The 52,096-nt window shown below is 62.3% G+C and carries 45 protein-coding genes and 2 pseudogenes; 29 read left to right on the forward strand and 18 right to left on the reverse strand.

Going from position 1 to position 52,096, the window contains the following annotated elements:
* Positions 1–3 precede the first annotated feature (3 nt).
* From AWT75_RS20955 to AWT75_RS13625, 3 genes are read left to right on the forward strand one after another with little or no spacing between them, the layout of a single operon-like run.
* Complete coding sequence (locus AWT75_RS20955; RefSeq protein ID WP_275575745.1) at positions 4–141, forward strand: CBS domain-containing protein; 138 nt, start codon at positions 4–6, stop codon at positions 139–141.
* A complete protein-coding gene (locus AWT75_RS13620) occupies positions 138–887 on the forward strand; it encodes an ABC transporter permease (protein ID WP_062789612.1) in 750 nt (249 codons plus the stop codon). The genes AWT75_RS20955 and AWT75_RS13620 overlap by 4 nt, the downstream gene beginning before the upstream one ends.
* Positions 868–1,689 carry a phosphate/phosphite/phosphonate ABC transporter substrate-binding protein gene (locus tag AWT75_RS13625; protein ID WP_062789613.1) on the forward strand — a complete coding sequence of 274 codons (822 nt, stop codon included), beginning with the start codon at positions 868–870 and terminating at the stop codon, positions 1,687–1,689. Before AWT75_RS13620 ends, AWT75_RS13625 begins: the two co-directional genes overlap by 20 nt.
* On the opposite strand, the gene AWT75_RS13630 is transcribed toward AWT75_RS13625, so the two are convergent.
* Together AWT75_RS13630 and AWT75_RS13635 are read right to left on the reverse strand one after the other, a co-directional pair.
* The gene (locus tag AWT75_RS13630; RefSeq protein ID WP_062789615.1) at positions 1,680–4,784 is read right to left on the reverse strand and encodes a hybrid sensor histidine kinase/response regulator; all 3,105 of its coding nucleotides are present in this window, start codon (positions 4,782–4,784) and stop codon (positions 1,680–1,682) included. The two genes, AWT75_RS13625 and AWT75_RS13630, sit on opposite strands and share 10 nt — an antisense overlap.
* Positions 4,785–4,800: 16 nt before the next feature.
* Positions 4,801–6,047: pseudogene (locus tag AWT75_RS13635) on the reverse strand (FIST signal transduction protein).
* A gap of 305 nt (positions 6,048–6,352) precedes the next feature.
* Here AWT75_RS13635 and nikR point away from each other — a divergent pair.
* Positions 6,353–6,799, forward strand: a complete 447-nt coding sequence (nikR, locus tag AWT75_RS13640) for a nickel-responsive transcriptional regulator NikR (RefSeq protein ID WP_045847464.1) — start codon at positions 6,353–6,355, stop codon at positions 6,797–6,799.
* Positions 6,800–6,827: 28 nt separating this feature from the next.
* Here the strand turns inward: nikR and AWT75_RS13645 are convergent, their stop codons facing one another.
* From AWT75_RS13645 to AWT75_RS13665, 5 genes are all read right to left on the reverse strand, one after another.
* Positions 6,828–7,682 carry an energy-coupling factor ABC transporter ATP-binding protein gene (locus AWT75_RS13645; protein ID WP_062789617.1) on the reverse strand — a complete coding sequence of 285 codons (855 nt, stop codon included), beginning with the start codon at positions 7,680–7,682 and terminating at the stop codon, positions 6,828–6,830.
* Positions 7,679–8,530, reverse strand: coding sequence for a cobalt ECF transporter T component CbiQ (cbiQ, locus tag AWT75_RS13650; RefSeq protein ID WP_062789619.1), 852 nt, complete (start codon positions 8,528–8,530; stop codon positions 7,679–7,681). The genes AWT75_RS13645 and cbiQ overlap by 4 nt, the downstream gene beginning before the upstream one ends.
* Before the next feature lie 55 nt (positions 8,531–8,585).
* Complete coding sequence (gene cbiM / locus AWT75_RS13655) at positions 8,586–9,584, reverse strand: cobalt transporter CbiM (protein WP_204377059.1); 999 nt, start codon at positions 9,582–9,584, stop codon at positions 8,586–8,588.
* 266 nt (positions 9,585–9,850) lie between these two features.
* Entirely contained in the window at positions 9,851–10,852 is a 1,002-nt protein-coding gene (locus AWT75_RS13660) for a chorismate transformation FkbO/Hyg5 family protein (protein ID WP_239689593.1), read from the reverse strand.
* A 39-nt stretch (positions 10,853–10,891) separates the two neighbouring features.
* A complete protein-coding gene (locus AWT75_RS13665; protein WP_239689594.1) occupies positions 10,892–11,569 on the reverse strand; it encodes a phosphatase PAP2 family protein in 678 nt (225 codons plus the stop codon).
* 255 nt (positions 11,570–11,824) lie between these two features.
* On the opposite strand from AWT75_RS13665, the gene AWT75_RS13670 reads away from it, so the two are divergent.
* The 13 genes from AWT75_RS13670 to fabG are packed head-to-tail and all read left to right on the forward strand — an operon-like array spanning position 11,825 to position 22,981.
* Complete coding sequence (locus AWT75_RS13670) at positions 11,825–12,115, forward strand: phosphopantetheine-binding protein (RefSeq protein ID WP_045847462.1); 291 nt, start codon at positions 11,825–11,827, stop codon at positions 12,113–12,115.
* A 17-nt stretch (positions 12,116–12,132) separates the two neighbouring features.
* A complete protein-coding gene (locus tag AWT75_RS13675; protein WP_239689595.1) occupies positions 12,133–12,768 on the forward strand; it encodes a COG4648 family protein in 636 nt (211 codons plus the stop codon).
* Positions 12,769–12,800: 32 nt separating this feature from the next.
* The gene (locus AWT75_RS13680; protein WP_062789625.1) at positions 12,801–14,147 is read left to right on the forward strand and encodes an AMP-binding protein; all 1,347 of its coding nucleotides are present in this window, start codon (positions 12,801–12,803) and stop codon (positions 14,145–14,147) included.
* 2 nt (positions 14,148–14,149) lie between these two features.
* Complete coding sequence (locus AWT75_RS13685; RefSeq protein WP_045847459.1) at positions 14,150–14,449, forward strand: 3-hydroxyacyl-ACP dehydratase FabZ family protein; 300 nt, start codon at positions 14,150–14,152, stop codon at positions 14,447–14,449.
* On the forward strand, positions 14,446–15,363 hold the full coding sequence (locus tag AWT75_RS13690; RefSeq protein WP_062789628.1) for an LpxL/LpxP family acyltransferase: 918 nt from the start codon (positions 14,446–14,448) through the stop codon (positions 15,361–15,363). Before AWT75_RS13685 ends, AWT75_RS13690 begins: the two co-directional genes overlap by 4 nt.
* Positions 15,364–15,370: 7 nt before the next feature.
* Positions 15,371–15,958 (forward strand): LolA-related protein, encoded by a 588-nt coding sequence (locus tag AWT75_RS13695; RefSeq protein WP_062789630.1) that lies wholly within the window; start codon positions 15,371–15,373, stop codon positions 15,956–15,958.
* Positions 15,955–18,294 (forward strand): MMPL family transporter, encoded by a 2,340-nt coding sequence (locus AWT75_RS13700; protein WP_062789632.1) that lies wholly within the window; start codon positions 15,955–15,957, stop codon positions 18,292–18,294. The genes AWT75_RS13695 and AWT75_RS13700 overlap by 4 nt, the downstream gene beginning before the upstream one ends.
* The gene (locus AWT75_RS13705; RefSeq protein ID WP_062789634.1) at positions 18,278–18,955 is read left to right on the forward strand and encodes an alpha/beta fold hydrolase; all 678 of its coding nucleotides are present in this window, start codon (positions 18,278–18,280) and stop codon (positions 18,953–18,955) included. Before AWT75_RS13700 ends, AWT75_RS13705 begins: the two co-directional genes overlap by 17 nt.
* Positions 18,952–19,779, forward strand: coding sequence for a polysaccharide deacetylase family protein (locus tag AWT75_RS13710; protein ID WP_062789636.1), 828 nt, complete (start codon positions 18,952–18,954; stop codon positions 19,777–19,779). The genes AWT75_RS13705 and AWT75_RS13710 overlap by 4 nt, the downstream gene beginning before the upstream one ends.
* 37 nt (positions 19,780–19,816) lie before the next feature.
* Positions 19,817–21,010, forward strand: a complete 1,194-nt coding sequence (locus AWT75_RS13715; protein ID WP_062789638.1) for a beta-ketoacyl-[acyl-carrier-protein] synthase family protein — start codon at positions 19,817–19,819, stop codon at positions 21,008–21,010.
* Positions 21,007–21,801 (forward strand): beta-ketoacyl synthase chain length factor, encoded by a 795-nt coding sequence (locus AWT75_RS13720; RefSeq protein WP_062789640.1) that lies wholly within the window; start codon positions 21,007–21,009, stop codon positions 21,799–21,801. Before AWT75_RS13715 ends, AWT75_RS13720 begins: the two co-directional genes overlap by 4 nt.
* Positions 21,798–22,265, forward strand: a complete 468-nt coding sequence (locus AWT75_RS13725; RefSeq protein ID WP_062789642.1) for a hotdog family protein — start codon at positions 21,798–21,800, stop codon at positions 22,263–22,265. The genes AWT75_RS13720 and AWT75_RS13725 overlap by 4 nt, the downstream gene beginning before the upstream one ends.
* Positions 22,262–22,981, forward strand: a complete 720-nt coding sequence (fabG, locus tag AWT75_RS13730; RefSeq protein WP_062789644.1) for a 3-oxoacyl-ACP reductase FabG — start codon at positions 22,262–22,264, stop codon at positions 22,979–22,981. The genes AWT75_RS13725 and fabG overlap by 4 nt, the downstream gene beginning before the upstream one ends.
* 25 nt (positions 22,982–23,006) lie before the next feature.
* Here fabG and AWT75_RS13735 read toward each other — a convergent pair whose 3' ends face one another.
* Genes AWT75_RS13735 through AWT75_RS13745 form a run of 3 tightly spaced genes read right to left on the reverse strand, consistent with a single transcriptional unit; the run spans position 23,007 to position 25,042 of the window.
* Positions 23,007–23,510 (reverse strand): 3-hydroxyacyl-ACP dehydratase FabZ family protein, encoded by a 504-nt coding sequence (locus AWT75_RS13735; protein WP_045847450.1) that lies wholly within the window; start codon positions 23,508–23,510, stop codon positions 23,007–23,009.
* Entirely contained in the window at positions 23,507–24,763 is a 1,257-nt protein-coding gene (locus AWT75_RS13740; protein WP_062789646.1) for a beta-ketoacyl-[acyl-carrier-protein] synthase family protein, read from the reverse strand. Before AWT75_RS13740 ends, AWT75_RS13735 begins: the two co-directional genes overlap by 4 nt.
* Positions 24,764–25,042 (reverse strand): acyl carrier protein, encoded by a 279-nt coding sequence (locus tag AWT75_RS13745; protein WP_062789648.1) that lies wholly within the window; start codon positions 25,040–25,042, stop codon positions 24,764–24,766.
* Between the two features lie 261 nt (positions 25,043–25,303).
* Here AWT75_RS13745 and AWT75_RS13750 point away from each other — a divergent pair, with 261 nt between their 5' ends.
* From AWT75_RS13750 to AWT75_RS13760, 3 genes are all read left to right on the forward strand, one after another.
* Positions 25,304–26,059, forward strand: a complete 756-nt coding sequence (locus tag AWT75_RS13750; RefSeq protein WP_062789650.1) for a lysophospholipid acyltransferase family protein — start codon at positions 25,304–25,306, stop codon at positions 26,057–26,059.
* Positions 26,060–26,172: 113 nt separating this feature from the next.
* Positions 26,173–26,937, forward strand: coding sequence for a glycosyltransferase family 2 protein (locus tag AWT75_RS13755; RefSeq protein WP_062789652.1), 765 nt, complete (start codon positions 26,173–26,175; stop codon positions 26,935–26,937).
* Between the two features lie 33 nt (positions 26,938–26,970).
* On the forward strand, positions 26,971–27,861 hold the full coding sequence (locus AWT75_RS13760) for a class I SAM-dependent methyltransferase (RefSeq protein WP_062789654.1): 891 nt from the start codon (positions 26,971–26,973) through the stop codon (positions 27,859–27,861).
* Here AWT75_RS13760 and nfsB read toward each other — a convergent pair.
* Together nfsB and AWT75_RS23530 are read right to left on the reverse strand one after the other, a co-directional pair.
* Positions 27,848–28,501, reverse strand: a complete 654-nt coding sequence (gene nfsB / locus AWT75_RS13765) for an oxygen-insensitive NAD(P)H nitroreductase (protein ID WP_045847445.1) — start codon at positions 28,499–28,501, stop codon at positions 27,848–27,850. The two genes, AWT75_RS13760 and nfsB, sit on opposite strands and share 14 nt — an antisense overlap.
* A gap of 156 nt (positions 28,502–28,657) precedes the next feature.
* Positions 28,658–31,972 (reverse strand): EAL domain-containing protein, encoded by a 3,315-nt coding sequence (locus AWT75_RS23530; RefSeq protein WP_062789656.1) that lies wholly within the window; start codon positions 31,970–31,972, stop codon positions 28,658–28,660.
* Positions 31,973–32,248: 276 nt separating this feature from the next.
* Between AWT75_RS23530 and AWT75_RS13775 the strand changes: the two genes are divergently transcribed.
* Positions 32,249–33,271: an adenosine deaminase gene (locus AWT75_RS13775; protein WP_062789675.1), complete on the forward strand. Its 1,023-nt coding sequence runs from the start codon at positions 32,249–32,251 to the stop codon at positions 33,269–33,271.
* 82 nt (positions 33,272–33,353) lie between these two features.
* Here AWT75_RS13775 and AWT75_RS13780 read toward each other — a convergent pair whose 3' ends face one another.
* Positions 33,354–34,391 carry an NAD(P)H-dependent flavin oxidoreductase gene (locus AWT75_RS13780; RefSeq protein WP_062789658.1) on the reverse strand — a complete coding sequence of 346 codons (1,038 nt, stop codon included), beginning with the start codon at positions 34,389–34,391 and terminating at the stop codon, positions 33,354–33,356.
* A 222-nt stretch (positions 34,392–34,613) separates the two neighbouring features.
* Here AWT75_RS13780 and AWT75_RS13785 point away from each other — a divergent pair, with 222 nt between their 5' ends.
* Positions 34,614–37,856 carry a putative bifunctional diguanylate cyclase/phosphodiesterase gene (locus AWT75_RS13785; protein WP_082696102.1) on the forward strand — a complete coding sequence of 1,081 codons (3,243 nt, stop codon included), beginning with the start codon at positions 34,614–34,616 and terminating at the stop codon, positions 37,854–37,856.
* Here the strand turns inward: AWT75_RS13785 and AWT75_RS13790 are convergent.
* From AWT75_RS13790 to AWT75_RS13805, 4 genes are all read right to left on the reverse strand, one after another.
* On the reverse strand, positions 37,769–38,527 hold the full coding sequence (locus tag AWT75_RS13790; protein WP_338021304.1) for a putative bifunctional diguanylate cyclase/phosphodiesterase: 759 nt from the start codon (positions 38,525–38,527) through the stop codon (positions 37,769–37,771). The genes AWT75_RS13785 and AWT75_RS13790 overlap by 88 nt on opposite strands.
* The gene (locus AWT75_RS13795; protein ID WP_082696104.1) at positions 38,419–40,965 is read right to left on the reverse strand and encodes a sensor domain-containing diguanylate cyclase; all 2,547 of its coding nucleotides are present in this window, start codon (positions 40,963–40,965) and stop codon (positions 38,419–38,421) included. Before AWT75_RS13795 ends, AWT75_RS13790 begins: the two co-directional genes overlap by 109 nt.
* Positions 40,966–41,128: 163 nt before the next feature.
* A complete protein-coding gene (locus tag AWT75_RS13800; RefSeq protein ID WP_045847441.1) occupies positions 41,129–42,331 on the reverse strand; it encodes an ammonium transporter in 1,203 nt (400 codons plus the stop codon).
* A gap of 247 nt (positions 42,332–42,578) precedes the next feature.
* Positions 42,579–43,889 carry an NAD(P)/FAD-dependent oxidoreductase gene (locus AWT75_RS13805; RefSeq protein ID WP_153013339.1) on the reverse strand — a complete coding sequence of 437 codons (1,311 nt, stop codon included), beginning with the start codon at positions 43,887–43,889 and terminating at the stop codon, positions 42,579–42,581.
* Between the two features lie 194 nt (positions 43,890–44,083).
* Between AWT75_RS13805 and gcvA the strand changes: the two genes are divergently transcribed.
* From gcvA to AWT75_RS13830, 6 genes and pseudogenes are all read left to right on the forward strand, one after another.
* Complete coding sequence (gene gcvA / locus AWT75_RS13810; protein ID WP_062789665.1) at positions 44,084–44,998, forward strand: transcriptional regulator GcvA; 915 nt, start codon at positions 44,084–44,086, stop codon at positions 44,996–44,998.
* 73 nt (positions 44,999–45,071) lie between these two features.
* On the forward strand, positions 45,072–46,109 hold the full coding sequence (locus AWT75_RS13815) for an extracellular solute-binding protein (protein ID WP_062789667.1): 1,038 nt from the start codon (positions 45,072–45,074) through the stop codon (positions 46,107–46,109).
* Between the two features lie 3 nt (positions 46,110–46,112).
* Positions 46,113–46,661 (forward strand): hypothetical protein, encoded by a 549-nt coding sequence (locus AWT75_RS22990; protein WP_239689596.1) that lies wholly within the window; start codon positions 46,113–46,115, stop codon positions 46,659–46,661.
* Positions 46,662–47,146: 485 nt separating this feature from the next.
* A pseudogene (locus tag AWT75_RS22995) lies at positions 47,147–47,835 on the forward strand (HAMP domain-containing protein).
* 45 nt (positions 47,836–47,880) lie between these two features.
* Complete coding sequence (locus AWT75_RS13825) at positions 47,881–49,143, forward strand: Hpt domain-containing protein (RefSeq protein WP_161937754.1); 1,263 nt, start codon at positions 47,881–47,883, stop codon at positions 49,141–49,143.
* Between the two features lie 83 nt (positions 49,144–49,226).
* Positions 49,227–50,753 carry a fumarate hydratase gene (locus AWT75_RS13830; protein ID WP_062789671.1) on the forward strand — a complete coding sequence of 509 codons (1,527 nt, stop codon included), beginning with the start codon at positions 49,227–49,229 and terminating at the stop codon, positions 50,751–50,753.
* A 75-nt stretch (positions 50,754–50,828) separates the two neighbouring features.
* Here the strand turns inward: AWT75_RS13830 and AWT75_RS13835 are convergent, their stop codons facing one another.
* Positions 50,829–51,356 (reverse strand): cysteine hydrolase family protein, encoded by a 528-nt coding sequence (locus AWT75_RS13835; RefSeq protein ID WP_062789673.1) that lies wholly within the window; start codon positions 51,354–51,356, stop codon positions 50,829–50,831.
* A gap of 120 nt (positions 51,357–51,476) precedes the next feature.
* Here AWT75_RS13835 and AWT75_RS13840 point away from each other — a divergent pair.
* Positions 51,477–52,096 (forward strand): GlxA family transcriptional regulator (locus AWT75_RS13840; protein ID WP_193394084.1); only part of this gene is annotated, 620 nt, incomplete at its 3' end.

Here is a 52,096-nt window from a genome sequence, read left to right on the forward strand (position 1 = left end):
CCGATTGCCGCCTCCGCCACGCTGCGCGAGGCGCTGTCGGCCTTTGTCGCACGCCGGGTCAGCAGCCTGCCAGTGATCGATGCACAGGGTCAGCCCGCCGGCGTGCTGCATTTTGCCGACTTGCTGCCGGGGGCCGCATGAAGTCGCCCCGCCTGCCGGCAGCCGCCTTGTGGCTCAGCACTGGCCTGTTGCTGGCATTGCTCTACCTGTTGCCGCACAGCGCCAGCCTGTTCGCCCGCCTGTTTCCCGAGGTGGAGCGCCCGCTTTATACCCAGGACAGTTTTGCCAGCCTGGTGCTGGCGCATTTGCTGCTGGTGCTGGCTTCCAGCCTGATCGCCGTGCTGGGCGGGGGGGCGGCCGGCTTGCTGGTCAGCCGACCGGCCGGGCGCGAGTTCCGTCCCTTGCTGGACAGTGTGCTGGCCATCAGCCAGGCGCTGCCGCCTGTGGCGGTACTGGCCATTGCCGCGCCGCTGATCGGCTTTGGCGAATGGCCGGCGCTGATTGCACTGGTACTGTACGGCCTGTTGCCGGTCACACAGGCCACCCTGGCCGGACTGGCCTCGGTGCCGGACAGTGTGCTGGAAGTGGCGCGTGGCCTGGGCATGGGGCGCTGGCGCATCCTGTGGCAGGTGGAGCTGCCGCTGGCCGCGCCGGTGTTGCTGGCCGGTGTACGGACATCGGTGGTGATCAATATCGGCACGGCTGCCATTGCCTCTACCGTGGGGGCACGCACGCTGGGCCTGCCCATCATCGTCGGTCTGAGCGGTTTCAATACCGCCTATGTGCTGCAAGGCGCGCTGCTGGTGGCCTTGCTGGCCATTGTTGCCGACCAGTTGTTCGACTGGCTGACCAGTCGCCTGTCGCCCCATGTCGCTGCCCAGCGCTAAGGCCATGCGCTGGGCCAGCCTGCCGATGTACCCCTGGCCGCAGCCGCTGACCGAACAATACTGGCAGTGGCTGCGCCAGCGTCTGCAACAACTGGGCGAGCCAGCGCTGCCTGCCAGCCTTAGCTGGCCAGAGGATTATCTGGCGCACTGGCGTGAGCCGGGCATGCTGCTCAGCCAGAGTTGTGGCTATCCGGTTTCCACGCTCTTGCCGGAACAGGTGCAGGTGCTGGGTGCATTTCATTATCAAGTGCCGGGCTGTGCCGACTGGCGTTACAGCAGTGCGCTGCTGGTCCGCAAGAGCGATGCCGGGCTTGCACTGGCTGATTTTCGTGGCCGGCGTGCCGTGTGCAATGAGCGGCATTCACAGTCGGGCTATCACGCCTTGCGCGCCGAAGTGGCCGCGCTTGCCGGGGTGCAACCCTTTTTTTCTCAAGTCAGGTTTTCCGGTTCACACCGCGCTTCGGCCGGCATGCTGGCGGCTGGCGAGGCGGATATCGCCGCGCTGGACTGTGTCAGCCATGCCCTGCTGGCCCGGCAACAGCCGGCACTGTTCGCGCAACTGGCCTGCATCGGCCATACCCGTTTGCAGCCCGGATTACCCTTGATCACGGCGGCATCTACCAGCGCGGCTAGCGTTGCGCGCTTGCGCCAGGCCATCAGCGACAGCCTGCAGGCGCCCGAACTACAGGATTTTTTCCGACTGGCGGCGATTAACGGGTTCAGCCCGCTGGATCTGTCCGACTACGCCTGCATTGCAGATACTGCCGCACACTGGCGTGGCGCGGGCATGGCTCAGTGGTGACGCGCAGGCTGCGACCTGGCTTGCAGCACTGACTGGAGCAAGACAAATTGCTGCCGGAGTGTGTCCAGCAGCTGTTGTTGAGTGGACAGGTCGGCTTCGGCGGCCACTTTCTCCAGCTGCGCGGCAGCCGTGACCATGGGCGTAGCCCCGAACAAGGCGGCATTTCCCTTGATGGTGTGTGCCAGTCGTTTCAGCGTTGCCCGGTCGGTTTGCAGCAATGCCTGCTCCAGCCCTGCCATCTCTGTCGGGAAGGATGACAGAAAACTGTCCGCCACAATGTCGACGATTTCCGCATCCTGTCGGGCCAGTGCCGCCTGATAGTCAAACGAGGAGGGCGCTGCCTTGGCGTAGCGTTGCAGCAGCTGTTGCAGGTCGGTCGCGCGTACCGGTTTGCTCAGGTAGTCGTCCATCCCGGCGGCCAGGCATTGTTCACGGTCGCCCTGCAAGGCATTGGCGGTCATGGCAATGATGGGCAGGTGCTGGCCTGGGGCTTCTTGCTGACGGTAGCGCCGGGTGGCTTCCAGCCCGCCCATCACCGGCATCTGCATGTCCATCAACACCAGGTCGAACTGTTCTTGGGCCAGGACTTCCAGTGCTTGCCGGCCATCTTCGGCCAGGGTGGCCTGATGGCCCCAGCGTTGCAGCAGATTGATTGCCAGCTGCTGGTTGACCACATTGTCTTCCACCACCAGCACCCGCAAGGGCTGGCTGTCGTATTTCAGTTTGGCCGGGGGCGTGCTGGTGCTGGCGCAGCAGGGGGTGTCGCCCAGTGCCTGCAAGATGGTTTCCTGCAGTTCGGACTGCAACACCGGCTTGGCAATGTGGCAGCAGATGCCGGCTTGCTGATACAGCCTGCTGTCCTGTGTGCTGGCCGAGGACAGCATGATGAGCCGCGGTGCCGCTTGCAGGCCCAGTGCCTGGATGTGGCGGGCGGTGGTCAGCCCGTCCATGTCCGGCATCATGCCGTCCAGCAGGACAAAGCGGTAGGACTTGCCCGGCTGTTGCAACAGGGCCAGCGCACGGGCACCGCTGTCGGCTGTATCGACGCTCACTCCCCAGTGCGCCAGGGTTTCTTGCAGGATGTCGCGGTTGATGCGGTTGTCGTCCACCACCAGTGCATGACTGCCGCGCAGCGCGTCCGGGTTCAAGGGGACCGGCAGTTGCGCAGCGGCCACGCGGGTAAAACGGATGGTGAAGTGGAAGGTGCTGCCATGTCCGGGGCGGCTTTCCAGCCACATCTGGCCATGCATCATGTCCACCAGCCGTTTGCAGATGGACAGCCCCAGGCCGGTGCCGCCGTATTTGCGGGTGGTGGAACTGTCGGCCTGGACAAAGGCTTCAAAAATGCTTTCCTGCTGTTCGCGGGCAATGCCGATGCCGCTGTCGCTGACCGAAAACTTGACCACCACTTGTTCGCCTTCCTGTTCCAGCAAGGAGGCGCGCAGCAAAACTTCGCCGCTCTGGGTGAACTTGATGGCATTGGACAACAGGTTGAGCAGGATTTGCCGCAGCCGGCCCGCATCGCCCAGCAATACCGGCGGAATGTCCGGGGCCATGCGGCAGGCCAGTTCCAGGCCTTTTTGTTCGGCATGCATGGCCATGTTCCTGACCGTGCTGGCCAGCACGCTTTCCAGCCCGAAGGCGGTCTGGTCGATCACCATCTTGCCCGCTTCCAGCTTGGAAAAATCCAGGATGTCGTTGATGACGGTGAGCAACGCTTCGGTGGAGGATTTCACCACATCCAGGTATTCACGCTGCTCCCGGTTCAGCTCGGTATCCAGCGCCAGTTCGGTCATGCCCAGAATGCCATTCATCGGCGTGCGGATTTCATGGCTCATATTGGCCAGGAATTCGCTTTTGGCGCGGTTGGCGGCCTCGGCCACTTCGCGGGCCTGGCGCGATTCCCGTGCCAGCAGTTTGAGTTCGGTAATGTCGGCAATGGTGCCGATCAGCCCGGCAATGCTGCCATCGGGCCGGGTGAGGGTGGCCTTGTGGATGATGCCGTAACTTACCGTGCCATCCTGGTGCTGCAGGGTGGTTTCATAGCTTTGGCGCGACACTTCGTTCAGCAGCTCGCGGTCTCGGCGCTGGTGGTAGCTGGCCAGCTCCGCGTCCAGCAGGTGTTCCGAGGTTTTGCCCAGGAAGTCTTCGCGCCGGATGCCAAACAGTTCGGCAAAGGCGCGGTTCATCAGCTGATAGCGCAGGTCCGGCCCTTTGACATACACCGGCATCGGCATGGCTTCCACCAGTTCCTCGACAAAGTGCAGCTGCTCTTGCAGGCGCTCGCTGGCCTGATGCCGGGCGGTGATGTCGGTGCGGATGGCGACAAACTGCTCGGGCTCCCCATGCTCGTCGGCAAAGGGCACGATGGTGGCGGCCACCCAGTACAGGCTGCCATCCTTGGCGCGGTTGCGGATTTCTCCGGTCCACACCTTGCCGGCGCGAATGGTGCTCCACATCTCGGCAAAGAAGGCCGGTGAGTGCAGGCCGGAATTCACCAGATTATGGTTGCGCCCGATCAGCTCTTCCCGGCTGAAGCCGCTGATCTCACAGAATTTGTCATTGGCATAGCTGATGTTGCCGTTGCGGTCGGTAATGCTGACGATGGCGTGCTGGTCCAGCGCAAACTTCTGGTTCTCCAGTGCCTGCCGGGCCTGGCGGATGGCCTGCTGGCCATGCTGGCGGTAGGCCACCAGTGCGGAGACGACATTGATCAGCCCTTCCAGATCGTCCTCTGGCTGTACGCTGTCTGGCTGGCCGGTTTCCTTGCGCAGCAGGCGAATGGTGTCTTGCAGGCGGGCAATGGCGTGTTCGCGCTTGCCCAGTTCCGCCTGCAGGCGCTGGTTGGCCTCGCTCAGCTCGGCCGAGCTCAGTTCCAGGCTGCGGCTGCGCAGGCTGATGTCGCGGTCTTGCTGGCTGTAGCTGTCGCCCACTCTTTGCAGCAAGCCGGTAAAGCCGCGCAGGGCGGTGGCGATGGCCGGGTCGGTGTCTGCCAGCGCGGCCAGCCGCTCAAAGCCGTCCAGCACCTGTTGCAGGCCGGCTTCGTCGGCAATGCCCATGGTGCGCCTGAGCTGGCGTAGCAGTGTGTTTTGCATGCCTGTCCTGCTGATTTCAATCTGTTTGCGCGATTTCACGCAGGGTGGTGATGGTCATGGTCTGGTTGTGCAGCCGGCTGGGCTGCCCCACGGCAAAGGGGCTGATTTCGCCATTGGAATAAAAACCGGCCAGCACCATCTGGCTGCCCAGTACGTCGGCCACGGCTTCCACTTCTTCATCCACCCGGTCGCCCATCACCAGCTTGCGTCCCACGCAGGATACCAGCAGCGCCAGGCTGTCTTGATGGCCTGCTCCGCCCCGCGCACCAGGCTGTCGGTGCCGGCATGCATCAGTTTCAGCTGGCTGCCGCTGGCCAGTTCACCGGCCAGTGTCAGGCTGCCATCCTGTTCGTTCATGCCCAGAATGGTGCGAATCACGCCCTGGTCTTCGCCGCTGCGTCCCAGCATGGCAAACGGAAACAGCAAGCCGCTGCCGGGCAGGCCGCTGGCGTATTCACCCAGATAGCGCTTGTACACTTCCAGCGCGGGTGCGCCATCCAGTTCGTACAGAATGTTCTGCTGGCAGCGACTGACCTGCCGTGCCGGGCCAAACGTGGTCCAGCCACCGCAGGAGCCATGTCCCACTTGCAACTGTCGTCCGTACAGGCCGACGGCCACCAGCTGGTGATCGCTCCAGCCGGACTGATGCAGGGTGAAGGTCTGGCAGAAACGGCCATTATCGGCAGCCATGCCGCCCACCACCGGAACGGTATCGCCCAGTACCTGTTGCAGGCCATCCAGCAGGGCGGTGCCGTTGATATGGGTGCCGGGTGCCAGCAGCAAAAGCAGTTGCAAGTCATCCGCCTGCAAGGCCGTGGCCAGCCGTTGGCCTGCTGCCAGTGAATCCTGCATGCCATCCAGCAGGGTGATGGCACTGGCCACGCGGGTGTGGTCAAAGTGGATGGCCGTCAGTACGGCGCTGCCTTCTTCCACGCCCTGGCTGGCAATCTCGCCTGCGGTCGAACAGCCCAGCACCACACAGCCAGGCAAGGCCGCTGCCAGGCTGGAGAGCAACGTCCCCCCGTCAAAATAGTCGGGCGCGGCAAACACCAGCAGCAGCTGTGGTGCCAGCGTTTGTAGCGCGGCAAGCTGGTCGGGTGCTGGCTGGTCATGATGCAAGCTAAGCTGCTGTATCTGCATGATGTGCTCTTGGCTGGGAGTTGGCCTGTCTTTGATTCTGGGCCATGGACGGGCAATGGCAAGGTGGATGTGTCGTGATGGACTATCGCAGCATTTGCGCCAAGCCGACATGACAATTGTCATGTCGGCTTGGTAAAGCTCGGCGAGCCTTCGTAAAGAAGGCGAGGCTCCCTTTCAGGGAAAGGGCGGGGGGATTGGGATTCGATGGACAGGCTGCGGAATCAATCACTGGGTCGAAAGGCCCGGCTTGGCCGGGTCCGGTAGAATCGCACCAAATCACTTTGTCAGCAGCCTGAGATGACAATTGTCATGTCGGCTTGGTAAAGCTCGGCGAGCCTTCGTAAAGAAGGCGAGGCTCCCTTCGGGCCTGGTAAACCCCAAACCGCCTTGGTCTGCTATGCTGCGGCACGGATTTTGTGGAGACAGGCATGCAAAGACTCACCATTTCGCTGAGCGACGAGCTGGCACAGGCATTTGACGAATGGATGACCCGGCGCGGTTACAGCAGCCGGTCCGAGGCGGTGCGCGACATGCTGCGCCGCGAGCTGGGCGAGGACAATCTGGCCAGCGAGCAGGGTGGCCCCTGCGTGGCGGTGCTCAGCTATGTGTTTGATCATCACGAGCGGCAACTGTCCGCCCGGCTGACCGGCTTGCAGCACGACCACCACGACCTGGCGGTGGCCACCATGCATGCCCATATCAGTCATGAAGACTGTATCGAAACGGTAATCCTGCGCGGCGACAGTGGCGAGGTGGAAAGCTTTGCCCGTTCGGTGATTGCCGAAACCGGGGTGCGCCACGGCCAGGTGCAGCTGATTCCGGTCAAGCCTTCAGCCAGCACGGGCCTGGGCTATCGCAAGAAATCCGGCCGCTGATCCAGTTATTGCCTTAGTTATTGCCTTGCTAGGAGCGACCCATGCCGAAGCGGCGGTAGCGGCCAGCGTTGGTGCCATGGTCGTGTCGGTGGCCATGCTGGTGCGGATGGCTGTGCACCTGCCCGTCGGCATGGCGGTGCGGGTGAGCATGCAGCAAATGGGTGCGTGCCAGCAGGGCGTGGTCGGACAGGATGTCGGCCGGGCTGCCCTGTGCCGCCACCTGCCCGTCGGCCAGCACGATGACGTGGTCGGCAATGTCGGCCACGCTGTCCAGGTCGTGGGTGGCGGTGATGATGGTGCGCCCCTGTCCCTGGCTTTCCTGCAGAAAACGGATGACTTCGCTCTGGCTGGCCGGGTCCAGCGCGGCGGTGGGTTCGTCCAGCAACAGTACTTCGGGCTGCATGATCAGCACCGAGGCCAGCGCCACCCGTTTGCGCTCGCCACCGGATAGCCGGTGTGGTGCGCGCTGTTGCAGATGGCTGATGCCAAACTGCTGCAAGCTGGCGTCAATCGCGCTGCGGATTTGCGCTTCCGGCCAGCCCAGTTGCAGCGGGCCGAAGGCCAGTTCGTCAAACACCGTGGGGTTGAACAGTTGCACGTCCGGGTTCTGGAACACCAGACCCACCCGGCGGCGAAACGCATAATGGCGGGTTTCATCCGCCAGTGCCGCCTCGCTCAGCACCTCGCCAAAGGCACGCAGCTCGCCTGCCGTGGCGAAATACAGCCCGTCCAGCAGACGCAGCAAGGTGGATTTGCCCGAGCCATTCGCCCCCAGCAGTGCCACCCGGCTACCAGCGGCAACCTCCAGTGACACCGCGTGCAAGGCAGCATGCTGCTGATAGTGATAACTCACCCCGTCCAGGGCAAAAACCGGTGTGCTCATGCGTGATTCCAGACAATGACCAGGGGCAGCGCCAAGGCCAGCAGCAGCGCGCACCAGTCGCGCTTGCGGGTGTGAAAATTGTGCAGCAGGTAAACCTCGCCCCGATAGCCGCGTGACACCATGGCCATGTGCACCTCGTTACTGAGCTGCAAGGCCTTGCCCAGCAGCACGCCGCTGGTGCTGGCCACCAGCTGGCGGGCCATGCGGCCCGATGGCGGAGCCAGCAGGCGGCTGCGGCGCGCTTCGAACATCTGGCTGGCGGTTTGCAACAGCACAAACACATAGCGATGCGTCATGCCCAGCAATGCCACCAGCAGCACCGGCACGCCCAGGCTGCGCATGGCCTTGAGCACATGCATCCACGGCGTGGTCAGCATCAGCAGCAGGGCAAAGCTGGCCGAAACTTCGGCCCGGCCCAGCAAAAAGGCGGCGCTGGACAGCCCTTGCCGGGTGATGTGCCAGTGCAGCAGCGGCAGGGTGAGCAACCGTTCACCCGGCACCATGAAGATGGCAGGCAGGGCCAGCATGCCGCTGAACAGCAGCACGCTCAGCCATGCCTGGCGGTACAAGCGGGATAGCGAGATTTGCGATGCCAGCGCCAGCACTACCGCCAGCACAAACAGCAGTAGCAGCGTGGTGAGCTGGCTTGCCAGCAGGGTGGCGGCCAGCACCGCCAGCAAGGACAGCAGCTTGATGCGCGGGTCCAGTTGTTGCAGCAGGCCGGGTGTGGCGCTGATGGCTTCGGCATCCAGCGCATGCTCCATTACCTGCTGCAAGCCATGCACCATGCGCTCGGCAATATTGCCGTGATGGCGGTGCTTGCCGGCCAGAAACGATTGTTCACTCACTGCGGCAGGCCACGCTTGCCACCCAGCCGGGCCAGCAGCAACAGGCACAGCAGGATCAACCCGGCACCAAACACGGCGGACAGCACATAGCCAAAGGCCGGGCTGTGAATGAAGGCCGGGGCATAGTCGGGGAAGGGGGCGGACCACAAACCGGCCAGTCTGGACAGGCCCTCCGGAGCGCTATCCGGCAAGGCATGCAGGCCAGATGCCCGGATGATTTCCTGACGGCAGCCGGGTTGGCAAAGTCTTCCGCACCCCATTCCCCCCAGGCGGTTCCGGCTGCCAGCAGGCCCAGCGGCGACAAAATCATCAGCCCGGCCAGGCCATACCACAGCTGACGCACGCTGCTGCCCTGACGGCTGCCTGCCGTGGTGATGTTGGCAGAACCGGCTAGCAAGGCCGGATGAGCGCGTTGCAGATAAGCCACCAGACCGGCACTGAGCAGCATTTCCGCCAGCCCGGCAAAACTCAGGTGGCCAATCATCATGGCCGGAATGGCCACCGACAGCGGATAAGGCGCGTACAGCGGGGTGCCGCTGGCGTCGTGAAACAGCATGGGTTGCACGCCGAATTCGATGGCGGCCAGCAGGGCGGAAGCATTGATGGCGAGATAACCGGCTACCCCGGCTGCCACCACGCGGCGGCGCGAGGCCAGCGGCGCACCGGCAGCCAGCAGGCGATAACTGCCCCAGGCCACCAGCGAACCGACGATGGCCATGTTCAGGCTGTTGGCAGCAAAACTGCTGATGCCGCCATCACCAAAAAACAGCGCCTGAATCAGCAAGGCCAGCGAGATGGCAATGATGGAGGCCCACGGCCCCAGCACGATGCTGACAATGCCCATGCCCACCGCATGGCCGCTGGTGCCGCCGGGCAGGGGCAGGTTGAACATCATGATGACAAAGCTGAAGGCGGAGAACACGGCAAACAATGGCACCAGCCGGGTGTGCAGCAGGCGTTTGGCACGCTGGTAGGCCAGCAGCCAGAACGGCAGGGCAATGGCCAGGGTCACGGCGCAGGTGGACGGGCTGAGATAACCATCTGGAATGTGCATGCGCTTGCCTTTCTCGGGCCTGTCACCGGAAAACATGGTGCAGGCTGTGTATGAATATTTTTGAAAATGTATGAAATCTTAGCAAGACTCATGCCATCTGTCATGACGCTGTCAGTGCTGCCGGACGGGGCGTGCAGCGTGAAGCTGCGGGCTGTAAAGCGGTTGGCGGTGAGGGCTGGCGATGCAGGTGGGGGTGGAAAGCGGCTATGCAGTGCTGCACCAAAGCGAGCAGTACCTGACCGTTCTGGTGCATGCCGGGGTGGGTTTCAGCCTGCGCCCTGGGCTTCGATTTCCACCAGCAGGTCGGCACGGCAGATGTCCGCCTGCACATACACCACGCGGCTGTCTTCGCCCAGCTGTGCCAGTACCGCCGCACGCACGGCGGGATAGTCGGCGGCATGGCGGACATACACCCGGTAGTCCAGCCCGGCAAGGGTGAAGGGCTGACGCGGCTGCTGACGGTTGGCCTGTTCCAGCAGGATGGCGATATTGGCAAAGGTTTCCGCGGTTTGTGCGGCCACATCACCTACATGCACGGTAAGGTGGCCAATAATGCTGGCGGTGCCGGAAATGAACAGCCATTGCGCGCCAGGCTGACCGGCCAGCGCGGCGCGGCTGAAGGTGGGGCTCACCGGGCCGTATTGCTGCGGGTAGGCAAAGGCGCTGACCTGGCGCGGGTTCTCGATGGGCAAGGCAGGGCTGTCTGCTGCCAGAAAGGCAATGCTGACCGGGCCATCTGCCGTCCCCAGCGCACAGGCGGCCGGACTGCCATGCACCGGACGCCGGCTGCCCGCAAAAGCCTGATGGCGGCCGATATTGAACTGGCGGTAGCGCTCCATGCCGTGCTCCTCGACATTGATGCGCGGAATGTAATTCCACACTCGCCACAGGTGCGGGCAGTGCTGTGCGTCCAGCAGGGCAAACAGCTGGCGGTAGGCGCTCTCGGCCAGTGTCTGCAAGGCCGTGGCTCCGTCCTGCATGGCAAACTGCCCTTCATCCAGTGTGATGACGCCAAACAGCAGGCCGCCTGCGCGACGGTAATGAATGTCGTGGAAGCGGCCATCCTGCGCTGGCAGGCTGGTGTGCCAGACTTCCTGCATGCCCGCCGTAGCCGGGCCCAGCACCGGCATCCGCACGGATTGCAAGGGCCAGTCCGGCTGCTGATCATCCCGGCCCAGCCGGCACATGCCCAGAATCTGTGCAGGAGCGATAGCCATCGGACCAAGCGGATGAGGGGAGGTGTAGTGCAAACGGGTATCTGGGTACATGCTGCCAGCTGCTGTAAGGGAGGTTGTCGACAAAAGGGTTTAACGGCCAGACGGCGCGCCACGATCCAGCTGCATGGCATGCGCACGCAAGCGTACCAGCCATGCACTGCCAAGGCCCAGCAGGGTACCTGCCAGCACATCCAGTGCCACATGCTGCTTTACCGCCAGGGTGGAGTAGGCAATGGCCACACACCACAGCAGGTTCAGTCCTTGCAGCGCACGCCCCCAGTGCAGCACCTTCAGGCGCCAGTGCAGCCAGACACCGGAAAATACCGCAGTTGCCACATGCAGCGACGGGAAGGCATTACCTGCCGTATCCACGTTTTTCAGAAAGGCCACACCGGGATATTGCTGCCAGTCGATGTCTGGCGGGGCAATGGCATTGGGCCAGAAATAAAACACCAGCAGTCCGCTGAGGCAGGGCAGCGCCACTTTGTAGCCGTAACGGATGATTTCACGGTGTGACAGCATCAACACCGGTGGCAGCGACACATAAACCCACAGCGACAGGTAAACCGGCAAGGCCCAGGGCTGAAACGGCAGCCAGCGGTCCAGAGCACTGGCTGGCACGATATGGACTGCGCCAGCCGGGTGATGCAGCAGGTAAACATAGGCGACAAAAAACAGCAGGGTAAAACCCATGGTGCCGAACATCTTGAACCAGAAGTGGGTCAGCGCCGTTTCAAGCATTCCGGCTGTGCCATTGATGTTTGTCATGCCCTTGTTCAAGTTACCTCCTGTTGGCATGTTTTAGTATGCAATTACATGTAAAACAGCGGATTTTTGCCCTGCTGAATACGTGAGGGTATACTCCGTCTTCATTTTTCTGATGCCTCTTGGTCCTGCAGCAAGGATAAGAATTATTCAATTTATCAAGAGCGCATTCCTGCGACCGGCGATGATACCGAAACACTGTGACATTGGCGATTGCGGGCAACTTGTTTATTAATACCGATACGATTATTGCAAATCATGGAACAACACTCTTCTGAATCGAATACACCAGACCTGGCGCTGGAAAGCGAAATTGCCGGTCTGATCGTTTCCGCGCTGAATCTTGACATTACCCCGGCGGAAATTGTTCCTGATGCGCCGCTGTATGGTGATGAACTGGGAATCGACTCCATTGATATCCTGGAAATCGCGCTGGTCATGTCCAAGCAGTATGGCGTGCAAATGAAAGCCGACAACGAAGACAACTCCACCATTTTTGCCTCCTTGCGCAAACTGGCGGCTTATATTCGCGAGCATCGCAGCAAATGACCCGGCTGTGGCGCAGCATGCGCCTCGCTGTACTGGCGCTGGCCGGCCTGTTTTATGTGGTGATGGATTATCTGGCGTCCTCCTCCCGTCATCCGCCGCTGTATGCGGTGGTGGTAGGGGCGGCACCGCTGACCCTGGGCCTGCTGACGGCGGGCTGGAATTCACGCTTCCGCTGGCCGGTCATGCTGCTGGCAGCTGCCGTGCTGCTGTCCATTGCCCTCAATATTGACCAGTTGCTGACCCATGCCGCCTGGTTCTACCTGTTGCAGCACGCCGGCATCATGTGCGGCCTTGGCTTCATGTTCGGCAGTACCCTGGGCAGTCACGAGAATGCCCTGTGTTCGCGTATCGCCCGCATCGCCGTTGCCGGATCGCTGGATGCAGCTTACTTCCACTACACCTGGAAAGTGACGCTGGCCTGGACGCTGTATTTTGCCTTGTCCGCCTTGCTGTCGCTGGGCCTGTTTGCACTGGCACCCCTGTCGTGGTGGGCGTTTTATGCCGCCGTGTGTACCCCGCTGTCGCTGGGCCTGATGTTTGGCGGCGAATACCTGGTGCGCCGGCTGGCCTTGCCGGACAGCCCCTCGTTCAGCATCGCCCACACCATACAGTCATACCGAAAGTACACGCAGGGCCGTGACACCAGCCAGTAGGCTGCCGCAGCGGCTCCCTTGCCATCGAATCCATGAATCTGATACCGCTTCTTCCTGCTGCTGACCCCGCTGCCGATTTTGCCCATGTGCACGGCCAGGTGATCAACCGTGGCACCTTCCAAGCCCAGGTGCTCACCCTTGCTGCCGCCTTGCCCGCTCACCCGCGGGTGCTGAACATGTGTAACGACCGTTACTGGTTTGCCGTGGCACTGTTTGCGGCGATTGCCCGCAATATGCTGACCATCCTGCCCAATTCGGCGGCACCCGAGCATCTGGCTGCGGTAGCCAGCGAACAGGCCGAGCTGCTGGTGCTGGGCGATCAGCCAGACAACCCGGTGCCCGGCCTGCCTTACATGCAAATCGACACGCTGGCGGTGCGCAAGGAACTGGCGGCGGCCCCCATGCCGCAGATTCCGTACGACCAGCAGGTTGCCTGCCTGTATACCTCGGGCTCCACCGGCACGCCCATGCTGCATTTCAAGACATTTGGCCGTCTGCGGCTGGCCATTCTGGCCGGTGCCGAACGGGTGTGGGGTGTGGCCGGCCAGCCTTGTTCGGTGGTGGGCACGGTGCCCATCCGTCACATGTACGGGCTGGAATCCAGCGTGCTGCTGCCCATTCTGGCCGGTGGCCGCCTGTCCGGGCGCATTCCGTTTTTCCCCGCCGACATTGCTGATGCGCTGGCCGGGATGCCCGCGCCGCGTCTGCTGGTGATCACGCCATTTCATCTGCGCAAATTGCTGGATGCCAATATCGCGCTGCCGCCGATTGCCGCCATCCTGTCGGCCACCGCGCCCTTGTCTGTCGAGCTGGCAGCCCAAACCCGGCAGCAGCTTGACTGCCCAGTGCTGGAAATCTACGGCTCCACCGAAACCGGTCAGGTGGCCACGCGGGAAACCGATATCGACAGCACCTGGCATACCTTGCAGGGGATTGCACTGGAGCAGCGTGACGGTGAGCTGTGGGCAGTGGGCGAGGTGTACCAGACCCCGCAAATGCTCAATGACACGGTAGAACTGTTCAGCCCGCAGCATTTCCGGCTGGTGGACCGCAAGGCCAACATGATCAATGTGGCGGGCAAGCGCAGTTCCTTGTCCTTCCTCAATGCCGTGCTTACCGGCCTGCCGGGAGTGGTGGATGGGGTGTACTGTGTGCCGGAACGCGGCAGTGACGAGCTAGTCGAACGTCTGGCCGTGTTCGTGGTGGCACCTGCGCTGGATAAGGCCGCCATTCTGGCCGGTCTGCGCCAGCATCTGGATTCGGTGTTCCTGCCGCGCCAGATCGTGTTTGTCGATGCCCTGCCGCGTGACGGCAATGGCAAGATCCTGGCCCGTACCCTGCAGGAATTGATTGCCCGTCATCTTTCCGGAAAGCACTGAGCATGCAGACCCTTCCCCTGGTGATAGCCGCCGATCATCCGGCCTATGCCGGTCACTTTCCCGGCCAGCCGGTCTTGCCCGGCGTGGTGTTGCTGGACCATGCGCAACTGGCCATCGAACAAGCTGCCGGAGTGCAACTGGCCGGGCTGGCCCAGGCCAAGTTCCATCGTCCGGTAGCGCCGGGCGACAGCTTGCAGCTGGCCTGGCGACAGGATGCAGCCAGCGTGGCCTTTGTCATCTCGCGCGGTGATGAAAAAGTGGCGGACGGCAAATTCGTGCTGGCAGCGGAGCCTGCCGCGTGAGCCAGCAGACCGATGCACCGGCCAGCCCGCAGTGGATGCGGCAGCAGGAGCGCGGCAGCCGCTTCTGGTTGCGCATCATGTCGGCGCTGTCCTGCTGGCTGGGCAGGCCTTGCTCCCGGCTGGTGCTGTACGGTATTGCGATGTATTTCGTATTGTTCGGCGGCAAGGCGGTACAGGCCTCGCGGCGCTATCTGGCCCGCAGCCTGGGCCGTCCGGCGCGCTGGCGCGATGTGTATCGCCATGTGCTGAGTTTTGCCAGCACCATCCACGACCGGGTTTATCTGCTGCGCGACCGGTTTGATGTGTTCGAGATCGACCTGTCCGGTGCCGAAGCCCTGCACCGGCATCAGGAAGGCGGACAGGGCCTGTTGCTGTTTGGCGCGCATCTGGGCAGCTTTGAAGTGCTGCGCGCCATGGCGCGTTTTCGTCCCGACATGCAGGTGAGCATGGCGATGTATCCGGAAAACGCCCGCCAGATCAACCAGGCCTTGCATGCCATCAACCCGGCGCTGGCCCCGGACATCATTCCGCTGGGCACCATGGATGCCATGCTCAAGGTGCATGCCCGGCTGGAAGAGGGCGCACTGGTGGGCATTCTGGCCGACCGTGCCGCCGGGCCGGACGAATACCTCAGCCGCATGCTGCTGGGCGCACCCGCCCGTTTTCCCAGTGGCCCGCTGCGCATGGCTGCCATGCTCAAGCAGCCGGTGTATTTCATGGCGGGCATTTACCTGGGTGGCAACCGCTACCGGGTGCATTTTGAATTGCTGGAAGACTTTTCTACCGTGGGTCGGGCCCGGCGTGAGGCGGCCATGCAGTCGCTGCTGGACAAATACGTTGCGGCACTGGAACGCCATTGCCGGGCCTATCCGTACAACTGGTTCAATTTTTACGATTTCTGGGATGAAAGCTAGACCGATCATGCGTGTATCCATCATCAGCAAGACCCTGGCCGGATTGTTTGTGGTCCTCTCTGCAGGCAGCCTGCAGGCCGCCGATTTCTCCCTGGCCGACCTGATGCAGCAACTGGGGCAAAAGAAGTCCGGCACCGCCACCTTTGTCGAGAAAAAATACATCGCCATGCTCAAGCAGCCGCTGGAGTCCTCTGGCGAACTGGCTTTCACCGCACCGGACCGGCTGGAAAAGCGCACGCTCAAGCCCAAGGCGGAAGCCGTGCTGCTGGAAGGCAACAAGCTGACGCTGGAGCGCAGCGATGGCCGCAAGATGAGCGTGAATCTGTCCGACCGACCGGAAGTATCGGCCTTTGTCGAAAGCATCCGCGCCACCCTGTCGGGCGACCGCAGCGCGCTGGAACGCTATTACACCCCGTCGCTATCCGGTGGCAGCGACGAATGGCAGCTCAAGCTGACACCGTTGCAAGCACGCATGCAAAAGGTGATCAGCCAGATCCGCATAGCCGGTAGCCGCGCCCAGGTGAAGACCATCGAATTTCTGCAGGCGGATGGCGACCGTTCGGAAATGACCATTACCGGCACCAGCGCCAAATGAAAACCAGATTGTTCAAGCCGGTCATCCTGATCTGGCTGGCGGCCATGCTGGCCTCGGTGCTGGTGATCAGCCAGACCCGTTTTGTCGCTGACCTGTCCGCCTTCATGCCCAAACTGCCCAGTGCGCGCCAGCAGATGCTGATCGACCAGCTGCGCGACGGTGCCATTGCCCGGCTGGTGCTGGTGGGGATTGAAGGTGCGGACGAGGCCGAACGCGGCCGCCTGTCGCGCCTGCTGGTGGGCAAGCTGTCCGGCAATCCGCGCTTTACCGCGGTGCAGAACGGCGACCGCCAGACCCAGCAGCGCGACCAGCAGTATTTCTTCGACAACCGCTACCTGCTGAGCCCGGCTGTCACGCCGCAGCGCTTTACCGCGGCCGGAATGCACGACGCCATCCAGGACACCCTGCTGGCGATGTCCGGCGATGCCGGGCTGATCGTCAAGAAAATCCTGCCGCGTGACCCGACCGGCGAAACCCTTCAAATCCTCGAGCAGTTCATGGGCGAAAGCCAGCCCAGCACCAGTAACGACATCTGGGTGTCGCGCGACGGCAAACGCGCGGTATTGCTGCTGCAACTGGCCGAGTCCGGCCTGAATACCGACGCGCAGGCGGCAGCGCTGGAAGATGTGAAACAGGCCTTTGCCAGCCTGCCCGCCCGCCATGTCGACACCCGCCTGGTGATGAGTGGCACCAGCGTCATTTCGGTGGCCTCGCGCAACATCATCCAGGGCGAAGTGGAACGGCTGGCCACCCTGGGCACCTTGCTGGTGGTGGCCTTGCTGCTGCTGGTCTACCGCTCGCTGCCGCTATTGCTGCTGGGGTTGATTCCGGTGGTGTCCGGCGCGCTGGTGGGCATTGCCAGCGTCAGTCTGGGCTTTGGCCATGTGCATGGCCTGACGCTGGGCTTTGGCACCACGCTGATCGGCGAGGCGGTGGATTACTCCATCTATTTGTTTATCCAGCGTGCCGGGGGCGGTAACCCCTCGCACTTCTGGCGCACCATCCGCCTGGGGGTGCTGACCTCCATCACCGGCTTTGCCGCGCTGATGTGTTCCAGCTTCCCCGGCCTGTCGCAACTGGGCCTGTATTCCATCAGCGGGCTGGTGACGGCCGCACTGGTGACGCGCTATGTGCTGCCGCTGCTGATGCCGGCACGGCTGAACCTGCGCGACCTGAGCAAGCCCGGCCTGCTGCTGCAAAAAGTACTGGACGGCCTGACCCGCCTGCGCTGGCTGCTGGCGGTAGCCATGCTGGCGGCGGTGGCGGTGCTGGCTTTGCATCATCAGGACATCTGGAACCGCCAGCTCAATGCACTGAGTTCCACCTCACCTGCGCAGAACAAGCTGGATGCCGAACTGCGGGCTGATCTGGGCGGCAATGACATGCGCTATGTGGCCAGCTTCAGCGCGCCGGATCAGGAAAGCGCCCTGCAACTGGCCGAGCGCACGCGCCGGGTATTGCAGCAATTGAACCGGCAGAACGTGATTGGCGGCTTCCACACCCCGGACGAACTGCTGCCTAGCATCGCCACCCAGCGTGCGCGGCAGGCTGCCTTGCCGCCAGCGGGTACGGCCGCACCACGACTGGCCGAAGCGCTGCAAGGCCTGCCGGTGGATGCCGCACAGCTGCAAGGGTTTGTCAGCGACGTGACCCGTGCGCAGCAGCAAGCGCTGCTCAGCCGTGCCAGCCTGCATGGCAGCGCGGCCAGCGTGCTGCTGGATTCCATGCTGATCAAGCGGCCTGGCAGTTATCTGGTGCTGATGCCGCTGCGCCCGGCCAGTGGTGAAAACATCGCGCTGGACAAGGTGCGTGCGGCACTGGCCGCCCAGCAGCTGGGGCAGGTGACGGTGATCGACCTGCTGGAAGAAACCACCGCCATTTTCGATAGCTACACCCACGAAGCCTTGTTGTTCTCCTCGCTGGGCAGTCTGGCCATCCTGCTGCTCTTGGGTGTGACCTGCGGCTGGCTGCAAGCGGCGCGCGTCACCATTCCGCTGGGCTGCGCGGTGCTGTGTACCGTGGCCATCCTTGATGCCTGCGGCATTCAGCTGACCATTCTGCATCTGGTGGGCCTGCTGCTGGTGGTGGCCATCGGCTCCAATTACGCACTGTTTTTTGCCAACAAGCAGCAACTGGGCAGTGCGGCCGAGCAGCGCCAGGTGGAAGTGTCGCTGGTGGTGGCCAATCTGGCCACCGTCACCAGCTTTGGTTTGCTGGGCAGCTCCAGCGTGCCGGTGCTGTCCTATATCGGCAGCACGGTGGCCATTGGCGCGCTGCTGGCGCTGGTGTTTGCCGCCATGATGGCAAGGATGACCCCGCGTGCGTTGTCTGACTGATAGCTGGCGCGCCGGACAGCGCGCCGAGAACTTGCTGGTGCTGTTGCCGCCGGCCAAGGCCAGCCTGGAAGACATGCTGGCGCAGGGCATGGTGGCGGCAGTGCGCGCGCGCGGCCTGCCGCTGGACATTGTGCTGGCCGATGTGGGCTACCAGCAGGTGCTGGCCGGTACCGTGGCCGACAGCCTGCATCAGGCGGTGCTGCAGCCGGCACTGGAGCAAGGCTACCGCAACATCTGGCTGGCCGGGATTTCTCTGGGTGCCTTCAATGCCCTGCACTATGCCGCGGTGTATGCTGAACACCTGAGTGGCATCTTCTTGCTGGCGCCCTATCCCGGTACTGCCGACATCCTGCAGGAAATCCGCCAAGCTGGCGGGCCGCAGGCCTGGGCGGATGCTGCGCCCGGTTTGCAGGACGAACGGCGCTGGTGGTACTGGCTGGCTGCTCGGGAGCAAAACACGCGCTGCCCGGTGTGGCTGAGCCTGGCTGACGACGACCGTTTTGCTGCCGGACAGCAATTGCTGGCCAGCCTGTTGCCCGCCACACGGGTACACCGCATGGCGGGCGATCACAGCTGGCCGGTGTGGCAGCAGCAATGGCGGTACTGGCTGGAACATGGCCCGCTGGCGCAATACGTGCCGGGGCAGAAGGACGAGACATGAACACGCTGGTGTTTTCTCCATTCATCAAACTGTGCCTGGCGCTGCATCTGCTGGCTGTGCTCTTGCTGTGCTGGCAGCCGGCGTGGTGGCCCGGCCTGCTGGGCTTGCTGGTGCTGTTGCACGGGCTGATTGCGCTGCTGGGCCTGCTGCCGCGCAGCACGCTGCTGGGGCCGAATCTGACCCGCTTGCCGCAAGCCGCCATCCGCCGTGGCGAAGTGGCCATCACCATTGATGACGGGCCGGACCCGGCCGTCACCCCGGCGGTGCTGGACATCCTGCGGCAGTATCAGGTGAAAGCCACTTTCTTCTGTATCGGCGAGCGGGCAGCGCATTATCCGGAGCTGGTGCGTCAGGCAGCGCAAGAAGGCCATGCGGTGGAAAACCATGGCCAGCGGCATCGCAAGCACACATCGTTATTCGGGCTGTCGGGCTGGCGGCGCGAAGTGGGGGAGGGGCAGGCCACCCTGCAGGCCATCACCGGCCATGCGCCGCAGTTTTTCCGCCCGATTGCCGGTTTGCGCAATCCGCTGCTGGAGCCGGTATTGCAGCGCCTGGGGGTGTTTCTTGCGAGCTGGACGCGCCGTGGCTATGATACGCGCGTCCGGGACCCGGCGCTGGTATACGCCAGACTGACCCGCCAACTGGCCGCAGGCGATATACTGCTGCTGCACGATGGCAATGCCGCCCGCATGGCAGACGGTACACCGGTCATCTTGCAGGTGCTGCCGCGCCTGCTGGAGGAACTGTCCCGTCGCCAGCTACAGGCCGTGACGCTGCCACAAGCCTGTTCACCCGCACCGGCTGCGGCCAAGCGCGCAAGCTGAGCCCGTTTTCCAATCCAAGCTGATTCATCGGTTGTCTATGCAAGCTCTCAGACTTAGCGCCTATACCCTCACCACTGCCCTGGGCCGTGGGGTGGAACCACATCTGGCCGCACTGCGCGAACAGCGCGGCGGCATTGTCAAAAAACGCTGGGAAACGGTGGAGTTTGATGTCTGTATCGGTGAAGTGGCCGGTGTGGACGACATCACCCTGCCTGCCGGACTGGCCGCCTACGACTGCCGCAACAACCGCCTGGCCTTGCTTGGCTTGCAGCAGGATGGTTTTGCCGCACAAGTAGAAGCCGCCAAGGCCCGCCATGGCGCAGGCCGCATCGGCGTGTTTCTGGGGTCCAGCACCTCCGGCATTCTCAATTCCGAGCTGGCCTATCGCGAGCGCGACCCGGCCAGCGGCAGCCTGCCTGACTGGCTGCATTACCGCGAAACCCACAATGCCTATTCGGTGGCGGATTTCGTGCGCAAGCATTTTGCCTTGAGCGGCCCGGCCTGTGTGGTGTCCACCGCCTGTTCTTCCAGCGCCAAGGTGTTTGGCACGGCGCAGCGCATGCTGGCTGCCGGGCTGATCGATGCTGCCATTGTCGGTGGCGTGGACAGCCTGTGCCTTACCACCATTTACGGTTTTTCCTCGCTGCAACTGGTGTCGGGCGAACCCTGTCGCCCGTTTGATGCTGCGCGCGATGGCATCTCCATTGGCGAAGGCGCGGCGTATGTGCTGCTGGAGCGTGCTGATGGTGCTGGTGAGGGCGAAATCCTGCTCACCGGCGTGGGTGAAAGCAGCGATGCCTACCATATGTCCTCGCCCCACCCGGAAGGGCTGGGTGCGCGCATGGCCATGCAGCAAGCCTTGCAGATGGCCGGTTTGCAGCCGGACGACATCGGCTACATCAATCTGCACGGCACCGCCACGCCCAGCAACGATGCCGCCGAAGGCGCGGCCGTGCTGACGCTGTTTGGCCAAGGCACGCCGTGCAGCTCCACCAAGGGCCATACCGGCCATACGCTGGGCGCGGCTGGTGGCATCGAAGCCATTTTCTGTGTGCTGGCACTGCGCGAGGGCCTGCTGCCCGGCGGGGTTGGCACCAGCACGCTGGATCCGGCCTTGCCGGTCAATTACCTGCTGCACAATCAGCAGCAGCCCTTGCAGCATGTACTGAACAATTCTTTCGGTTTTGGCGGCAGTAATTGCAGTCTGGTTTTTTCGCGGGTGACGGCATGAGCACAGCAACAATCTATCTGGATGGCCTGAGCGTACTGGGCCCGGGCATGGCGGACTGGAACGCCGCCGCGGCCTGTCTGCGCGGCGAGCAGCCATTTGCCGTGGCAGACGTCAGCCTGCCACCGGTCACCGCCTTGCCTGCTACCGAACGGCGACGCGTGGGCGCTGCCGTCAAGCTGGCCATGGCTACCGGCTTTGCCGCCGTCGAAGCAGCCGGGGCCGATGCCGCCTTGCTGGCCAATGTGTTCTGCTCCACCGGTGGCGACTGCGACAACTGTCACAACCTGCTGGATGTACTGGCCTCCGACCAGCGGCTGGTTTCCCCCACCCGTTTTCACAACTCGGTACACAATGCCCCGGCCGGTTACTGGGGCATTGCCACCGGCTGCACCGCGGCTTCCACCAGCCTGTGTGCCTACGATGCCACCTTCGCCGCCGGTTTGCTGGAAACGGTAACCCAGGTGCAGGCCGACGGCGGCAGTGGCCTGTTGGTGGCGTTTGATACCGCCTATCCGCAACCCCTGTATGCACAGCGTCCCATTCCCTACCCGATGGGTGTGGGCATGGTGTTGAGTGCGCGCCGTAGCGATCGCAGCAGCGCCGCCTTGCAGCTGTCGCTGTGCAATGAAGCTGCCAGCACCATGGCCGATGCCGCGCTGGAACAGCTGCGGCAAACCATTCCGGCAGCGCGCAGCCTGCCCTTGCTGCAATTGCTGGCACAGGGTGGTGCAGGCCGGGTAGTACTGGATTATCTGGATGACTGCCGTCTGGCCGTCACGGTGCAAGCATGATGGACCGTCAGGCCATTGCCGCACGTATTCCACACCAAGGCAGCATGTGTCTGCTCGATAGCGTCGCGCGCTGGGATGCGGAACAAATCGTCTGTCTGACCCGCAGCCATCTGCTGGCGGATAACCCCTTGCGTGCAGCCGGACGGCTGGGTGTGGCCAATGCCATCGAATACGCCGCGCAGGCCATGGCACTGCATGGTAGCCTGCTGGCTGGCGATGCCGCCCCGCCGCGCGCCGGTTATCTCACCAGCGTGCGCGAAGCCAGCTGGCATTGCCAGCGGCTGGATGAAGAGGCCGATGCCTTGCAGGTGCAGGCCGAACGTCTGTCCGGCAACGACATTACCGCCATGTACCGTTTTGCCGTGTCATCCGGCGGGCGTCTGCTGGCCAGTGGCCGGCTGGGCGTGGTGCTCAATGCTGCCGCCCTGGCTCCGCTTTCCACTTCTTCCCGGGAGTCGTCATGAAACGCGCCCTCATCACCGGTGGCAGTGGTGCCATCGGTGCTGCCATCTGCCAGCGTCTGGCGGCCGATGGTTTTCACGTCATCATTCACGCCAACAGCAATCTGGCAGCGGCACAAGCGCTGGGCCAGTCGCTGCGCGAACAAGGCTACAGTGCCGAGGCAGTACAGTTTGACGTGGCGGATGCCGCAGCCAGCGCGGCAGTGCTGGAGCGTATTCTGGAACAAGGCCCGGTCCAGGTGCTGGTGAACAATGCCGGCATCCACGACGACGCGGTGTTTCCCGGCATGCAGCCGGCGCAGTGGCACCGGGTGATCGACGTCTCGCTGCACGGCTTTTTCAATGTCACCCAGCCCTTGACCATGCCGATGATACGCACCCGCTGGGGGCGCATCATCAATATCACCTCGGTGGCGGGCCTTGCCGGCAATCGCGGTCAGACCAACTATGCCGCCGCCAAGAGCGCGCTGCATGGGGCCACCCGCTCGCTGTCGCTGGAGCTGGCCAGCCGTGGCATCACCGTCAATGCGGTGGCGCCGGGCATCATCGCCTCGGACATGAGCAAGGATGTGTTCGACAAGGAAATGGTGGCACAGCTGGTGCCGATGAAGCGGGTAGGGCAGCCAGAGGAAGTAGCCAGCCTGGTGGCGTTTCTGGCGTCGGAGCAGGCGGCTTATATCAGCGGCCAGGTGATTTCCATCAACGGCGGCATGCTGTAAGGCTGTACAGGCAGGCTGACAGGCTTTATGCCTTGTCAGCCTCCAGCTGGGCGACCAGCTGCGCACGCGGTGCGTAAGCCAGCGCGATTTCCAGCTTGGCCACGTCGGCATCTGCCACTTTCACCTGGGCATTCACCTGCACCAGCAAAGGTGCCACCTGACGGCACTGGATGAAGAAATCCACCGCACAGTCCGGCTGTACCGGCTGCTTGAACCAGCAGTTGCGTACTGCAGCCAGCACGCCGATGGAATCTTCCGGCAGGGTTTTCACATAAGGGTCGCCCGCCAGCAGTCCGGCACCGGCAAACTGCGCCATGGATTCGATCAGCATGACCCCCGGCACCAGCGGCAGGCCGGGAAAATGGCCCGCTATCACCGCATTGTCACGCGGCCAGCGTGCCGTGCCATGAAACTGGTGCGGCCCTTCAATACACAGCTGCTCGCACACGAAAATGGCACCACGGTGCGGCAGGATGGCGGCAATGTCCTCCCGCGCCAGCAGCATGGGGTAGTGATAGTCAGCACTCATGCCGCATACTGCCTGGCCACCAGCGAGACATTGCTGCCACCGAAGGCAAAAGAGTTGGACATGATGGCATTCACCGTGCAGCCGTGACGGGCATGCAGCGGGATGAAATCCAGATCGCACTGCGGGTCCGGCGTTTCCAGCGTGGCGGTGGGCGGCAGCGAACCGCTGTTCATCGCCATCACCGCCAGGGCGAATTCCAGAATGCCGCTGGCACCGATCAGGTGGCCGTGCATGGACTTGGTGGAGCTGATGGCAAGCGCGCTGTTTTCACGGCCACCGAACACCGTGCGGATGGACTCGGTTTCCACCACATCGCCGGTTTGCGTCGCCGTGCCATGGGCATTCAGGTACTGGATATCGCTGGCTTGCAGCCCGGCATCGGCCAGCGCCTGTTGCATGGCATACACCTGTTCGGCGCTGGAAGGCGCAGTCAGATGGGCAGCATCGCTGCTGCAACCATAGCCGCACACTTCGCCCAGCGCGGCCTGTTGTCGCGCGCTGGCATGGGCGGCACTTTCCAGCACCATGGCTGCCGCGCCTTCGCCCAGCACAAAGCCGCTGCGGTCCAGCGAAAACGGGCGGCAACTGCGCGCCGGGTCGGCGGCATGGGGTTTGGCCATCACGCGCAAGGCATTCCAGGCCAGGATGGAGCCGGGTGTCAGCATGGCTTCGCAGCCCACTACCACCGCAGCATCCAGATAGCCGTCACGAATGGCGCGGAAGGCTTCGCCAATGGCGGTGGCGGAGGAGGCGCAGGCAATGGAATAGGTATTGCTGGGGCCCTTGAAACCATGGCTCATGGAAATGGCCGCGGCTGCGGCGTTGGCCATCATCCTGGGTACGGACAGCGGGTGCACCATGGCCGGATTGCGCTTGCCATTGCTGTTGACTGCCGCCTGGAAGCGGTCGTACAGCCCGTCCAGCGTGTGGGCACCGCCAAAGCCGATACCGACGAACACGCCTATGCGGCGGCTGTTTTCCGGCTGGGCCGGAAAGCTTGCCTGTTGCAGCGCTTCGCCTGCGGCAACCAGGGCAAACTGGCTGGCACGGTCCAGCCCGGCATGCTTGCTGTCCAGCAGGGGCAGCGGTTCGCTCGCCGCCGGGGCCAGCAGGATGTCGGGCAGCCATTTGGCAATACTGGCCGGCGCGCTGCCAATGGCGCAGTGGCCTTCCAGCGCACGGGCAAAACTGGTGGGAAGGTCTGCCCCCAGCGGGCTGATGGCTCCCATGCCGGTAATCAGGACCTGTGCCACTTATTGCCCCGCTTCCAGGCTCAGGTCGGGCATTTCGCCGTTATTGTGGGCGCGGATGGCAGCTTCGATATCGGCCAGCATTTCGGCAAAACCCATTTTCGGGTAGCGGGTGGGGTCGGGCAATTGAAAACCGCAGCGATCTTCGATTTCAAACAGCATCTCGACCATATCGAGCGAATCCAGGCCCAGGGCAGACATTTGCAGGTTCGGATCATCAAACAATGCAGCGTCTTTGCCTTTGGTATTGATCAGATAGTTTTTGATGATTTCTTCTAGCATAAGCATTCAATCCCGAGCGTTGCATGCAGCAAGGAGGCCAGATTATATAGTAAAATCATGACCCCGGTTTGACTTGGCTCGGCTTGCCTGCGGGTGATTTCAAGCATGTCCTATCCATCGGCATTGAATACCCGGTTGTATTTCTGTCCGGTATGTTGCACTTCCCCGGCCCATCCTGGCCGGGTGAAATGGCTGCCGGGAATGGCCAATTCGCTCGCGCATTAAATGCGGCGGGCAGTCAACGAGAAGTGAAGTGTAATAATGTGGTATCGCTGTGTGCGCATGGGCCAGATCCTGCTGTTTTATCTGATGTTGTGCTGGCTGGGGTCAATGCTGTTATTGGGCAATCTGGCAGTGCTGCCATTGCTGCTGACACCGCGCGCCTTGCGTGAACCGCTGGTGCAGCGTGCCATCAGTCTGATTTGTCGCTGTTTTCTGGCCGGTGCCGAGGCCAGTGGCCTGATGCAGCTGGACTTGCGCGCGCTGGACCGGCTGGGCGGCTGTCGGCGTACCGTGCTGATTGCCAATCATCCCAGCATGATCGACGCATTTCTCATTTTTTCCCGCCTGCCGCATGTGGTGTGCCTGATGAAGGCCAGCATCAGTTCCAATCTGTTTCTGGGGGCGGGGGCTTATCTGGCGGGTTTTATTTCAAACCGTCATCCGGAGTTGATGTTTCGTGCCGCCATTCACGCCGTACGCGATGGCAAGGTATTGATGATATTTCCGGAAGGCACGCGTACCACGCGCCAGCCGGTGAATGAGATGGGTGAAGCAGTCGCGCTGATTGCCAAAAGAGCACAAGCTCCATTACAAACCATTCTGATTAGCACTAATTCGCCTTATTTGAGCAAAGGCTGGAAAATATGGCGACCTCCCGAGTTTCCCTTGATATATCGGGCAATTCCGGGTGAGCATTTCGAAGCATCAGCCAGTCGTGATGAAATGACGCAGTGTATTCAGGACTATTACCAGCGCACGCTAGAGCGCTCGATTGACCCGCAACTGCATTTGTAAAACAGCGGCCGGTTTTCCACGCGGGATTGACCATGCCGACTGTCATCGGCTAATGTCCTTTCCCGTTTCCACAGCATCGCCGCATTGCGGTGTCCAATCATTTTCTGCCTGCCATGCCTACACCTTCTTCCACCCATGTGGTTCTGATTCCCAGTTATAACCCCGGCCCCAAGGTGTATGACACGGTGCGCGCGGCGCGTCAGCAATGGTCGCCGGTGTGGGTGATCGTGGATGGCAGCGACGATGGCTCGGCCGAAGGCTTGCAGCGCATGGCTGCTGAAGACGACGGCCTGCAGGTGTTCGTGCTGCCGCAAAACAGTGGCAAGGGTGCCGCCGTGCTGCATGGGCTGGATCAGGCCAGCCGCCTGGGGTTCACCCATGTGCTGTGCATGGATTCGGACGGCCAGCACCCGGTGGCGCAGATTCCGCTGTTCATGGCCACCTCGCAACAACAGCCACAAGCCATGGTACTGGGCTTGCCGGTTTTCGATGCCAGTGCGCCCAGCCTGCGGGTGAAGGGGCGCAAGATTTCCAACTGGTGGGCCAATCTGGAAACCCTGTGGACGGGAATAGGCGATTCGCTGTTCGGTTTTCGCGTGTATCCGGTGGCGCCCTTGCGCCGCATCATGCAGCGCCAGCGCTGGATGCGCCGTTTCGACTTCGACCCGGAAGCCGTGGTGCGCCTGTGCTGGGCCGGGGTTCCGCCGCTTAACCTGCCATCCCCGGTCAAATACTTTCAGGCTGATGAAGGTGGGGTGTCGCACTTCAATTACTGGCGCGATAACCGCCTGCTGACCTGGATGCACATCCGCCTGATGTTCGGTTTTGCACTGCGCCTGCCGCTGTTGTTGTACCGGCGTGCCGTGCAGCCGCGCTGAACTGCAGCAATTCTCTGAAAACCGGTTGATTTCATGTCTGCACCCGCCATGATTTTCCATCTGCTGCTGGAGCAACTGGCGCGTCATCCGCTGCCGCGTATTCCGGAAGCGGCGGCGGTGATGGAGGACCCGCAGCAGGTGGCAGCCTTTGCCGACAGTGGCAAGGATCAGGGCATTCTCAACTACATTTATCTGTTTCACGCCTTGATGTCGGCGTCACTGATTGCGCCGGGTGATGTGGTGCTGGACCTGGCGTGTGGCCCGGCCAACCAGCTGTTGCGGCACGCCCGCCTGCATCCGGACGCGCATTTTGTCGGCATGGATGCTTCGATGCGCATGCTGGAGCTGGCAGAGCAGAACCTGCGCGAGGCTGGTGTGCACAATGTCAGCCTGCGACAGGGCGACATGACCCGGCTGGATGGCATGGCTGCTGCCAGCACGGACGTGGTGCTGTGCTCCATGTCGCTGCATCATCTGATGGACAACACGGCCTTGCAGCACTGCATGCAGCAGATGGCGCGCATCCTGCGCCCGCTGGGTGGCGTATATCTGGCCGATTTTGGCCGCCTCAAACGCCGTGCCACGCAGCGCTTCTTTGCTTACGACCGCATGGACTTGCAGTCGCCTGCCTTCACGGCTGATTTTCTGAATTCCCTGCAAGCTGCGTTCAGCCTGACGGAATTGCAGCAGGCAGCTGCCATGCTGGCCAATGCTCCGGCCTGCTTCCACACGGCGCTGGCCCCTTTCATGGTGGTGCTGCGCAGTGCGCCACGCCGCGTGGTCGACCCCGGCCTGCAACAGCGTGTGCAGCTTGCTTATCAGCAACTGGAGCCGGGGGAGCGCCGCGACCTGCACAATCTGCTGCGCTGGTTCCGTCCGGGTGGCCTGCGGCTGCCGGACGGCCTGGTGCTTACAGACGGGTGATGACGCTGTCGGCCGGCAGGCGCGACTTGGGCAGAGTGGCGTTGAAGTCGCTGTCGCTGCGATAGCCCAGTGCCACGATGACGGCGCTGGTGAAACCCTTGGCGCGCAGGCCCAGTTCTTCATCCAGCACTTTCTGGTCGAAGCCTTCGATCGGGCAGGCATCAATCTGCATGGCGGCCGCGCCCAGCAACAGGGTGCCTACCGCCAGATAAACCTGCTTTTCCATCCAGTGGTGGGCATCACGCAACTCGAAACGGTGCATGTTGACGAAGTGCGAACGGCCACGGTGCTGGCCGGCACGCGCGTCGGCATTGGCAAAACGGCCGTCGGCCTCTTCCTGGTTCAGCAAGCCTTCCAGATAGTTTTCGTCGATGCTGGCACGGCTGCAGAACACCACGACGTGCGAAGCGTTGAGGACCTTGGCTTCGTTGAAGGCATAAGCACCGCTGGTGGCTTTGGCCACGCGGGCCTTGCCTTCGGCGCTGCCGGCAATGAAGAAGTGCCAGGGCTGGGAGTTGGTGGATGACGGGCTGAAGCGCAACAGGGTTTCGATGTGCGCCACTTGCTCGGCACTCAGCTGGCGGCTGGGATCGAAAGCCTTGGTGGTGTAGCGGGTCTGGACCAGGTCGGCAATGTTCATGCTGGATTCCTCGGTGTGGTTTCAACAGCAGCCATTATTGCCAAAGCGCCTGCGGCAATGAAGTCGGGCTGGCGGGAAGCAGTTTATGTTTTTTTTTGAAAATGAAACCGCTTTCCCGGCGATTACCACGGCCATGCCATACACGCTGGGCGGACTTCAGCTTTCCAGCATCATCTGCGTTACCAGCCAGTCGGTCAGCTGCTGGCTGGCCGTGGCATCGTGTTGTGCCGCATGGCAGGCGGCATGCCAGGCCAGTGCTTGCGCATCCGCTTGCGGCTGGCGCAGCAGGAAGTGCTGCAAGGGGCAGTCCTGCAATGCACGTTTGTCGTGGGCGTGGGAGGGCTGGGTATACAGCCAGTGCTGGGCCAGCGCTCCCAGATAGGTGGTGATTTCACCGCTGTCCCTGGGCAGGCGGAAGTGGCGCTGCCAGTGAATGAAATCGGCTTGCGCCATCGGCCGGGCCAGGCTGTAACCCTGTCCGATGCTGGCACCCAGAATGCGCGAGGCCTCTTGCATGCCGCGGTCTTCCAGGCCTTCCACCACCACTTGCCGGTCCAGGTCCTGCCCCAGTTGCAGGATGGCGCGCATCAGGGCCAGGCTGGTCAGCGGTGTCTTGCGCAGGTTAAGCGTCAGGCTCTGGTCGATCTTGATGGTGTCAAACGGCAGGGTGCTCAGGCGTTGCAGGCTGCTGTAGCCCGAGCCCAGGTCATCCATGGCCAGCTTGATGCCGGTCTGGCGCAGCCGTTCAATGGCACGGTCCTGCGCCAGTGGTGCGGTGTCGCCGGTCTCAAGTAACTCCAGGCTGAGGCGGTGCGGGGCAATGCCGTGCCGTTGCAGTGCTTCGGCCACCCATTGCGGACAGTCCTCGTCCTGCAAGGTGCTGGGCGCGATATTCAGCGAGATGTCGATCTGCATGCCCTGGCGGTCCAGTTCGGAGAGCTGGCTCAGTGCCTTGTCCAGTCCCAGCCGGAACAGGTGGTCAAGGTCGGCATCGCCCAGCAGCGGCAGGAAAACTCCGGGGCTGACCACCTGGCCGTCTTCCTTGACCAGCCGGGCCAGTGCTTCCGCTTTCAGCACCCGGCCGCTGTTGAGTTCTACCAGCGGTTGCAGATACATGGTGAGGCCACCGGCAAACAGCCGCTCGCGCAGCGCCACCGCCAGATTCTGCCGGATGGCGGCGGCAGGCTTGGTACAGGCCGCCAGAATCAGCTCCCAGCGATGCTGCAAGCCCTGGGCAAATTGCAGCATGCTGGCCGACTCGAACTGGTTGGGATAAGCCCCGAACAGGCTGATGACTGCCACGGTCAGCCCCTCGGCATTGCGCACAGGAATGCTCATGGTGGAGCGTATCTGTACTGCGCTGGCCTGCTGGTGCCACAGGGTATAGCGCTTGTCCTTGCCGTAAGAGGCCGAAGTGCAAATGCGCCCGCTGCGCCATGCCACCGCGGTCAGGCCCTGGCCACGTTCGGAGTTGGGGTCGACCACGGCTTCCGAGCCCGGCATTTGCAGGCGGCCAGCCACCAGCTCGCCCAGCGGCCCCCGGCTGTTTTCCGGTACGAACACGCCATTGGACATCAGCCGCATCAGCAGCACGGCCTGCATGCCGGGCAGGCTGCCCAGCTGTTCCAGCTCGCTGTTGACTGCATCGGCCCACAAGGTGCCCTGGTGTGGCATGGGCAGTGCAATGCTGTCCAGATAACGGGCATGCACCAGGGCCGAGGCTTCCAGCTGGGCATGCAACTGGTCTTGCAGGCGGCGGTCGATGATTTCCAGCAGGCGGTAGCGCTGGCGGATGGGCAGCAGGGTCTGGTTCAGCTGTTCGCTGAAGGTGCGGCGAAACAGCTCCACGCTCTGCACCAGCATGATGGGCGTGACCCCCACCAGGCTGTGGGTATGGCCCAGGCGGCGGCTGTCCTGGATGATTTTTTCCGCGCTGTTGTCCGGCGACAGCACCTGCAGCATGAAATTGCGATGCGCTGCTTCCAGGTTTTGCAGTTCTTCATCTCCCAGACTGGAGAGCACTGCATGGATGGAGAGCGCGGCATTTTCCTGGGCATAAAACTGCTGCACATAACGGTCGGCAGCAGACTGGATCAGACGGGCGGATTTGCGCAGCAGCTGGGCTGCTTCGCGGCCATACACTTCGAAATGGCTGCTTTCTTCTGCCGGGTAGTCGCTTTCTTCCCCCACCATATGCCACCAGCGTGGCCGGGTGGATTTGTGCTGCTTGGCCTGGTACATGGCGGCATCGGCCTGCCGCATCAGCGCGTCCGGCTCGATGCCATCGTGCGGAAACAAGGACAGGCCCACCGTCATGCCTACTTCGGCTTCAATATGGTTGCCCAGCAGGAAGGGCGATTCCACTGCCCGGTGCAATCGCTGCATCGCGGTTTCCAGCTGGGTGAGGGTGCCTTCTTCGGGCAGGTCTTCCATCACGATCACGAATTCGTCCCCGCCCAGGCGTGCGACAAAGTCGGTCTTGCGCAGCAGGCCTTGCAGGCGGCGGGCCAGTTCCTGCAGCAGATAGTCGCCAGCCTGATGCCCCCAGGTGTCGTTGACCGGCTTGAAGTCGTCCAGGTCCAGCATGCATACCGCCACCAGTTTGTCGTGGCGCTGGGCGCGGGCCAGGGCGGCGGCCAGGTGATGGGTCAGCGAGAAGCGGTTGGGCAGGCCGGTCAGCCAGTCGTTGTTGGCCGCGTTGACGATCAGCGCCTCGCTGTTCTTGCGCTCGGTGATGTCCTGGTTGGTGCCAATGGCACGCAGTGCCACCCCGGCGTCGTTACGGGCCACCACCTTGCCGGTGCAGCGTATCCAGGTCCAGCCATTTTGCGCATTGCGCACGCGGAATTCCTGCTGGAAGCGACTGTTCTGCCCTTTGAGCACTTCCATCGAGGCGTGATAAATACGCGGATAGTCGTCCGGGTGCACGGCTTCGAGCATGCTGCTGGCGCGCATGCTTTGGGCGGTGGCCTGGTAGCCCAGCATGCGGCCCCAGCGGGCATCCATGATGGCGGTATCCTGCAGGATATCCATGTCCCACAGCGACAGTTGCGAGGCATCCAGCGCCAGTGACAGTTGTTCGTTGGCCTGTTGCAAGGCCAGTTCGGTGGCCTTGCGGTCGGCAATGTCGGTGTAGCTCAGCACATAGCCTTCAGCCTGTCCATGGTCATTGCGCAGCACACTGCAATGCAACATCACCGTGATGGTGCTGCCATCCTGCCGCATGCGCCGCACCTCACCCTGGAAGGGGCGTACCAGCAGTTGCTGGCAATTGCCGGCGCGACCTGCCGGGCCGTCGCGGGCATCCGGCGGGACAATCAGGTCTATGCTCTGTCCCAGCACCTTCTGCACCTCATGGCCAAACAGGCTGCAAAATGCCGGGTTGACATAGCGGATGGTGCGTTCGGTATCCAGAATGGCAAACGCCTGTGAGCTTTGTTGCAGTACTTGCTGGAAATTGAGTTCGGTCATGGTCGGGTCCGGCAGCCGGCGGCAAAAGGCCGCAGGCCGGGTGGCAGGGCAGTCCTGTGCGCGTGTCCTGTGCCGATTTTACTCCAAACCACGTGCCCTGCCTTGCCCGCTGCCTGGAAATGGGCAAGCCGCTGTTGCTTCCCTGCCTGTCCGGCGCTTGCCAGTGACAAAACGGGCTTCTGTCGCTGGCTGGCAATCGGTATCATGCTGCTTTTGCTCGACATGAAGCGACAGGCACTGGCTGCCGTGTCGCACGGGCCATTGTCAGGAAACACCATGACTCAACCTCATCAGGCGCTGATTGCCGCCTTGCCCAAGGCCGAGCTGCATTTGCACATCGAAGGCAGTCTGGAACCGGAAATGATGTTCCGGCTGGCCGAGCGTAACGGCATCAAGCTGCCTTATCCCACGGTGGAAGCAGTCCGCGCCGCCTACGATTTTGACAATCTGCAATCCTTTCTCGACCTCTACTATGCCGGGGCCGGTGTCTTGCAGACCGAGCAGGATTTTTATGACCTGACCTGGGCCTATCTCTTGCGCTGCCGGGACGATCATGTGGTCCATACGGAAATATTTTTCGATCCGCAAACCCATACCGAACGCGGCATCGCCTTTGGCACCGTATATCAGGGCATTCGTCGGGCGCTGGATGATGCCCGTGCACAGCTGGATATCAGTTCACGGCTGATCATGTCTTTTCTGCGCCATTTGAGCGAAGAAGACGGCTTTGCCGTGCTGGAGCAGGCGCGTCCGTATCTGGCGGGCATTGATGGTTTTGGTCTGGATTCCAGCGAAGTGGGGCACCCGCCGGCCAAGTTTGCCCGGCTGTTTGCCGCCTGCCACCAGTTGGGCCTGCCCTGCGTGGCGCATGCCGGTGAGGAGGGCCCGCCTGCCTATGTGTGGGAGGCGCTGGACCTGCTGAAAGTGTGCCGTATCGACCATGGTGTGCGTGCGCTGGAAGATGCCGCCCTGGTGGCGCGTCTGGCTGCCGAGCGCATGCCGCTGACGGTTTGTCCGTATTCCAACATCAAGCTGCGCGTGTTCGACCAGCTGCAAGACCACAACCTGCGCCAGCTGTTGCAGGCGGGCTTGTGTGCCACGGTGAATTCGGACGACCCGGCCTATTTTGGCGGCTATGTGCAGGAGAACTACCTGGGCTGCGCCCGTGCCTTGCAACTGAGCAAGGCGGAAATCGTCCAGCTGTGCCAGAACGGTTTTGAAGCCAGCTGGCTGTCGCCGGAAGAAAAGGCGCACTGGATGGCCGAATGCCAGCGCATTGCCGACGGTTTTGCCGACTGATCCACCCGTAGTATGTTGCCATCGTCGTTTCCACAGCCCCGCCTGGCGGGGCTGTTGCTTTATCAGGCTGGTGGCTTGGGTTTCAGGCCAGTCCGGCGGCCAGTTCCCGTGTCAGCTGTGCTGCCGGAATGGCACGGCAGCCACTGGCATTCTGCCCGCACCACAGCGGGGTGAAGTCGTCCCGTCCCAGTGCTTCGGCCGCCGCACGCAAGGGGGCGATGGCTGCCGTAGCCAGCGGGAAGGCCGGCACACCGGCAGGGCGCGCTCCCAGCTCCTGCATTACCCGGCCCACAATGCCGCGTGCCGGCCTGCCGGTAAACAAGGTGGTCAGCGCCGTGTGTTCGCGGCGTGTGCTGGCCAGTGCCGCACGGTGCAAGGGCGTGGTGTCGGCTTCATCACACAGCAGATAGGCCGTTCCCACCTGTACGCCGGCAGCGCCCAGGCGCATGGCGGCGGCTACGCCATTGGCATCGGCAATGCCACCGGCGGCAATCACCGGCACCTCCACCGCGGCGACAATCTGTGGCAACAGGGCAAGGCTGCCAAGCTGACTGTCCAGATCCATGTCGAGGAACATGCCGCGATGCCCGCCGGCTTCCAGTCCCTGGGCGATGATGGCATCGGCACCATTGGCTGCCAGCCAGCGTGCTTCGGCCACCGTGGTGGCAGAGGACAGTACCTTGCAGCCTGCGGCCTTGACCTGCGCCAGCAAGGGCGCGGCTGGCAGGCCAAAGTGAAAGCTCACCACCGCCGGGCGATAGCGGCTGACAATGTCGGCCATTTCCTGATTGAAAGGGGTGCGGCCCGCGCCGCTGCCGGAAGGGGGTGTGATGCCCATTTCCTGATAGTAGGGCGCCAGCACCGTATGCCAGTCGGCCTGTTGCTGCCGGTCTTCGGCGGGCGGCTGATGGCAGAAGAAGTTGAGGTTGTAAGGCTGCCCGCCCAGCGTACGCATGGCTTCCAGCTCCTGCTGCAAGGTACTGGCCGAGAGCATGGCGGCAGGCAGCGAGCCCAGGGCTCCGGCCTGGCAAACGGCCATGGCCAGGCGGCTGCCCTGTACGCCGGCCATCGGCGCCTGAATGAGAGAGTGGGAAATGTTCAGCCATTGCGCCAGTTGCATGTGTGGTCCCCGTCCGGTGAAAGCCGTCAGCTTAAGCGCTTTGGCTGGTGTCCTGGTGTGGTGCTGCGCGATGTGTAGCGCGGCTGCTACCGCTCGCGGATTTCTGCGGTTTCTGTCTGGAATTGCCCTGTCATTCTGGCTGATTTACGCCATAATCCAGACAAAATGCCCGCCCATATTGCCTTCAGGGCCATACAGAAGATAACAAAGGGCTGACCTGCCATGCTGACTGTCAAGAGCAAGCTGCTGCTGCTCTCTCGCTATTTCTGGTTGATCCTGCTGGTATTCCTGGCTTTTGTGGCCAGCTTTGTGCTGTATGTGCGGGCAGAAAAGGCCATCGACCACGCCAATGATCTGCGCGAAACATCCATCCTGCTGGCCAGTGAGTTACGCCAGTCTTCGGACGACCTCACCCGCATGGTGCGCAGCTATGTGGTGACCGGTAATGTGCTGTATCAGCAGCATTATCGGGAAATCCTCGCCATTCGCGATGGCAAGGTGCCACGTCCGGTGGATTACCAGAACATCTACTGGGATCTGGTTTTGGGTGATGACCGTCGCCCGCAAACGGCAGTTGCCACGCCTTCCTTGCTGCAGCGCATGCAGGAGGCCGGTTTTACCCCTGCCGAGCTGGCTCTCCTGGCCAGGGCGAAGGCCAATTCCGATGCGCTGACCAGCACCGAATGGGCAGCGATGAAACTGGTGGCAGACAATCCGCCGCTGGATTCGCCACCACGCCTGCACGCCATCCGCATGCTGCATGATGAAGCCTATCACCGCGCCAAGGCCAGCATCATGGAGCCGATTGCGCGCTTCAACCAGCTTTCTTCGCAACGTACGGTACAGGCCATCCACGATGCCGAACGCTATGCCTGGCAGCTGCGCATTGTGTTCATCACCTTCGGCCTGCTGCTGTTGCCGCTGTTCTGGGCGCTGCGGCGCAATCTGCAGGGAATACTGGGAGCCAGTGTCGGGGAGTTGCATGCCAGCATTGCCCGCCTGGGGCGTGGGGATTTTTCGCACACCTTTGCGCCTGCCCCCGGGCAGGAGGACAGCGTGATGGGCTGGCTGGCCCAGACCCGTCTGAAACTCAGCCTGATGGCACAGGCGCAGCAAGCGGCTGATGCCCGCAACCAGCGGCTCACCGGTCTGTACAACGCCCTGAGTCAGTGCAATCAGGCCATTGTGCGCAGCCGTAGCGAGCGCGAGTTGTTCGAACAGATATGCCAGGCAGCGGTTGAACACGGTGGCATGAAGATGGTGTGGGTCGGCCTGCTGGACGAAACCGGGCAATACATCCGTCCCCTGTGTGCCTGGGGGCAGGGCACCGACTACCTGAGCGATTTGGTGTTGTCCACCGATCCGGCCAACCCGCACAGCCAGGGCCCCACCGGTCAGGCGGTACTGAGTGGTCAGGCACAATGGCTGGCCGACTTCATGCACAACCCGGCTACCGCCCCCTGGCATGCCCGTGCCGCCCGTTACGGCTGGGGTGCTTCCGCTGCCTTGCCCTTGCATTGCAAGGGGCGCGTGGTCGGCGCCTTGACGCTGTACAGTGCCGAGGCCAATGCCTTTGATGCCGATGCGCGCAAGCTGATAGAAGAAATGGTGATGGACCTGGACTACGCGCTGGACAGTTTCCAGCGCGAACAGCAACGCCAGCAGGCAGAAGCCGCCTTGCAGCAAAGCGAGCAGCGTTTGCGCACCATTATTGAAACCGAGCCCGAATGCATCAAGGTACTGGACCGCGATGGCCGGGTGCTGGAAATCAACCGCGCCGGCATGGCCATGCTGCAGGCCGACAGCGTGGAGCAGGTACGCCACTATGGCGTGCTGCATTTTGTATTGCCGGACTATCACGCCGACTTCCAGCACTTGCACCAGCAAGTGATGAGTGGGCAAAGCGGCACACTGGAATTTGAAATAACCGGCTTGCAGGGGCAGCGGCGCTGGCTGGAAACCCATGCTGCACCAATGCGGGACGAGCAGGGTGAAATCAGCATGCTGCTGGCCATCACCCGCGACATCACCCTGCGCAAGCAGAACGAGCAGCATATCCGTTATCTGGCGCACTACGATGTGCTGACCGGCCTGCCCAACCGGGTGAAGCTGGAAGAGGAAGCCGAGCGGATGCTGGCCGGCCTGAGTGCCAGCGACGATGTGCTGACCCTGATGTTCATGGACCTGGACCACTTCAAGGACATCAACGATTCACTGGGCCACAGCGTGGGGGACGCCCTGCTGGTCCAGCTGGCGGCCAGGTTGCGTCAGGCCGCGCCGCAAAATGCCTTGCTGTCGCGTCTGGGTGGTGACGAATTCGTCCTGCTATTGCCTGGGATGACGGCCGATGCAGCGGGCGATCTGGCCGAAACCGTGCTGGGTGACGTTGCCCGCAGCTATCGGGTGGCACCGTATGATCTGAATATCTCCGCCTCCATCGGCCTGGCCCTGTATCCGCAGGACGGGCAGGATCTGGAAACCCTGTCCCGCCGTGCCGATGCCGCCATGTATCAGGCGAAAAAGGCCGGTCGCAGCTGCTACCGCTTTTACACTGCTGCCCTGCAGGCCAAAACCGCACGTCACCTGCAACTGGTCAATGCCTTGCGGGTGGCGCTGGAGCAGCAGCAGTTCACCATTCACTACCAGCCGCAGATTTCCATGACCGATGGCCAGCTGCTGGGGGCCGAGGCCCTGCTGCGCTGGCATCATCCCGAGCTGGGCCATGTGTCGCCGGGCGAGTTCATCCCGGTAGCGGAAGACTGCGGCCTGATTCTGCCTCTGGGCGAATGGGTGTTGCGCCAGGCTGTGCGGCAGGCCCGCCAGTGGCGCGATCAGGGGTTGCAGCTGGGCATGGCGGTCAATCTGTCGGCGGTGCAGTTCCGCCAGCCGGACCTGCCTGTACTGGTGGCCCGCATCCTGCAGGAAGAGGGTTTGCCCGCCGATTGCCTGGAGCTGGAACTGACCGAAGGCGTGGCCATGTACGACCCACAGCAGGCGGTGGCGGTGATGAACGCCCTGCATGAAAAGGGCGTACGCATGTCGATAGACGATTTCGGCACGGGGTATTCTTCGCTCAACCTGCTCAAGCAGTTCCGCGTTTACAAGCTGAAAATCGACCAGACCTTTGTGCGGGATATCGTCACCGACTCGGAAGACCGGGCGATCGTGGCGGCCATCATCGACATGGCGGCCAATCTGGGCTTGCTGACCATTGCCGAAGGGGTGGAAACCGCCGAGCAGTACGCCCTGCTGCGCGAACAGGGTTGTCAGGAGATGCAGGGCTATCTGTTCAGCCGGCCCTTGCCGGCTGCCGATTTCTTCGCGCTGGCCAGCCAGACGCCGCGGCCCTTGCTGACGTGTGAGTCAAGACCGCTAACTCACACCATGGCAAGCGGCTTGCACGGCTGCTCATGCTGCAGCCAGTGCTGTAGTGCAGTGGCGGGCAGGGCAGGGCTGAACAGGTAACCCTGCTGTGCCTGGCAACCCTGTTGCAACATGAAGTGGTACTGGCTGTCCTGTTCCACGCCCTCGGCAATCACGGTCAGTCCCAGGCTGTGCCCCAGTGCAATCACGGCCTTGCAGATGGCGGCATCGTTGGGGTTGTCCAGCACGTCGCGCACAAAGCTGCGGTCGATCTTGATCTGATCCAGCGGCAGGGTTTTCAGATAGGACAATGACGAATACCCGGTGCCGAAGTCATCCAGCGCAAAGGTCACGCCCAGGGAACGCAGCTGGTTCATCTTGCTGGCTGCGTCATCCAGCTTCATCAGCAGCAGGCTTTCGGTGATTTCCAGCTTCAGCAAGGACGGGTTGGCGCCGGTGTTGCTGAGCAACTGGCTGACACGTTCGACAAAATCAGACTGGTGGAACTGGCGGGCACTCACATTGACGGCAATGCTCAGTGCAGACAAATGCGGCTGCCCGGCCCATTGCGCCAGTTGCTGGCAGGCCTGCTGCAACACCCAGTGGTCAATGGCCAGAATCAGGTTGCTCTGTTCGGCCAGCGTGATGAAGCTGCCGGGCAGCATCAGGCCGTGCTGCGGATTGTGCCAGCGCAGCAGCGCTTCCACGCTGCGGCAGGGCTGCTGGTGGTGGATCTGCGGCTGGAAGTAAAGCTCGAACTGGCCGTGTTCCAGTGCCTGATGCAGTTCGCTTCCAGCCGGGTGCGGTTGTTGATTTCCGCCTGCATCAAGGGGTCGAAGAAGCGCAGGGTATTGCGGCCGGCAGCCTTGGCCTGATACATCGCCAGGTCGGCTTCCTTCAGGATGTCCTCGCTACAGGCATGTTCGCGCGCAAACAAGGCAATCCCCAGACTGGAGCTGCTGCGGTAGGCATGACCATTCAGGCTATAGGGCTGGTGTAGGGAAAGCAGGATTTTGCGGCCCACGGTTTCCGCTTCGCGCAGCGCCTGTTCGCGCTCCTCGCCCAGGTTCTCCAGCATCACGATGAATTCATCCCCGCCCAGTCTGGCCACGGTATCGCCAATGCGCAGGCCCTCCAGCAGGCGGGCGGCCACCTGTTGCAGCAGGATGTCACCCATATCGTGGCCCATGGTGTCGTTCAGCGACTTGAAGTTATCCAGGTCCAGGAACAGCAGCGCACCATACTGCTGCTTGCGCCTTGCATTTTCCAGTGCGTGTTGCAGGCGCTCCAGCAGCAGGCGGCGGTTGGGCAGATGGGTGAGCGGGTCGTAAAAGGCCAGCGTCTGGATCTTGTCTGCCGCCGCCTTGCGTTCGGTAATGTCCTGGAAGATGGCGACGAAATGGCTGGTGGCACCCTGTCCGTCCACCACCGCGGTGATGGTGAGCCATTCCGGGTAGATGTCCCCGTTTTTGCGTGCATTCCAGATTTCACCCTGCCACACACCCTCTTCCTGCAGGGCTTGCCACAGTTGCTGGTAAAAAGCCGGAGGATGACGGTGCGAGCTGAGTACCGCCGGGGTTTTGCCCACCACGTCCTCGCTGCTGTAGCCGGTGATTTTGCAGAAGGAGGGGTTGACCCGCAGGATGATGCCCTGGCTGTCGGTCACCATGATGCCTTCCTGGGTCTGGAAGCTGGTGGCGGCAATGCGCAGTTCATCTTCCATGGCCTTGTGCTGGGTGATGTCCATCACAAAACCGTGCCATAGCACCACATCGCCTTCCGCCTCCGGCATCGCATCCACCAGCAGCCATTTGATGCTGCCATCCGGCATGCAGATGCGGTATTCAATGCGCCATTGTGTCAGCGTGCGGGCCGAATCCTGCAAGGCAGTCATGAAATGCGCGTAGTCGTCGGGGTGCACCATTTCACGAATCGGGTCGGCACACTGGCGCACCGCTTCCGGACGGATGCCGTAGATGTCGTAAAACGCTTCACTGGCAAACGGGAAGCAACCGTGGCCATCGGCAAACAGCCGGTACTGGAACACCACGCCGGGAATTTGCGACACGATCTTGCGCAGCAGGCGGTTGGCAGCGTGCTCGGCAGCCTGTTCTTCTTCGCGCTGTATCCGGCTTAGCAGGCTGTTGAACGATGTGGCCAGCAAGCCCACTTCATCCTGATGACAGACCGGCAAGGCCTGCTTGGGCAGTTCGCCATCGCCCATCCGGTTGAGCAGCCGGGTGGCTTCGGTCAGCGGCAGTAACTGGCGGCGCAGCCACCACCAACTGATGCCACCGGCCAGCAAGGTGAGGCACAAGGCCATGCCGAACAACTGCTGTTGCAAGGCGCGGATGGGGGCAAAGGCTTCTGCCGCCGGCAGGACCGACTGCATCAGCCAGCCGGTGGATTTGATTTTCACGCTGGAGGACAGCTCCAGCACGCCGTGAGAACTGACCGCAATGCCGGAACCCTCGTAGCCGTTGATATAGCGGTCATACACCGGGTTGATGCCCGGTGGCGGGCCGGACTTGAGCAGGCGCTCCTTGTCGGACGACATGATGTAGCGCCGGCTGGCCGGTGCGGTAATGAAGAAATTGCCGGTGGCACCATAGCGTGCGTCGCTGATGGCATCCAGGAAGTTGGGTTGTGCCAGATTGGTCACCCCCATGATCATGCCGATCATCTTGCCGTGGCTGTCCAGCATGGGTTCCAGCATCGAGACCACCGGCTGGCCGGTGAACTGGCCGTAAATCGGTTCGGTGATGTAATGACCGCCATGCTGCAAGGCCTGACGGAAAAAGGTGTTCTGCTGGTAGGTGCGGCCAAGTCGGCCCAGGTTTTCCGGAATGCTGGCCTGTACCGTTCCCTTCATGTCCATCACCACGATGCCCCAGTTGAACATCATCAGCAAAATGGGGCGACGGTCCAGTTCAGGCTGGATGGCTGCGGTAGTGAGCGGCTTGTCCTTGAACTGAACGGTGAGGGAGCGCAGCGCCTGAATGCGCTCGTTGACCGAGCGGTCCACCTCGTGCGCGGCCAGCGAGACGGCCGAAAGCTGCTGGGCCGAAATGGTATTTTCCATCTGCTGGCGCAGGGTGTGGCTGATCAGCAAGGTAGCCAGCCAGAGCGTCAGCACCAGTGCCAGCAACATGCCGAGGGTAAGGCGGGTACGCAGGGTACGCCTGCCATTCAGGGGAAAAGAAGGACTCATGTTTCTGCGTGCAATCCACGATTCTTGCTGACTGTCAGCATAGCGGAGGCATCGTAGGCTGTGTGTCTTCTTGTCGGACAAAACCCGCCAAAGTCTGAGGCTGATCAAGATTATGACAAGCGGGCCGGGCCTGTACCGCAGGCCAGGCCCGCCCGGAGAGGACTTACCAGGTGGTTTCGCGGTCCGGCGTGGCGCTGATCTGGTGGATGGTCAGGTCGGCACCGTTGAATTCTTCTTCTTCATCCAGGCGGATGCCTACGGTTTTGCGCAGCAGCGCATACACCACATAGCCACCGCCAAAACCAACGGCAATGCCTGCCACGGTACCCAGCAGCTGCGACAGCAGGCTGACGCCGCCCAGACCGCCCAGCGCGCTCTGGCCGAAAATTCCGGCGGCAATGCCACCCCAGGCACCACAGATGCCATGCAGCGGCCATACCCCCAGCACGTCGTCAATCTTCCAGCGGTTCTGGGTCTGGGTGAACAGCCAGACAAACATGCCCCCGGCCACCAGCCCCACCACCAGCGCACCCAGCGGATGCATGATGTCCGAACCGGCACACACCGCCACCAGCCCGGCCAGCGGGCCGTTGTGAATGAAGCCCGGGTCGTTCTTGCCGGCCCACATGGCACTGAGCGTGCCGCCCACCATGGCCATCAGCGAGTTGATGGCCACCAGGCCGGAAATACCATCCAGACGTTGCGCGCTCATCACATTGAAGCCGAACCAGCCGACAATCAGGATCCACGCGCCCAGCGCCAGAAACGGAATGGAAGAGGGCGGATGCGCGGAGATGCGGCCTTCCTTGCTGTAGCGGCCACGGCGCGCACCCAGATTCAGCACGGCAGCCAGGCCAATCCAGCCACCTACCGCATGCACCACCACCGAACCGGCAAAGTCATGGAAGGGCTGGCCAAAGCTGTGGCTCAGCCAGTCTTGCACGCCGTAGTGGTTGTTCCAGGCAATGCCCTCGAAAAAGGGATACACCAGTCCCACCAGCAAAAAGGTGGCGGCCGACTGCGGGTGGAACTTGGCACGTTCGGCAATGCCGCCGGACACAATGGCCGGAATGGCAGCGGCAAAGGTCAGCAGGAAGAAGAACTTCACCAGCTCATAACCATGGTGATCGGCGATATGGCGGGCATCACCCAGGAAGTTGACTCCGTAGGCCACGGTGTAACCGACAAAGAAGTAGGCAATGGCGGAGACGGCAAAGTCGGTCAGAATCTTCACCAGGGCATTCACCTGGTTTTTCTTGCGCACGGTGCCCAGTTCCAGAAAGGCAAAACCGGCGTGCATGGCCAGAATCATGATGGCCCCGAGGAGCAGGAACAGTACGTCTGATGGCGCGTTGGCAGTTGGCATGGCGAGTCCCGTTGTTATCGGCTGTTGTGGGACTGTGTAAAGCAAGGCGAATGCCAGCTGGCGCCGGTTTGCACCAATTTGGTCATGGCATGCACGAAAATGGCGGAAACCGGCGCTTTATTGGTGAATGACTGTCGGGATTATTTCGGCGCAAAAACAGTGCACGTGCACCAAGTTGGTGTATTTGTGCGTGTTTGTGCAACGCTTTGGTGCGTCATGCCCGGCGCGTCAGCCTGCGTGCACCGCGCTAATGCAGCTTGACCAATGGCTGGGTGCGTCGTTGCAGCAAGCGGGCTGCAGCGGTGAGCACGGTGGGTAGCCAGCCAAACAGGGTGAGCTGGTGGCGGTGGTACAAGGACAAATACATCAGCCGGGCAAACTGGCCGTGCACAAACAGGCTGCGGCGCGACAGGCTGCTCATCAGGCTGCCTACCGTGCTGTAGCGGCCCAGCGAAATCAGCGACCCCAGGTCGCGATAGCGGAAGTCCTGCAGCGGCTTGCCAGCCAGCTGGCAGCGGATGTTGTGATACAACAGCTCGGCCTGCTGACTGGCCGCCTGCGCCCGTGGCGGTACCCAGCCGCTGCCATCGGGGCAGGCGGCGCAGTCGCCCAGCGCGTAGATCTTGTCATCCAGCGTGGTTTGCAGCGTGGGGCGTACCAGCAGCTGATTGAGCCGGTTGCTGGCCAGACCATCCAGCCCGGCCAGCATGGCCGGTGCCTGTACCCCGGCCGCCCATACCACCAGTTCCGACGCAATGTTACGGCCACTGGCGGTGTGGACGGCATTGGCGTCGACGGCGCTGACCCTTTCCCCGGTCAGTACCTCCACTTGCAGATTCTCCAGCTGACGGTGCGCCCGGGCGGCCACCGAGTCGGGCAGTGCCGGCAGGATGCGTGGCCCGGCTTCGATCAGGGTCAGCCGGATGTCGCGGTCCGGATTGATGTTTTCCCGCCCATGCGCCACCAGTTCGCGCGTGGTGTTGCGCAGTTCGGCCGCCAGTTCCACCCCGGTGGCCCCGGCACCGATGATGGTGACGTGCAATTGCCCGGCGCGCAGCGGCCCGTTTTGCAAACTGGCGCGAATGCAGGCATTGACCAGTTGCTGATGAAAACGGCTGGCCTCTGCCGGGGTGTTCAGGCAGATGGCGTGCTCGGCCACGCCGGGGGTGGCAAAGTCGTTGGTGGTGCTGCCGATTGCCATCACCAGAATGTCGTAGGGCAGGGTACGCGCCGGAATCAGCGGGCGGCCCTGTTCATCTGCGGTGGCGGCCAGTTGTATGGTCTGTTGCTGACGGTTCAGCCCGGTCATGCGGCCCAGGCAAAAGCGGAAGCCGTCACGTTTGGCCTGCGCCAGGTAGTCCAGTGCCTCGCGGTGCGGGTTCATGCTGCCGGCTGCAATTTCATGCAGTAGCGGTTTCCAGATATGGCTGCGGGAAGCATCCACCAGCGTGATGTCCAGTTGGGCCGAACGCTGTGCCAGCCGTCCCAGACGGCTGGCCAGCACCAGACCACCGGCACCACCACCGACAATCACGATTCTTTTCTTGTGCAAAGACATGCAGGCTCCTGATGCCTGCTGGCCGTATCCTTCCATTCATGCACCAACTTTCATGCATCAAGTAAGTTGGCGGATGAATGGTCACGACAAGCAGTGCCGGGTTAAATACAATTAATGTCAGCTACTTTGCCTGTGCCGCTATGGTGCTCGCAAACGATATAAATTCCACACATTGTGAGTGAATGGAAGAATGTATGCGTAAACGTTTACCCGGTATCGAGGCCTTGCAGGCGCTGGAGAGTGCGGCGCGCCACCAGAGTTTCACCCGCGCGGCAGAAGAGCTGTCGCTCACCCAGAGTGCCGTGTGCAAGCAGATTGCCCAGCTGGAAGACATGCTGGGCGTGGCCCTGTTTCATCGCATCAAGCGCCGGATCAGCCTGACCGAAGCCGGCCGCGCCTATGCGCGAGGCGTACGTGACTGTCTGGAGCGGCTGGAGCGCCATACCCTGGCCTTGATGGCGCATCAGGGGGCGGAAGGCGTGATCGAGCTGGCGGCCGTGCCCACCTTTGCCACCCGCTGGCTGATTCCGCGGCTGCCACTGTTCAATCAGGCGCATCCGCATATCACCGTCAACATCACCACCCGTTCCGACCCTTTCATCTTCACCGATACCGGTTTTGACGCCTGCATCCACTTTGGCAATGGGGTGTGGCCCGGTGCCGAGGCCAGCTGGCTGTTTGGCGAAGAAATGATTCCGGTCTGCAGCCCGCAGCTGGTGTGCGGGGCCGCGGTACCGGCTGCGCAAATCGCCCAATACCCCTTGTTGCATTTGTCGGCCCGGCATGAGGCCTGGCAACGTTGGTTTGTAACGGCAGGGGTGGATAATCCGCAGGCCATGGTAGGGGCGCGCTACGAGCTGTTTTCCATGCTGGTGGAAGCAGCCCGTGCCGGCATGGGGGTGGCACTGGTGCCGCGCTTTCTGGTGCAGCAGGAAATCAGCAGTGGCAATCTGCTCACCCCTTGTGATATTTCCTTGCCCAGTGACAATGCCTATTACCTGGTCTACCCGCCGGACCGCCAGCAATCGCCGCCACACCGGGCTTTTGCCGACTGGTTGTTGCAGCAGGCAGCGCGCTATCGGGAAAGCTTGTCAAAGCAGAATGAATGAGTGAAAAAAACAAGTAGAAATGCTTACAAACAGCTACATTCAAACGGTGGCTTGAAAAAGAAGAACAGTAAACGTGACATCAAGAGCAATACGCCTGCTTGCGGGGGTGATTGGCTGCCTGTTGTGCTGCCAGTTGGTCATGGCCAAGGACGTGCTGCGCGTGCTGGCCTGGCCGGGTTATGCCGACCCGGATGTGGTGCATGACTTTGAACGGCGCTATCAGGTCAGCGTCGAAGTGACCTTTGTCGATTCCGACGAGGCACTGTGGGCCCGCATGCACGCCGCAGGCGGACCACGTTTTGATGTGGTTGCCGCCAATACCGCCGAAATGCAGCGCTACCATGCTGCCGGGCTGTTATTGCCACTGAACCCGTCCCTGATTCCCAATCTGCAACGCCAGCTGCCACGCTTTCGTGACCGGGCCGGCATTCCCGGCCTGCAGCAGCAGGGGAAGCTGTATGCCGTGCCCTATACCTATTCCACCATGGGCATCATTTACGACAAGCGGCAATTTGCCCGCCCGCCGGACTCCATGAACGTGCTGTGGGACCCGCGCTATCGTCACAAGGTGCTGGACTTCAACAGCGGGCCGCACAATTTTTCCTTTGCCGCGCTGGCCAGCGGCATTGCCCAGCCCTTCCGGCTTGACGCCGCACAACAGGCTGCCATGGTGAAGCGGCTGATCGACCTGCGGCGTAATGTACTGACTTATTACAACCTGCCCGAAGAAGCCACCGAACTGTTCATCCGCCACAAGGTGGCGGTGATGTTCGGCAATTACGGCACCCAGCAGCTCAACTCGCTGCGCCAGGCCGGGGCCGATGTCGGCTATGCCATTCCGCGCGAGGGCGTGCTGGCCTGGCTGGACTGCTGGGCGATGACGCGCGCAGCACGCCAGCCGCAATTGGCACAGCAATGGATCAACTACATGCTGGAGCCCTCGGTCAGCGCGCTTCTGCCCACCAGACAGGGGCTGGCCAATACACTCAGTGCCAGTGCCGACCTGCCATCCGGCGCGCGCGTGTTGTGGCTGCAGCCGGTGGAAAATGCCAACCGGCGTGAAGCGCTGTGGCAAAAAATCTATTCTGGCGACTTGCCGGGGAGCTTCTGAATCATGCGCTCCGGTCTCTTGTTCAAACTCGCCTTGCTGCTGGCCATTTTCGGCATCCTGTCCTCCGGCATTACCGGCTACTACGCCTATACCGCCAATCGCGCCATGCTGGTGTCGGCAACGCAAAGCGACTTGCTGACCGCCGCGCGCGGGGTGAACCGGCGCATGGTGCAATGGGAGGATGAAGCCGCAGACGATACCTTGCTGCTGTCACGCCTGGTGCAAGTGCAGGTGGTGATCAACCAGCGCAATGGCAGTGAAGCCAGACGGGCGCGGGATGAACTGGCGCAGGCCTTCGCTGCCATGCTGGCCCTGCATCCGGAATACCTGCAGGTGCGGCTGATCGGCACGGCGGACAACGGGCTTGAACTGGTACGGGTCGACTCCAGGTCCGGGCTGACAGCGCGGGTGGATGGTGGCGATTTGCAGGAAAAAGGCCACTTCCCCTATGTGTTTGAAACCCTGGCGCTGCCGGCCGGGCAAATTTACCAATCGTCTATCGAAGTGAATCACGAGCGTTCCTCGCATGATGCCGAAGGCGGCCCGGCCTGATGGTAGCTACCCCCTTGCCGCGCAGTGATGGCCAGCCCGGCGGCCTGCTGGTGATCAATCTGGACCTGGAACGCTTGCTGGGCCAGTTGCGCAGTGATTTGCCCAAGGATTACCAACTGTATCTGGCCAATCGCTGGGGGGATTTTCTGGTTCACCCGGACCCGGCCCAGACCTTCGGTTTCGACAAGGGACGGCGGGTGCTGATGCAGGACAGCTTTGCCGCCACCAAAGCCTTGTTCGAACGCAAGCAAAACCAGCTGGCGCTCAGCGGCCTGGACGACCCGCAACAAGCCGCCGGACAGGTGATGGCCTTTGTCCGCCATCCGCTTGGCCGTGGCAATCGTGACGACTTCATCGTCACCGGCCTGGTGCAACCGCTGGATACCGCGGTGGCCGGTGCGGCACCACTGGGGCAGCGCATCATCCACATGGTGCTGGCTTTCAGCGTGATTGCCATCATGCTGGCGGTGGTGTTTGCCCGTGCCATGCTGCGACCCATCAACACCCTGGCGCAGGCGGCCAGCAGTTTCTCCACCACGCAACTGCAGCAGGCACTGCCGGTAGAGCGCAATGATGAAATCGGCGTGCTGGCACGCAATTTCGATCGCATGCAGCGGCAGATCAACAGCCATATGGCCAGCCTGTACGACAACCAGCGCGAATTGAGCTATCTGGCACACCACGACAGCCTGACCGGCCTGGCTAACCGTGCGCTGTTTTTCCAGCGGCTGGAACAATTGCTGGAGCAAGCGCAACGCAATACCAGCCAGTTTGCCGTGCTGTTTGTCGACCTGGACCACTTCAAGCAAATCAACGACCAGCATGGCCATGCCATTGGCGACCAGGTGCTGCAGATCGTGGCGCGCGCCTGCTGCATGCGGTGCGTGGTAACGATATGGTGGCGCGCATGGGCGGGGATGAATACCTGATCCTGCTGCAAGGCAGCTTTACGACAGATGGTCTGTCCGAACTGCTGTCCAAGCTGTCGCTCAGTATTGGCGAACCCATACTGGTGGAGGGCAAGAAGCTGGAAGTCGGGGCCAGTATCGGTTACAGCCTGTACCCGCGTGACGGTACCACGGCCGAACAACTGGTCAACCAGGCCGACCATGCCATGTATCATGTCAAGGCCATCCAGCGTGATGGACATACCCGGCAATTGCCTTACAACTGAGCACGGCTCCGCGCTATCCCCATTGACATGTCCAGGCCCGACCACGTGGCGACCACGTCTTTCCGCTTTCCCTTGCTGACGGCTTGTCGGCAGGGGCGTAGTTCTCCCGGCAGCGTGCAGGCCTTGCCGGAACTGCTGCGCCAGTTGCATCACTGTTTCCGCCTGCCATGCGAGCGCATGGGGGTGGAATTCCAGCTGGAACTCGACCCCGCGCTCAGCACGCCGCTGCTGCTGGATGCCGTGCGGCTGCAAGCGCTGGTCCGCCATTGGCTGGCGGCAGCCTTGCAAGATGGCCAACTGCGACAAATCAGCTTGCGGGTGCAGCTCTTGGCCCAGCAACAAATGCAGCAGATCATCAGCGTGGAAGTCAGCACCGTGCGCCATGTGCCGCTGGCGGGCCTAGCCCCGCACGCACTTGCCCGGGCCCGCAAGCCGACAACAGCGGCTTTGTCATCTGCTGTTATCAGCCGGCAACTGGCGCGGCAGCTGGGTAGCCGCCAGCACTGCGAATACCAGGCTGATGGCCAGCAATACAGTGTGCTGCTGCATGCTCCGCTGGCTTCTCCCGGCACGCTGCCGCAGCCCTGGCAGTGGCCCATCCTGCTGCTGGAGCCGGATGCCGGCCGTGCGGCGGAACTTGCCGGGCAATGGCAAGTACTTGGCTATCCATTTGAAAGAGTGGACACCGCGACTGCTGCACGGCAGCGCTGGCAACAGGGCCCGCTGGCCTTGCTGCTGGTGAGCGAGCGGCAATGGCTGAACGCCGGTCTGGAACTGGCACAATCCATTCGCGCGTGCGAAGCCGCCGAACCATGGCGTGGCCATACGCCCTTGCTGCTGGCTGGGGCCGATCCTCTCTCGCTGAGCGTATCCACTTTGCCCCTGCTGGATGCCAGCTTGCCATGGCCGCCGGAGGACGCTGCCTGGCTGCGCGCGGTGACGGGCTGCCTGCCGGTGGTGCCGCCCGCGGCCATTCACTTGCCGGTACTGGACCGACAGGTGCTGTTTGGGCTGAGCCAGGGGGACTGGGCGCTGGAGCTACCCTTGCTGCAGGATTTCGCCCGCGACAAGCAGGCCGATCTGCAGCAACTGCTGCAAGCCTGGCAGCGCTCTGACCAGCAAACCTTCATCCTGCTGGCCCATCGCATCAAGGGTGCCAGCCGCACGGTGGGCGCGGCCGCCATGGCCGACTGTGCCGCCCGGCTGGAAGCCGAGGCGCGTGCCGGGCTGTCTGCCGCCTGCATGGCCCTGGTGCTGGAGCTGGAACAGGCACTGGACGATTTTGTCGATCATCTGCAGCACGGATGAGGGGAGCGGGCATGGCGCAATGCGGCACAAGCGCCTAAAATGTCCCGACAATTCCTAAAGCCCCTACGCTGGAGAGACCGCTCATGGCTGTTATCCGTCAGGATGATTTCATTCAAAGCATCGCCGATGCTTTTCAGTACATCAGTTGCTACCACCCCAAGGACTACATCGACGCCCTGTATCAGGCCTATCTGCATGAAGAAAGCCCGGCGGCCAAGGACGCCATGGCGCAGATCCTGATCAACAGCCGCATGTGTGCCGAAGGCCGTCGCCCCATCTGCCAGGATACCGGCATTGCCGTGGTATTCCTGAAAGTGGGCATGAATGTGCAGTGGGACGCCACCCTGTCGGTACAGGAAATGGTCAACGAAGGCGTGCGCCGCGCTTACAACAACCCGGACAACAAGCTGCGCGCTTCCGTGCTGCTGGACCCGGCTGGCAAGCGTCAGAACAGCAAGGACAACACCCCGGCCGTGGTGCACTTCGAAATCGTCGAAGGCGATGGCGTGGAAGTGACCTGTGCGGCCAAGGGCGGTGGCTCGGAGAACAAGTCCAAGTTCTACGCGCTCAATCCGTCCGACAGCATTGTCGACTGGGTGATCAAGACCGTGCCCACCATGGGTGCCGGCTGGTGCCCGCCGGGCATCCTCGGTATCGGCATTGGCGGTACCCCGGAAAAAGCCATGTTGCTGGCCAAGGAAAGCCTGATGTCGCACGTGGACATCCACGAGCTGAAAGCCAAGGCTGACAGCGGTGCCGAGCTGTCCCGCGTAGAACAGCTGCGCCTGGAAATCTTCGAAAAAGTGAATGCGCTGGGTATTGGCGCACAAGGCCTGGGCGGTCTCACCACTGTGCTGGACGTGAAGATTCTGGACTACCCGACCCACGCCGCCAGCCTGCCGGTGGCCATGATCCCCAACTGCGCCGCCACCCGTCACATCCATTTCCATCTGGATGGCAGCGGCCCGGCCCATCTGGCTCCGCCCAGCCTGGAAGACTGGCCGGAAATCACCTACGACACCAGCAATGGCAAGCGTGTGGATCTGGACAAGATCACCAAGGAAGAAGTGGCCAGCTGGCAGCCGGGTGATGTACTGCTGCTCAACGGCAAGATCCTCACCGGTCGTGATGCCGCGCACAAGCGCATGGTGGACATGCTGAACAAGGGCGAGGCGCTGCCGGTGGACTTCACCAACCGCTTCATCTACTACGTGGGCCCGGTTGATCCGGTGCGTGACGAAGTGGTTGGCCCGGCTGGCCCCACCACTGCCACCCGCATGGACAAGTTCACCCGCCAGATGCTGGAACAGACCGGCTTGCTCGGCATGATCGGCAAGGCCGAACGTGGCCCGGCTGCCATTGAAGCCATCAAGGACAACAAGGCGGTATACCTGATGGCAGTGGGTGGTTCGGCCTACCTGGTGTCCAAGGCCATCAAGGCCTCCAAGGTAGTGGGTTTTGCCGACCTTGGCATGGAAGCCATCTACGAGTTCGAAGTAAAAGACATGCCGGTAACGGTAGCGGTCGATTCCAACGGTATCTCGGTACACAACACCGGCCCGGCGGAATGGCGCGTTAAGATCGGCAAGATTCCGGTCAACAAGGCCTGAGCCTGAACCGGTATCGCTGCAAGCAGAAACCCGCCATCCGGCGGGTTTTTTCATTTGCGTTCCAGACCGGCAGCTTCAGGCCAATGCCTGTGCCGCCGTGGGCAGTGGCACGCGAATGGACAGGGCATTGAGTGCGATGGCATGCAGCATCTGGTCCACCGTGGTGCAGCAGTCGGCCAGCACGGCTACTTCATACTTGTCGGCAGCGCGCGACAGGGCGGTATGGGTGACGCAGTTTTGCGTCATCATGCCGCACAGCAGCAGTTGGCGGATGCCCAGTTCATCCAGCGTGGCTTGCAGGCTGGTTTCATGAAAGCTGTCGGCCGCCTGTTTCACCACCACCGGAGCATGCGGCGCAGCGGCCAGAATGCGCGGGTGAAGGGCAACGCCTGCGCTGCCAGCATTGAAGAAGGGGGCGATACCCTTGCTGCTGTCCGCCACGTGTTGCACCAGAATCACCGGCATGCCCAGTGCATGTGCCCGCTCGATGGCGGCTACGCAGTTATCCAGCACTGCTTCGCTGTTCCACAGCGGGTATTTGCCGTCGGGGAAATAGTCGTTTTGCAGGTCGATGACGATGAGTGCGCGTTGTGTGTGCGGCATGATGTGCTCCGGTTGTGGCTGAAGGTGCAGCCATTATCGGTAGTCACTGCGTTGGGAAAAAGTGGCCCGATTGCCAGAATGCGTTAAGATCGGGCCAATTCCATCTGTCGGAAATGCCCCATGTCGCCTCCTATCATTGCCGTACTGGCATTCCAGCACATCAGCCCGTTTCATCTGTCGGTGCCCTGTGTGGTGTTTGGCGATGCGCATCCGGACATGCCGGCCTTCACCCTGCGTGTATGCGTAGTGGACGCCGGTCCCATCCGCACCTCGGCCGGTTTTTCCATTGCCTGCGATTACGGGCTGGAAGGGCTGGACGGCGCGGACATCATCATCCTGCCCAGCTGGCAGGTAGGCAGGCCGGTACCGCACGCGCTGGTGCAGGCCTTGCAGCAGGCGAGTCAGGCTGGCGTGCAGATAGTCGGCCTGTGCCTGGGGGCGTATGTGCTGGCCGAAGCCGGTTTGCTGGATGGGCGCAATGCCACCACTCACTGGGCGTATGCCGAGGACTTTGCCAGTCGTTACCCGCAAGTGCGGCTGGACCCGGCAGTACTGTATGTGGAAGACGGGCCGCTGCTGACCTCCGCCGGTACGGCCGCCGGGCTGGATTGCTGCCTGCATCTGTTGCGTCAGCGTTATGGCGCGGAGCTGGCCAATGGCGTGGCCCGTCGGCTGGTGGTGCCGCCGCATCGGCAGGGCGGGCAGGCGCAGTTCATTGCCCAGCCGCTGCCAGTGTCGGC

Origin of the sequence: Aquitalea pelogenes, assembly GCF_001515305.1 — a bacterium.
Classification (GTDB): Bacteria; Pseudomonadota; Gammaproteobacteria; order Burkholderiales; family Chromobacteriaceae; genus Aquitalea; species Aquitalea pelogenes.

Coding starts and splice junctions, on each gene's coding strand:
- AWT75_RS13720 (WP_062789640.1), top strand. CDS start 21,007: ATGAGCACAGCAACAATCTATCTGGATGGCCTGAGCGTACTGGGCCCG.
- AWT75_RS13795 (WP_082696104.1), bottom strand. CDS start 40,965: ATGAGTCCTTCTTTTCCCCTGAATGGCAGGCGTACCCTGCGTACCCGC.
- cbiM (WP_204377059.1), bottom strand. CDS start 9,584: ATGCACATTCCAGATGGTTATCTCAGCCCGTCCACCTGCGCCGTGACC.
- AWT75_RS13805 (WP_153013339.1), bottom strand. CDS start 43,889: ATGTCTTTGCACAAGAAAAGAATCGTGATTGTCGGTGGTGGTGCCGGT.
- gcvA (WP_062789665.1), top strand. CDS start 44,084: ATGCGTAAACGTTTACCCGGTATCGAGGCCTTGCAGGCGCTGGAGAGT.
- AWT75_RS13785 (WP_082696102.1), top strand. CDS start 34,614: ATGCTGACTGTCAAGAGCAAGCTGCTGCTGCTCTCTCGCTATTTCTGG.
- AWT75_RS13685 (WP_045847459.1), top strand. CDS start 14,150: ATGCAGACCCTTCCCCTGGTGATAGCCGCCGATCATCCGGCCTATGCC.
- AWT75_RS13675 (WP_239689595.1), top strand. CDS start 12,133: ATGCGCCTCGCTGTACTGGCGCTGGCCGGCCTGTTTTATGTGGTGATG.
- AWT75_RS13660 (WP_239689593.1), bottom strand. CDS start 10,852: ATGTACCCAGATACCCGTTTGCACTACACCTCCCCTCATCCGCTTGGT.
- AWT75_RS13620 (WP_062789612.1), top strand. CDS start 138: ATGAAGTCGCCCCGCCTGCCGGCAGCCGCCTTGTGGCTCAGCACTGGC.
- AWT75_RS13725 (WP_062789642.1), top strand. CDS start 21,798: ATGATGGACCGTCAGGCCATTGCCGCACGTATTCCACACCAAGGCAGC.
- nfsB (WP_045847445.1), bottom strand. CDS start 28,501: ATGAACATTGCCGACCTGGTCCAGACCCGCTACACCACCAAGGCTTTC.
- AWT75_RS13735 (WP_045847450.1), bottom strand. CDS start 23,510: ATGAGTGCTGACTATCACTACCCCATGCTGCTGGCGCGGGAGGACATT.
- fabG (WP_062789644.1), top strand. CDS start 22,262: ATGAAACGCGCCCTCATCACCGGTGGCAGTGGTGCCATCGGTGCTGCC.
- AWT75_RS13630 (WP_062789615.1), bottom strand. CDS start 4,784: ATGCAAAACACACTGCTACGCCAGCTCAGGCGCACCATGGGCATTGCC.
- AWT75_RS13745 (WP_062789648.1), bottom strand. CDS start 25,042: ATGCTAGAAGAAATCATCAAAAACTATCTGATCAATACCAAAGGCAAA.
- AWT75_RS13715 (WP_062789638.1), top strand. CDS start 19,817: ATGCAAGCTCTCAGACTTAGCGCCTATACCCTCACCACTGCCCTGGGC.
- AWT75_RS13710 (WP_062789636.1), top strand. CDS start 18,952: ATGAACACGCTGGTGTTTTCTCCATTCATCAAACTGTGCCTGGCGCTG.
- AWT75_RS13665 (WP_239689594.1), bottom strand. CDS start 11,569: ATGACAAACATCAATGGCACAGCCGGAATGCTTGAAACGGCGCTGACC.
- AWT75_RS13670 (WP_045847462.1), top strand. CDS start 11,825: ATGGAACAACACTCTTCTGAATCGAATACACCAGACCTGGCGCTGGAA.
- AWT75_RS22990 (WP_239689596.1), top strand. CDS start 46,113: ATGCGCTCCGGTCTCTTGTTCAAACTCGCCTTGCTGCTGGCCATTTTC.
- AWT75_RS13760 (WP_062789654.1), top strand. CDS start 26,971: ATGTCTGCACCCGCCATGATTTTCCATCTGCTGCTGGAGCAACTGGCG.
- AWT75_RS13830 (WP_062789671.1), top strand. CDS start 49,227: ATGGCTGTTATCCGTCAGGATGATTTCATTCAAAGCATCGCCGATGCT.
- nikR (WP_045847464.1), top strand. CDS start 6,353: ATGCAAAGACTCACCATTTCGCTGAGCGACGAGCTGGCACAGGCATTT.
- AWT75_RS13645 (WP_062789617.1), bottom strand. CDS start 7,682: ATGAGCACACCGGTTTTTGCCCTGGACGGGGTGAGTTATCACTATCAG.
- AWT75_RS13800 (WP_045847441.1), bottom strand. CDS start 42,331: ATGCCAACTGCCAACGCGCCATCAGACGTACTGTTCCTGCTCCTCGGG.
- AWT75_RS13700 (WP_062789632.1), top strand. CDS start 15,955: ATGAAAACCAGATTGTTCAAGCCGGTCATCCTGATCTGGCTGGCGGCC.
- AWT75_RS13750 (WP_062789650.1), top strand. CDS start 25,304: ATGTGGTATCGCTGTGTGCGCATGGGCCAGATCCTGCTGTTTTATCTG.
- AWT75_RS13680 (WP_062789625.1), top strand. CDS start 12,801: ATGAATCTGATACCGCTTCTTCCTGCTGCTGACCCCGCTGCCGATTTT.
- AWT75_RS13755 (WP_062789652.1), top strand. CDS start 26,173: ATGCCTACACCTTCTTCCACCCATGTGGTTCTGATTCCCAGTTATAAC.
- AWT75_RS13695 (WP_062789630.1), top strand. CDS start 15,371: ATGCGTGTATCCATCATCAGCAAGACCCTGGCCGGATTGTTTGTGGTC.
- AWT75_RS23530 (WP_062789656.1), bottom strand. CDS start 31,972: ATGACCGAACTCAATTTCCAGCAAGTACTGCAACAAAGCTCACAGGCG.
- AWT75_RS13780 (WP_062789658.1), bottom strand. CDS start 34,391: ATGCAACTGGCGCAATGGCTGAACATTTCCCACTCTCTCATTCAGGCG.
- AWT75_RS13625 (WP_062789613.1), top strand. CDS start 868: ATGTCGCTGCCCAGCGCTAAGGCCATGCGCTGGGCCAGCCTGCCGATG.
- AWT75_RS13775 (WP_062789675.1), top strand. CDS start 32,249: ATGACTCAACCTCATCAGGCGCTGATTGCCGCCTTGCCCAAGGCCGAG.
- AWT75_RS13835 (WP_062789673.1), bottom strand. CDS start 51,356: ATGCCGCACACACAACGCGCACTCATCGTCATCGACCTGCAAAACGAC.